46 protein-coding genes and 2 pseudogenes (2 of these 48 only partly in view) are annotated in these 57,671 nt (G+C 60.2%); 33 read left to right on the top strand and 15 right to left on the bottom strand.

From position 1 onward, the window contains the following. From OQ460_RS15335 to OQ460_RS15280, 12 genes and pseudogenes are all read left to right on the top strand, one after another. Window positions 1–853: the 3' portion of an HOASN domain-containing protein gene (locus tag OQ460_RS15335; protein ID WP_410022023.1), read on the top strand. 134 nt of this gene lie to the left of the window's left edge; only the last 853 of its 987 coding nucleotides appear in the window; its start codon lies off the left edge, out of view; its stop codon occupies window positions 851–853. A 31-nt stretch (window positions 854–884) separates the two neighbouring features. Further along, window positions 885–2,308, top strand: a pseudogene (purB, locus tag OQ460_RS15330) (adenylosuccinate lyase); the annotation flags it as partial. A 9-nt stretch (window positions 2,309–2,317) separates the two neighbouring features. Continuing rightward, on the top strand, window positions 2,318–3,775 hold the full coding sequence (locus OQ460_RS15325; protein WP_410022022.1) for a class-II fumarase/aspartase family protein: 1,458 nt from the start codon (window positions 2,318–2,320) through the stop codon (window positions 3,773–3,775). Between the two features lie 60 nt (window positions 3,776–3,835). After that, window positions 3,836–4,909 carry a class I SAM-dependent methyltransferase gene (locus OQ460_RS15320; RefSeq protein ID WP_410018287.1) on the top strand — a complete coding sequence of 358 codons (1,074 nt, stop codon included), beginning with the start codon at window positions 3,836–3,838 and terminating at the stop codon, window positions 4,907–4,909. A gap of 253 nt (window positions 4,910–5,162) precedes the next feature. Next, complete coding sequence (locus tag OQ460_RS15315) at window positions 5,163–6,329, top strand: efflux RND transporter periplasmic adaptor subunit (RefSeq protein ID WP_410018286.1); 1,167 nt, start codon at window positions 5,163–5,165, stop codon at window positions 6,327–6,329. Beyond that, window positions 6,326–9,502 carry an efflux RND transporter permease subunit gene (locus tag OQ460_RS15310; RefSeq protein ID WP_410018285.1) on the top strand — a complete coding sequence of 1,059 codons (3,177 nt, stop codon included), beginning with the start codon at window positions 6,326–6,328 and terminating at the stop codon, window positions 9,500–9,502. The genes OQ460_RS15315 and OQ460_RS15310 overlap by 4 nt, the downstream gene beginning before the upstream one ends. Further along, window positions 9,499–10,995: an efflux transporter outer membrane subunit gene (locus OQ460_RS15305; protein ID WP_410018284.1), complete on the top strand. Its 1,497-nt coding sequence runs from the start codon at window positions 9,499–9,501 to the stop codon at window positions 10,993–10,995. The genes OQ460_RS15310 and OQ460_RS15305 overlap by 4 nt, the downstream gene beginning before the upstream one ends. A gap of 59 nt (window positions 10,996–11,054) precedes the next feature. After that, window positions 11,055–13,628, top strand: coding sequence for a heavy metal translocating P-type ATPase (locus tag OQ460_RS15300; protein ID WP_410018283.1), 2,574 nt, complete (start codon window positions 11,055–11,057; stop codon window positions 13,626–13,628). Window positions 13,629–13,666: 38 nt separating this feature from the next. After that, the gene (locus tag OQ460_RS15295) at window positions 13,667–13,948 is read left to right on the top strand and encodes a glutaredoxin family protein (RefSeq protein WP_410018282.1); all 282 of its coding nucleotides are present in this window, start codon (window positions 13,667–13,669) and stop codon (window positions 13,946–13,948) included. After that, window positions 13,945–14,967, top strand: a complete 1,023-nt coding sequence (locus OQ460_RS15290; RefSeq protein ID WP_410018281.1) for a 2Fe-2S iron-sulfur cluster-binding protein — start codon at window positions 13,945–13,947, stop codon at window positions 14,965–14,967. The genes OQ460_RS15295 and OQ460_RS15290 overlap by 4 nt, the downstream gene beginning before the upstream one ends. Before the next feature lie 52 nt (window positions 14,968–15,019). Continuing rightward, entirely contained in the window at window positions 15,020–15,520 is a 501-nt protein-coding gene (cueR, locus tag OQ460_RS15285) for a Cu(I)-responsive transcriptional regulator (RefSeq protein WP_410022021.1), read from the top strand. Window positions 15,521–15,572: 52 nt separating this feature from the next. After that, window positions 15,573–15,788: a heavy-metal-associated domain-containing protein gene (locus OQ460_RS15280; RefSeq protein ID WP_410018280.1), complete on the top strand. Its 216-nt coding sequence runs from the start codon at window positions 15,573–15,575 to the stop codon at window positions 15,786–15,788. A 58-nt stretch (window positions 15,789–15,846) separates the two neighbouring features. Here the strand turns inward: OQ460_RS15280 and OQ460_RS15275 are convergent, their stop codons facing one another. Further along, window positions 15,847–17,070 (bottom strand): DUF1835 domain-containing protein, encoded by a 1,224-nt coding sequence (locus OQ460_RS15275; protein ID WP_410018279.1) that lies wholly within the window; start codon window positions 17,068–17,070, stop codon window positions 15,847–15,849. Window positions 17,071–17,316: 246 nt separating this feature from the next. Between OQ460_RS15275 and OQ460_RS15270 the strand changes: the two genes are divergently transcribed. After that, window positions 17,317–17,718: a RidA family protein gene (locus OQ460_RS15270; protein WP_410018278.1), complete on the top strand. Its 402-nt coding sequence runs from the start codon at window positions 17,317–17,319 to the stop codon at window positions 17,716–17,718. A 107-nt stretch (window positions 17,719–17,825) separates the two neighbouring features. Beyond that, window positions 17,826–18,836, top strand: a complete 1,011-nt coding sequence (locus OQ460_RS15265; protein ID WP_410018277.1) for a GlxA family transcriptional regulator — start codon at window positions 17,826–17,828, stop codon at window positions 18,834–18,836. Between the two features lie 6 nt (window positions 18,837–18,842). On the opposite strand, the gene OQ460_RS15260 is transcribed toward OQ460_RS15265, so the two are convergent. Next, window positions 18,843–20,087, bottom strand: a complete 1,245-nt coding sequence (locus OQ460_RS15260) for a methionine gamma-lyase (protein WP_410018276.1) — start codon at window positions 20,085–20,087, stop codon at window positions 18,843–18,845. A 123-nt stretch (window positions 20,088–20,210) separates the two neighbouring features. Between OQ460_RS15260 and OQ460_RS15255 the strand changes: the two genes are divergently transcribed. Next, window positions 20,211–20,681: an Lrp/AsnC family transcriptional regulator gene (locus OQ460_RS15255; protein ID WP_410018275.1), complete on the top strand. Its 471-nt coding sequence runs from the start codon at window positions 20,211–20,213 to the stop codon at window positions 20,679–20,681. A 148-nt stretch (window positions 20,682–20,829) separates the two neighbouring features. After that, window positions 20,830–22,272, top strand: coding sequence for a M10 family metallopeptidase C-terminal domain-containing protein (locus OQ460_RS15250; protein WP_410018274.1), 1,443 nt, complete (start codon window positions 20,830–20,832; stop codon window positions 22,270–22,272). Between the two features lie 43 nt (window positions 22,273–22,315). Here the strand turns inward: OQ460_RS15250 and OQ460_RS15245 are convergent, their stop codons facing one another. The 3 genes from OQ460_RS15245 to OQ460_RS15235 form a co-directional block, all read right to left on the bottom strand. Beyond that, window positions 22,316–23,179 (bottom strand): LysR family transcriptional regulator, encoded by an 864-nt coding sequence (locus OQ460_RS15245; RefSeq protein ID WP_410018273.1) that lies wholly within the window; start codon window positions 23,177–23,179, stop codon window positions 22,316–22,318. 159 nt (window positions 23,180–23,338) lie between these two features. Further along, window positions 23,339–24,121: an alpha/beta hydrolase gene (locus OQ460_RS15240; RefSeq protein WP_410018272.1), complete on the bottom strand. Its 783-nt coding sequence runs from the start codon at window positions 24,119–24,121 to the stop codon at window positions 23,339–23,341. A 117-nt stretch (window positions 24,122–24,238) separates the two neighbouring features. Beyond that, the gene (locus OQ460_RS15235) at window positions 24,239–25,642 is read right to left on the bottom strand and encodes a PLP-dependent aminotransferase family protein (protein WP_410018271.1); all 1,404 of its coding nucleotides are present in this window, start codon (window positions 25,640–25,642) and stop codon (window positions 24,239–24,241) included. 131 nt (window positions 25,643–25,773) lie between these two features. Between OQ460_RS15235 and OQ460_RS15230 the strand changes: the two genes are divergently transcribed. Then, complete coding sequence (locus OQ460_RS15230; RefSeq protein ID WP_410018270.1) at window positions 25,774–26,412, top strand: LysE family translocator; 639 nt, start codon at window positions 25,774–25,776, stop codon at window positions 26,410–26,412. Window positions 26,413–26,510: 98 nt separating this feature from the next. Continuing rightward, window positions 26,511–27,746 carry a M20/M25/M40 family metallo-hydrolase gene (locus OQ460_RS15225; RefSeq protein WP_410022020.1) on the top strand — a complete coding sequence of 412 codons (1,236 nt, stop codon included), beginning with the start codon at window positions 26,511–26,513 and terminating at the stop codon, window positions 27,744–27,746. A gap of 131 nt (window positions 27,747–27,877) precedes the next feature. Here OQ460_RS15225 and OQ460_RS15220 read toward each other — a convergent pair. Then, window positions 27,878–28,357: pseudogene (locus OQ460_RS15220) on the bottom strand (efflux RND transporter permease subunit); the annotation flags it as partial. 246 nt (window positions 28,358–28,603) lie between these two features. Between OQ460_RS15220 and OQ460_RS15215 the strand changes: the two are divergent. The 3 genes from OQ460_RS15215 (at window position 28,604) to OQ460_RS15205 (ending at window position 31,524) form a co-directional block, all read left to right on the top strand. Further along, window positions 28,604–29,476: a pirin family protein gene (locus OQ460_RS15215; protein ID WP_410018269.1), complete on the top strand. Its 873-nt coding sequence runs from the start codon at window positions 28,604–28,606 to the stop codon at window positions 29,474–29,476. A 63-nt stretch (window positions 29,477–29,539) separates the two neighbouring features. Further along, the gene (locus tag OQ460_RS15210; protein ID WP_410018268.1) at window positions 29,540–30,982 is read left to right on the top strand and encodes a mechanosensitive ion channel domain-containing protein; all 1,443 of its coding nucleotides are present in this window, start codon (window positions 29,540–29,542) and stop codon (window positions 30,980–30,982) included. Window positions 30,983–31,086: 104 nt separating this feature from the next. After that, window positions 31,087–31,524: a carboxymuconolactone decarboxylase family protein gene (locus tag OQ460_RS15205; RefSeq protein WP_410018267.1), complete on the top strand. Its 438-nt coding sequence runs from the start codon at window positions 31,087–31,089 to the stop codon at window positions 31,522–31,524. A 39-nt stretch (window positions 31,525–31,563) separates the two neighbouring features. Here OQ460_RS15205 and OQ460_RS15200 read toward each other — a convergent pair whose 3' ends face one another. After that, window positions 31,564–33,741 (bottom strand): TonB-dependent siderophore receptor, encoded by a 2,178-nt coding sequence (locus OQ460_RS15200; protein ID WP_410018266.1) that lies wholly within the window; start codon window positions 33,739–33,741, stop codon window positions 31,564–31,566. A gap of 202 nt (window positions 33,742–33,943) precedes the next feature. Between OQ460_RS15200 and OQ460_RS15195 the strand changes: the two genes are divergently transcribed. After that, window positions 33,944–34,723 (top strand): acetoin reductase, encoded by a 780-nt coding sequence (locus OQ460_RS15195; protein ID WP_410018265.1) that lies wholly within the window; start codon window positions 33,944–33,946, stop codon window positions 34,721–34,723. Between the two features lie 85 nt (window positions 34,724–34,808). On the opposite strand, the gene OQ460_RS15190 is transcribed toward OQ460_RS15195, so the two are convergent. Further along, window positions 34,809–36,674, bottom strand: coding sequence for a sigma-54-dependent Fis family transcriptional regulator (locus OQ460_RS15190; protein ID WP_410018264.1), 1,866 nt, complete (start codon window positions 36,672–36,674; stop codon window positions 34,809–34,811). A gap of 310 nt (window positions 36,675–36,984) precedes the next feature. Here OQ460_RS15190 and OQ460_RS15185 point away from each other — a divergent pair, with 310 nt between their 5' ends. Genes OQ460_RS15185 through OQ460_RS15175 form a run of 3 tightly spaced genes read left to right on the top strand, consistent with a single transcriptional unit; the run spans window position 36,985 to window position 40,127 of the window. Then, complete coding sequence (locus tag OQ460_RS15185; RefSeq protein ID WP_410018263.1) at window positions 36,985–37,962, top strand: thiamine pyrophosphate-dependent dehydrogenase E1 component subunit alpha; 978 nt, start codon at window positions 36,985–36,987, stop codon at window positions 37,960–37,962. Between the two features lie 39 nt (window positions 37,963–38,001). After that, on the top strand, window positions 38,002–39,021 hold the full coding sequence (locus tag OQ460_RS15180) for an alpha-ketoacid dehydrogenase subunit beta (protein ID WP_410018262.1): 1,020 nt from the start codon (window positions 38,002–38,004) through the stop codon (window positions 39,019–39,021). Beyond that, window positions 39,018–40,127, top strand: a complete 1,110-nt coding sequence (locus tag OQ460_RS15175) for an acetoin dehydrogenase dihydrolipoyllysine-residue acetyltransferase subunit (RefSeq protein ID WP_410018261.1) — start codon at window positions 39,018–39,020, stop codon at window positions 40,125–40,127. Before OQ460_RS15180 ends, OQ460_RS15175 begins: the two co-directional genes overlap by 4 nt. A 74-nt stretch (window positions 40,128–40,201) precedes the next feature. Here OQ460_RS15175 and OQ460_RS15170 read toward each other — a convergent pair whose 3' ends face one another. Further along, window positions 40,202–41,098, bottom strand: coding sequence for a helix-turn-helix domain-containing protein (locus tag OQ460_RS15170; RefSeq protein ID WP_410018260.1), 897 nt, complete (start codon window positions 41,096–41,098; stop codon window positions 40,202–40,204). A 139-nt stretch (window positions 41,099–41,237) separates the two neighbouring features. Between OQ460_RS15170 and OQ460_RS15165 the strand changes: the two genes are divergently transcribed. The 4 genes from OQ460_RS15165 (at window position 41,238) to OQ460_RS15150 (ending at window position 45,704) form a co-directional block, all read left to right on the top strand. Continuing rightward, on the top strand, window positions 41,238–42,596 hold the full coding sequence (locus OQ460_RS15165; protein ID WP_410018259.1) for a glutamine synthetase family protein: 1,359 nt from the start codon (window positions 41,238–41,240) through the stop codon (window positions 42,594–42,596). A 34-nt stretch (window positions 42,597–42,630) separates the two neighbouring features. After that, the gene (locus tag OQ460_RS15160) at window positions 42,631–43,719 is read left to right on the top strand and encodes a polyamine ABC transporter substrate-binding protein (protein ID WP_410018258.1); all 1,089 of its coding nucleotides are present in this window, start codon (window positions 42,631–42,633) and stop codon (window positions 43,717–43,719) included. Further along, window positions 43,716–45,011 (top strand): NAD(P)/FAD-dependent oxidoreductase, encoded by a 1,296-nt coding sequence (locus OQ460_RS15155; protein ID WP_410018257.1) that lies wholly within the window; start codon window positions 43,716–43,718, stop codon window positions 45,009–45,011. Before OQ460_RS15160 ends, OQ460_RS15155 begins: the two co-directional genes overlap by 4 nt. A gap of 120 nt (window positions 45,012–45,131) precedes the next feature. Further along, window positions 45,132–45,704, top strand: coding sequence for a hypothetical protein (locus OQ460_RS15150; protein ID WP_410018256.1), 573 nt, complete (start codon window positions 45,132–45,134; stop codon window positions 45,702–45,704). A gap of 18 nt (window positions 45,705–45,722) precedes the next feature. Here the strand turns inward: OQ460_RS15150 and OQ460_RS15145 are convergent, their stop codons facing one another. Continuing rightward, the gene (locus OQ460_RS15145) at window positions 45,723–46,415 is read right to left on the bottom strand and encodes an MFS transporter (RefSeq protein ID WP_410018255.1); all 693 of its coding nucleotides are present in this window, start codon (window positions 46,413–46,415) and stop codon (window positions 45,723–45,725) included. Between the two features lie 324 nt (window positions 46,416–46,739). Between OQ460_RS15145 and OQ460_RS15140 the strand changes: the two genes are divergently transcribed. The 4 genes from OQ460_RS15140 to OQ460_RS15125 all read left to right on the top strand — a co-directional run bounded on the left by OQ460_RS15140 (window position 46,740) and on the right by OQ460_RS15125 (window position 52,210). Next, window positions 46,740–47,240, top strand: coding sequence for a sigma-70 family RNA polymerase sigma factor (locus OQ460_RS15140; protein ID WP_410018254.1), 501 nt, complete (start codon window positions 46,740–46,742; stop codon window positions 47,238–47,240). A gap of 32 nt (window positions 47,241–47,272) precedes the next feature. Next, window positions 47,273–48,244, top strand: a complete 972-nt coding sequence (locus OQ460_RS15135; protein ID WP_410022019.1) for a FecR family protein — start codon at window positions 47,273–47,275, stop codon at window positions 48,242–48,244. Between the two features lie 96 nt (window positions 48,245–48,340). After that, window positions 48,341–50,746, top strand: coding sequence for a TonB-dependent siderophore receptor (locus OQ460_RS15130; RefSeq protein WP_410018253.1), 2,406 nt, complete (start codon window positions 48,341–48,343; stop codon window positions 50,744–50,746). A 243-nt stretch (window positions 50,747–50,989) separates the two neighbouring features. Continuing rightward, window positions 50,990–52,210 carry a hypothetical protein gene (locus OQ460_RS15125; protein WP_410018252.1) on the top strand — a complete coding sequence of 407 codons (1,221 nt, stop codon included), beginning with the start codon at window positions 50,990–50,992 and terminating at the stop codon, window positions 52,208–52,210. A 205-nt stretch (window positions 52,211–52,415) separates the two neighbouring features. On the opposite strand, the gene OQ460_RS15120 is transcribed toward OQ460_RS15125, so the two are convergent. From OQ460_RS15120 to OQ460_RS15100, 5 genes are all read right to left on the bottom strand, one after another. Then, entirely contained in the window at window positions 52,416–53,567 is a 1,152-nt protein-coding gene (locus OQ460_RS15120) for an MFS transporter (RefSeq protein ID WP_410018251.1), read from the bottom strand. 353 nt (window positions 53,568–53,920) lie between these two features. Next, window positions 53,921–55,171, bottom strand: coding sequence for a cytosine deaminase (codA, locus tag OQ460_RS15115; protein ID WP_410018250.1), 1,251 nt, complete (start codon window positions 55,169–55,171; stop codon window positions 53,921–53,923). Between the two features lie 103 nt (window positions 55,172–55,274). Further along, on the bottom strand, window positions 55,275–56,543 hold the full coding sequence (gene codB, locus OQ460_RS15110; protein ID WP_410018249.1) for a cytosine permease: 1,269 nt from the start codon (window positions 56,541–56,543) through the stop codon (window positions 55,275–55,277). A gap of 308 nt (window positions 56,544–56,851) precedes the next feature. Continuing rightward, window positions 56,852–57,208 (bottom strand): 6-carboxytetrahydropterin synthase QueD, encoded by a 357-nt coding sequence (gene queD, locus OQ460_RS15105; RefSeq protein ID WP_003190259.1) that lies wholly within the window; start codon window positions 57,206–57,208, stop codon window positions 56,852–56,854. Window positions 57,209–57,284: 76 nt separating this feature from the next. After that, a protein-coding gene (locus tag OQ460_RS15100; protein WP_410018248.1) for a patatin-like phospholipase family protein crosses the window boundary here: on the bottom strand, window positions 57,285–57,671 show its 3' end. Its footprint extends 693 nt past the window's final position; the window shows 387 of its 1,080 coding nt (coding positions 694–1,080); its start codon lies beyond the right edge, outside the window; it ends in the stop codon at window positions 57,285–57,287.

Here is a 57,671-nt window from a genome sequence, read left to right as displayed (position 1 = left end):
GACCGAGTCGGCCCACCAGGGCGATGACGCGGCGTATGCCGAATATCAAAAACTGCTCTACATCCTTTCGTTGAGCGACGATGTACACACATCACTTACCCGGCGTTGGTTATCCGACGCAATCTATCGGGTGGAAGAGCGCTTCATATCCTCTGCGGATCTGTCCAGGCCGTTGTCCGAGGAGGGTTTCCAGGAGCATCTTGAGCGCGAGATTTCCTCGCAATCCCGTGAAAAACACCCTATGTCGCAGTTTGTGTTCGCAGGCCTTGCCTCGCCGGCACAGCTCCAGGTCTTTCTTCGGCATCAGTGGTTCCGTACCTTTCGCCTATACCGGGAGGCCGCGGATCTGCTGGTGAACCTGATGGATGTGGACGAGGCTGCAGCACTCGCGCGTTACCTCTACGGGGAGCTCGGAGAAGAGGACGAGCAGCGCTCGCACCCGCGCTTGCTGGCCAAGCTGCTCAACGCCATGGACCTGCAGGCAGACTTTCAGGCCATCTCGACGATGCCTGAAGAGATTGCCTACCTGAACAACCGCGCGCGCTGCTTCCGTGATCCCGATGTCAGCTTGGGCCTTGCAGTTTTCTACATCACCGAACTGGTGGTGCCAGGCAACCACGAGAAGCTGTATCGCGCTCTGCTCCAGGCGGGCCTGAGCGAAGACGCCGCCGAGTATTACAAGATCCACATCAGCCTCGTACCGCCGCGGGCCAAGCGCGAGTGGCAGTTGATCGCCCGACGCATTCCAGACCTGAAGTTCCAGAACGCGTTCCTGACGTCGTTGTCGCAGCACTTCCGCCTGGAAAGGGCTTACTACGATGCCGTCTGGGTAGAAATGCAGAAAGTGAAGTGATCGCTCCCCAGGACAACGCGAGCCAAATACCATGCCGAGTCACATAACCGAGTCGCGTATTTATGGGGGCGCTTATTCGTCCCCCGAATTTGCAGCGATCTTTTCTGATGCCAATCAGGTGCAAAAGTGGTTGGATGTCGAGCGGGCACTGGCGGCGACTCAGGCACAGATGGGCATTATTCCCGTCGAGGCCGCCCGGGAAATTGCACGGGTGGCCAAGGTAGAGCTGTTCGACCTCGAGGCGCTGGGTCGCGAAAGCATGGAAACAGGGCACATCCTGATTCCCGCCATCCGCGCCCTCGCCAGGGCGTGCGAAGGGGAGTGGGGCGAGTACGTGCATTACGGGGTGACCACACAGGACATCCTTGATACCGGGCTCATCCTGCAGATTAACGAAGCATGGGATCAGGTCCTGATCCGCTTGCACTCGATTCGCAGCCATCTGCTGGTGCTCGCCCAGCGTCACAAGCACACGCCGATGGTTGCGCGAACCCATGGCCAGCAGGCGCTGCCCACGACGTTCGGCTACAAGGTTGCGGTCTGGGTCGATGAGATAGACCGTCACCTGGAGCGCTTTGGCGAGGCTCGAGCGCGGGTGATGGTGGGCAACCTGACGGGGGCGGTGGGCACGATGGCTTCGTTTGGTGCCCAGGGCTTCGAGATCCAGCAGCGGACCTTGGCCAGCCTGGGGCTTGGTGCGCCGCTGACCAGTTGGCACTCGGCCCGCGACCGGATTCTGGAAGCCGCCTGGCTGCTGGTCCAGACCTCGGTGACGCTTGGCCGGGCCGCCAACGAAATCTATCACCTGCAGCGAACCGAAATCGATGAGGTTCGTGAGGGCTTCCGACCGGGGCAGGTGGGCAGCAGCACCATGCCTCATAAGCACAACCCCTCGACGGTGGACTTGATCAGTGCGCTGTCGCGTCTGGTCCGGGCACAGATGGTCGCCCTCACCGACGCTGCGTTTCAGTTGCACGAACGCGACGGTACGACGTGGCGAATCGAATGGGCAGCATTGCCGGAGCTGTTTATCTATGCCGGTGCGCTGCTCACGCGGATGGACGATTTGTTGGCGCTCGGGCTGGAAGTTCGCGAGGAGCGCATGCGCAGCAACCTCGATCTGCTCGGCGGTCTGATCCTGTCAGAGCGGGTGATGCTGGAGTTGGCCGCGCAGTTTGGCAAACAGACCGCCCATGAACTGGTGCACGAAGTATCGCTGCAGGCTCGGCGCCACGCTATCCCGTTTCGACAGGCCCTGCTTAACGACGAACGTCTGCGTGGGTGTTTCACCCTCAAAGCCCTCGAAGATCTGCTCAACCCCACCACCTATGTAGGGCTGGCGGCGGACATGGTCGACCTGGTCACTTGCAATACCGTACATGCGCCTTCAGGAAAAGACTTCGAAGGCACGCTTGAACCCAAGGAAATCCCAATCAGTCTCAGCCAGTGATGGAGGGTTATGTGATGGATTCGCAAACATTGGAAATGGTCGCCCGTTCTTCTTGCACCGCACGTTCGAACACCCGTAAGACACCACGAACCGAAGATACAAGTTGCCTGCACGAGCACAGCCACATTCTGGACTCGAAAACCCACGGAGGAGGCTATGCGGGCCCCGTGAGCCGGCAGATTTTCTGCAGTCATTGCCGCCTGCAGCGCTGGCTGGATGTGGAAGTCGCACTGGCGCTGGCCCAGGCCGAGGTCAATATCATTCCCCGACAGGCTGCACTCGATATCCAGAAGGCCGCGCAGCTCTCGGCGTTCGATCTGGACCAGGTGGACAGTGGCGTGGCCATGACCGGTCATTCACTGATGCCACTGCTCAACGCACTGCAAAAAAACTGCAATGCGACCGCGCGCGAGTACGTCCATTTTGGCGCCACGACCCAGGATATTCAGGACACTGCCCAGTCTCTTGAAATGCGCGATGTGCTGGATGCCATGGACCACGCGCTCAATGTACTGCTGAAAAAACTCACGGCACTGGCAAGCACTCATCGCGATTCGCTGATGGTCGCCCGCACGCACTCGATTCCGGCGCTGCCGACTACCTTTGCGCTGAAAGTCGCGGGGTGGATCGACGAACTGCTGCGCCATCGCGAACGCCTGGGCGAAGCACGCAGGCGGATTCTGGTGGTGCAACTGTTCGGCGGCGTGGGCACGATGGCCGCCTTCGGTGCTGAAGCGATGCCGATGCTCGAGGGGTTTGCCAGCAGGCTTGGCCTGGACGTGCCATTGGCGGGCTGGCATGTCTCCCGTGATCGAGTTGCCGAGTTTGTGAGCACGCTGGCGATGACAACCGCATCCCTGGCCCGTGTGGCAGACGAGATCCGTACTCTCAATCGCTGGGAGATCGGCGAGGTGGAAGTGGGCTGGACGGCGCAACAGATCGGCAGCAGCACCATGCCCCACAAACGCAACCCGGAAGGCTGCGAGCAGGTTGTGGTGCTCGCACGCCTGGCCAAGGCGCAAGTCATGCTTGCGCTGGATGCGATGATTCTGGAGCACGAACGCGATTATCGCGGTACTCGCCTGGAGTGGTGTGCGGTCGCGGATGTTTCCCACTATGCGCTGATGGCGCTCTCGCTGCTGACCGACACCATCAGCGAGTTGACCGTCAACGACAAGAAAATGGAGCGTACTGCCCAAGCCTTTGGTGATGCGATCTGCACCGAGGCTGTGGTGTTCGAAATGGCGCGCAAGCTCGGCAAGAGCAGCGCCTATGCAATCATTTTCGAGATATCCCAGGCCTGCCAGCGCGACCATGTATCGATCCGCGAGGCAGTCGAGTCCGATCCGCGAGTAACCGCTGTCATGGACAAGGACGCACTGGCCAGGTTGTTCGAGCCAAGGAGCCATCTTGGCATGGCGCAAACGATTGTTGACCGTGTCGTGGCCGAGGCCGGCAGCGGCCCTCACTGAACTTTCAGTCCTGAACATTGAGCCGCTACGGCGGGCATACCGCAAATCATGGAGAGAACAATGTCAAACGCTACCACTACAGATACCACCAAGGTGCAGCAGTTTTCCGCGCGCATCATGGAGGATTACGGCAACACTTTGCGCGGCGCCATGCTCTACATTGGCGATCAGTTGGGTTTGTTCAAGGCCCTGGCGGATTGCAAGGCAGTAACGCTGGAAGAGTTGGCGCAACAGACCGGCCTGAATGCGCGTTACCTGCGTGAGTGGCTGGGCAGCATGGTGACCGGCAGCTACCTGACCTACGACGCGCAGACCCGGCGCTACCAGATGCCTGCCGAATTCGTGCCGGTGCTCGCCGATGAGGATTCACCTTACTTCGCAGGCGGCATCATCCAATTGAGTGTGCCGTTCGTGAGCATGGCACCCAAGGTTATCGAGGCCTTCCGCAACGGCGGCGGGTGCCCGGAGGAAGCGTTCCCGATCGAGACCTGGGAGGGCATGGAGCGCATGACAATGCCCTGGTACAAGCACTTTCTTGTCCAGCACTGGATCCCGTCGCTCGAGGGTGTCGAACAAAAGCTCAGGGCCGGTGGCAGCATGCTGGACTTTGGCTGCGGCAGCGGCCTGGCTGCGATCACAATGGCCAAGGCGTACCCCGAGGCACGCATTGTCGGCTGTGATTTTCACCTGCCCTCCATCGAGCGAGCGCGGGAGAACGCCAAAGCAGCCGGCGTGGGTGATCGGGTGCAGTTCGAGGTCAGTGATTCCGATGCCTTGGTAGGCCAGACATTCGACTTCGTGACCACCTTCGTGGTGATCCACGACGCCACTGACCCGCAGCAAATGCTCAAGGACCTGCGTGCAGTGACCGCCGAGGACGGTACCTACCTGATGGTCGAACTCAACCTGTCCGAAGAGCTGCACGAGAACATGAACCTGTTCGGGCGAGTCATGTACCCCCAGAGCACGCTCTATTGCATGACGTGTTCGCTGTCCCACGGTGGTGCCGGCCTTGGCGCGTTCATGGGAGAGAAACGTGCGCGGGAGATGGCCGAGATGGCCGGCTTCAGTCACTTCCGCAAGGTGCCCTCTGCGTGGCCGCCGATGCCGGCGTTGTTCGAACTCAAGCCCTGACAAGGTATGGCCCGACAGTACACTGATAAGTACTGTCGGGCACGCTGCGGCGTTCCCCGCCTGCCGTCCCGTCACCACCCCGGCCGCCCTGCTGAACCCACGGCGGCCGGGGCGTTCCAGCACCGCAGAGGTGCTCGGCATTCCAAGTGTTTCGACGCTAAAAAACCCTTGACCTTCCAAACGTGGCAAGTCGGATAAGTACTCGCAAGCTGTCCCAGCAACGCAAGTCGATTCCCGTGCGAAAGGCCAACTGATGAACGTCAAACGCGTAACCCTGATCACTGCGGCGATAAGCGTCGCGTTCACCCTCGTCGGATGCAAGGAGACGGTTCCCGCCGCTGATCCCGCCAAGCCACCCAGTGTGCCGGTGGCCGAAGTGATCGTGCGTCCGGTGACGCCCTATGTCGAATTCACCGGCTCGCTGACGGCGATCAAGCGGGTCGAGCTGCGCCCGCGGGTTGCTGGTTATATCCAGGAGGTGAGCGTGCCCGAAGGCCGCTTCGTGGAGAAGGGCAGCAAACTCTTTCTTATCGATCCGCGCGTCTTCCAGGCCGCGCTGAACGCTGCCACGGCACGCCTGCGCGAGGCTGAAGCGGCGTCGCTGCTTGCCCAGGCGGAATATGCGCGAGCCCAACAACTGTTTACGCAAAAGGTCGTCGCCCGTGATCGGCTCGACACGGCCATTGCATCGCGCAATGCGGGCCAGGCCCAGGTCGATGCCGCAAAGGCTGCGCTGGATGCTGCCAGACTGGACCTGAGTTTCACCCGTGTCACCGCACCGATCAGTGGGCGGGTCGGGCAAACCCTCGTCACCGAAGGCAATTATGTGACCAATGGGGTGACGGCGCTGACCACGATCGTCTCTGTCGACCCCCTGCATGTGTACTTCGATGTTGACGAGCGCACGTACTTGCGCTCGCTCGCGGCCGGCCGCGCCGGTGCAAGCCCGCAGGGTACACAGACAGCGAAGGTGATGGTGGCATTGGCCACTGACAAGCAGTATTCACGGCAAGGACGCGTCGATTTTCTCTCCAACGCCGCCGACCGCAAGACCGGAACGCTGCGGGTGCGCGCCGTAGTCGATAACCCTGACGGACAATTGACCCCCGGCCTGTTTGCCAAGGTGAAGCTGGAGACCGGTAAGCAACAGGCCAGGGTGCTGATCTCCGATCAATCGATTGGTACCGATCAGGGCAGCCGTTATGTACTGGTAGTCGGCAAAGACGACAAGACCCAGTACCGCCCGGTCGAACTCGGCCCGATGGTGGATGGCCTGCGCGTGATCGAACAAGGTCTGCAGCCGGGCGAGCGCATCGTCGTCAAAGGCCTGGTGCGCCCGGACATGCAAGTCACGCCGCAGGCGGCCGCGATTGATGGTACGCCCGTCACGGCGCAGCAAACCCTGGGGGCAGTGCAATGACTTTCCCGCGTTTCTTCATTGATCGCCCGATCTTTGCCATCGTCCTCTCGATTTTGATGATGATTGCCGGCATCGTCGCCTTCTTCCAACTACCGCTCAGCGAATACCCGGCGGTCACACCGCCGACTGTACAAGTAACGGCTTCCTACCCGGGCGCCAACCCCCGGGTGATTGCCGAAACAGTGGCAGCGCCACTGGAGCAGGCGATTACCGGGGTCGAGGGCATGCTGTACATGTCGTCACAGTCGGCCACCGATGGCCGAATGGTCCTGACCATCACGTTTGCCCAAGGCACGAACCCCGATATCGCACAGATCCAGGTACAAAACCGGGTTTCGCGGATCCTGCCGCGTTTGCCTGAAGAGGTGCAGCACCAGGGCGTCGTTACCCAGAAGACTTCGCCGGACATGCTGATGGTGGTTCACCTGCTGTCCCCCGATAAACGCTACGACCCGTTATATATTTCGAACTACGCCTACCTCCAGGTACGCGATGAATTGTCGCGTCTGCCCGGCATCAGCGATGTCTTGGTGTGGGGCGCCGGTGAGTACAGCATGCGGCTGTGGCTTGACCCGGACCTGATTGCCGCGCGCGGGCTGACCGCCGGCGAGGTAATTGATGCGGTGCGCGAGCAGAACGTGCAAGTGGCGGCCGGCTCGGTCGGCCAGGCGCCCAATTCCAGCGCCGCTTTCCAGGTGACGGTGAACACCCTCGGGCGCTTGACCGATGAGCAGCAGTTCGGCGACATCATCATTCGCACCGGAGATGACGGCCAGGTAACGCGCTTGCGCGATGTCGCCCGTATCGAGATGGGCGCCGATGCCTACGCATTGCGCAGCCTGCTCGATGGCGAAGCGGCCGTTGCGTTGCAAATCATCCAGAGCCCGGGCGCCAATGCCCTTGACGTCGCCCAGGCGGTGCGCGAGACCATGCAGCGGCTGGAGGGGGACTTCCCCGTGGGGCTCAGCTCGCGAATTGCCTATGACCCGACAGTCTTTGTGCAGGCCTCGCTGGAGTCGGTGGCGATCACCTTGCTGGAGGCGATCATTCTCGTCGTGATTGTGGTGGTGTTGTTCCTGCACAACTGGCGCGCGTCGCTCATTCCCCTCATGGCTGTGCCGGTGTCTCTGGTGGGCACCTTCGCGGTCATGCACTTGATGGGTTTTTCGCTCAACACCCTGTCGTTGTTCGGCCTGGTGCTGTCGATCGGGATTGTGGTCGACGACGCGATTGTCGTGGTGGAGAACGTCGAACGGCATATCGAGAATGGCGAGGAGCCTACCCAGGCCGCCAGGCTGGCCATGGACGAGGTGACCGGTCCCATCATTGCGATAACCTCGGTGCTGGCTGCCGTGTTTATCCCGACGGCGTTCCTTAGCGGTCTGCAGGGCGAATTCTATCGCCAGTTTGCGCTCACGATTGCCATCTCGACCATTCTGTCGGCGGTCAACTCGCTGACCCTCAGCCCAGCGCTCGCCGGGCTCCTGCTGCAGCCGCGCAAGCAAGGAAGCATCCATGATCCGCGAAGCCTGAGGGGGCGTGTCGAGAGGCTGTTCAGCACCCTGGGCCGGCCGTTCCAACGTGCGCCACAGGCCTATGGCAATACGGTCCGCAAGGTTGTCCGGCTCAGCGGCCTGGTGCTGGTGGTGTACGTTGGTCTGCTGGCGCTGACCTCGTTCGGTTTCAATGCCGTACCGCCGGGCTTCGTGCCGATGCAGGATAAATATTATCTGGTGGGCATCGCGCAACTGCCCAACTCGTCGTCGTTGGATCGTACCGAAGCCGTGGCCAAACAGATGTCGCAGATCGCCCTGGAGGAGCCGGGGGTTGAAAGCGTGGTGGCGTTCCCGGGGCTTTCGATCAACGGTTTCGTCAACGTGCCGAACGCTGCTGTGATGTTCATCATGCTCGACCCGTTCAAGGATCGCGTCTCTCCTGATCTGGCGGCGACTGCAATCGCCGGGCGCCTGCAAGGCAAGTTTGCAGGTATTCCCGATGGCTTCCTCGGTGTTTTCCCACCACCACCGGTGCCGGGTCTCGGTGCGACCGGGGGCTTCAAGATGCAGGTCGAGGACCGCGGCGGCGCCGGGCTTGATGCCCTGGTACAGCAGACCCAGATGCTGATGATGAAAGCCACCGAATCAGGGCAATTGGCAGGGTTGATGACCAGTCTTGATGTCAATGCACCGCAGCTCGACGTCGTCATCGACCGCACTCAGGTCAAGAGCCAGGGCGTTCTCCTGTCTGATGTTTTCGAGGCGCTGCAGGTTTACCTCGGCTCCTTGTATGTCAACGACTTCAACCGTTTTGGCCGCACTTATAAGGTCACGGCGCAGGCCGATACGGACCACCGCATGCAGGCCGAAGCCATCGGCCGCTTGCAAGTGCGCAACGCTGCCGGGGACATGTTGCCGTTGTCCTCGTTTGTGACCGTCACGCCGAGTTCCGGTCCGGATCGGGTGATTCACTACAATGGCTACCCCTCGGCGGATATTTCAGGGGGCGCGATGCCGGGCGTGAGTTCAGGACAAGCGGTTTCGCTTATGGAGCGCCTGGCGAAGGAAGTCTTGCCTGAAGGCATGACCTTCGAGTGGACGGACCTTACCTACCAGCAAAAGCTGGCCGGCGATTCGGCGCTGTTCATTTTCCCGCTGTGTGTGTTGCTCGCCTATCTGATCCTCGCTGCGCAGTACAACAGCTGGCTGTTGCCCCTGGCGGTGTTACTGATTGTGCCGATGTGCCTGTTGAGCGCGATCATCGGCGTGTGGCTGATGGACGGCGATAACAACGTTTTTGTGCAGATCGGGCTCATCGTACTAGTCGGCCTGGCTGCCAAAAACGCGATTCTCATTGTCGAGTTTGCCCGCACCCTGGAAGCCCAGGGATCGAGTGCGCTGGAGGCGGTTGTCGAGGCATGCAGGTTGCGGCTGCGCCCAATCCTGATGACCTCCCTGGCCTTTGTCGCCGGTGTCGTGCCGCTGGTGTTTGCCAGCGGTGCCGGTGCCGAGATGCGCCAGGCCATGGGGGTTGCGGTGTTTGCCGGGATGCTCGGCGTGACGCTGTTCGGGTTGTTCCTGACACCGGTTTTTTATGTGGTGATACGTGGCCTGGCGGCCCGCTTCGAGCGGCGCAGTCCAACAGCCAAGCCGCGCATGGAGGAGAGCGCGTCATGAGTGTTTCCTATCAAGCTGTTCTGGTTCCCCTGACGACACTCATGCTGCTGGCCGGCTGCGCGGCCGTGGGTCCCGACTACGCTGCACCGTCGCTGCCTGCATCGCAGTTTCCCGCAAGCTTCGGTGAGCTGTCTGCCGGGCTTGGTCCGGGCAATGTCGAGGTTCAGTGGTGGCGGGCATTCGACGAACCTGCGCTGACCGGTTTGGTCCAGCGGGCGCTTGCGGCCAACCACGACATAGCGATTGCGGCTATGCGGCTCGAAGAAGCCAAGGCCATGTTGCGCGAAAGCCGCCAGGGCTTCATGCCGCGTGGAGGTCCTGCGCTCAGTTATGAGAACCGTCGCTGGAGTGAAGTCGAGACGCCGGCTGGCCAGTCGCGTCAGAACGAAACCTGGCGTGGTGCGGTCGACGCCTCCTGGGAAATCGACCTCTTTGGCCGCGTGCGTCGCTCGGTGGAGGCGGCGCGTGCCCAGGCCGGCTCACGCGAGGCATTGCTGCGCGGGGTGCAGGCGAGTGTGGCAGCCGAAGTGGCGGCCACCTGGTTCGAGCTACGGGGTATCGAGGCCGAGTTGGCGGTCGCCGGCGATATCAGCCAAAGCCAGCGCGAAAGCCTGGGCATGGTCGAGCGCCTGGTGAACGCGGGGGCGGCCACCGAATTTGACCGGCTGCGTGCCGAGGCGTTGTTGCGCTCGGTCGAGGTGACCGTGCCTGAGCTGGAGCGTCGCCGTGGGGCTTCTATCAACGCCTTGGCAATCCTCCTTGGTGAGCCTCCGCAGATGTTCAAGCCACCCGCCGCCAAGGCTGGGGATCAAGCGCTGGCCCTGCGAACGATCGCCGTCGGTGATCCCGCTGCATTGCTTTCCAGGCGCTCCGATATTGCGGCGGCGGAACGTTCTCTTGCGGCAGCCACCGCTCGAATCGGGGTCGAGACCGCCGGTCTTTACCCCGAGGTCCAGGTGCAAGGCTCAATTGGTGTGGTGACGGGCAGCCTCGACGGGATGAGTGGCGCTGGCGCACTGTCCAGCTTTATCGGGCCGATGATTCGCTGGTCGTTGCTTGATACCGGGCGTGTGCGCGCCAGGATCGCGGCCAGCGAGGCACGCAGCAAAGAAGCGTTGATCGTCTACGACCAGACTGTATTGCGCGCGCTGCAGGAAACCGATGATGCCTTCAAGGCCAACGATGCCGCGGGCAATACCTTCGGGCTGCGCCTGCTTGAGTCGGCGGCCAACCGTGAGGCCGCTCGTCTTGCCCGGGCACGGTTCTCGGAGGGTGAAGGTGTCTACTTGGATGTGCTTGAGGCCGAACGCGCCGATTATGTCAGTCGACGGGCACTGACCGTCGCACGGACCCGACAGCGGCTTGCTGTTGTCGGTATCTACAAGGCGCTGGGCGGCGGATGGGAAATCTGCGCGCAGGCGCAGCAGGACTGCGACGGCGCGGACGCCACACCGGACGTGAGCCTGGCGAAACAAATGATCCAAAAGCCTTGACCTTCCCATGCCGGGAAGCTTCAGGCTTGCTTCATCAGCAATATTCAAGGGGTAATGCAATGGCTACGGTTTCCCATCAGCAGGGGTCCAATCCATCCGGAGCACGGGACACGCGCCTGAGCCTGCCGGTCGAGGGCATGACGTGCGCATCCTGCGTCGGCCGTGTCGAGCGCGCGCTCAAAGCGGTACCCGGTGTGCATAAGGCCGCCGTCAATCTTGCCACCGAACGCGCCGACATCACGTTCAGCGGGGTTGCCGACCCTCAGGCGGCGGTACGTGCCATCGAGAGCGCAGGCTATAACGTGCGCGAAGAGACTACTCACCTCGCGATAGAAGGCATGACCTGTGCATCGTGTGTGGGCCGGGTAGAGAAGGCTCTTGCAAAAATCCCCGGTGTGCTCGAAGCCACTGTCAACCTGGCCACCGAACGCGCACGGGTACGTCATCTTGCCGGTGCCGTCTCCACGCCGGACCTTGAAGCAGCGGTGGAGCGGGCCGGCTACAAGGCCCGCAGCTTGTCCGCCGAGTCGCCGAGCGAGGGTGACCAGGACGCCGCCCGGCGCGATAGCGAAGCTCGGGCGTTGCAGCGTTCGATGTTGATTGCTGCACTCCTGACCTTGCCGGTGTTCATCCTCGAGATGGGCTCGCACCTTATCCCTGCCATGCATCATTGGGTGATGGGGGTCTTGGGGCAGCAGACGAACTGGTATGTACAGTTCGTGCTGGCCAGCCTTGTGCTGTTCGGCCCGGGGCTGCGGTTCTTCCGCAAAGGTGTGCCTGCGTTGCTGCGGGGTGCGCCAGACATGAACTCGCTGGTTTCGGTCGGCACGGCGGCGGCTTACGGTTATTCGCTGGTTGCGACGTTTATGCCCCAGGTACTGCCGCAGGGCACCGCCAACGTCTACTTCGAAGCCGCCGCGGTTATCGTGACCTTGATCCTGCTGGGCCGCACCTTGGAGGCACGCGCCAAGGGCCGAACCTCGCAGGCGATCAAGCGGCTGGTCGGCCTTCAGGCCAAGACCGCGCGCGTGGAGCGTAACGGTGAAATGCTCGAAGTTGCGCTCGACCAGGTGACGACCGGCGACATTGTGTTCGTCCGTCCGGGGGAGAAGGTTCCGGTCGATGGCGAGGTCATTGAAGGCACATCGTACGTTGATGAAAGCATGATCAGCGGCGAACCGGTGCCCGTGTCCAAAGGCGTGGGCGCCGAAGTCGTCGGCGGCACGATCAACAAGACGGGCGCGTTCAGTTTCCGCGTTACCAAAGTGGGGGCCAACACGGTCCTCGCGCAGATTATCCGTCTGGTCGAAGAGGCGCAGGGTTCCAAGCTGCCGATCCAGGCGCTGGTGGACAAAGTCACGATGTGGTTCGTCCCGGCGGTGATGGCTGCGGCCACGGCTACCTTCCTGGTCTGGCTGATTTTTGGCCCGACGCCGGCGCTGACCTTTGCGTTGGTCAATGCGGTGGCGGTGCTCATTATTGCCTGCCCTTGCGCCATGGGGCTGGCCACGCCGACCTCGATCATGGTCGGCACGGGCCGCGCCGCTGAAATCGGAGTGCTGTTTCGCAAGGGCGAAGCGTTGCAGGCGCTACGCGATGTGACGGTTATCGCGCTCGACAAGACCGGTACGCTGACCAAGGGCCGGCCTGAATTGACCGACCTCGTTCCCGCCGAAGGCTTTGAATACGACGAAGTCCTGGCGCTTGTCGCGGCGGTGGAGACCCGCTCCGAACATCCGATTGCCGAAGCGATTGTAAACGCGGCGAAGAACAAGGGCATCACGCTCGCGCCTATCGAGGCATTTGACGCTACACCGGGCTTTGGCGTGGCGGCGAAGGTCTCCGGGCGCACAGTCTCTGTGGGTGCCGACCGCTTCATGACGCAGTTGGGCCTTGATGTGAGTAGCTTCCAGTCGACCGCCCAGCGTCTTGGCGAGCAAGGCAAGAGCCCGCTGTATGCGGCGATTGACGGACGCCTGGCAGCGGTGATCGCGGTTGCCGATCCGATCAAGGAGACCACACCCGAGGCAATCAAGGCGCTGCACGCGCTGGGGCTCAGGGTGGCGATGATTACCGGTGACAATGCGGCCACTGCCGCGGCAATCGCCAGGCAGTTGGGGATTGATGAGGTGGCGGCCGAGGTGCTGCCTGACGGTAAGGTCGCGGCGCTGAAGAAGTTTCGCAGTAACGGTGCGCGGGTTGCCTTCGTGGGTGACGGTATCAACGACGCACCGGCACTTGCCGAAGCCGATGTGGGGCTGGCCATCGGCACCGGCACCGATGTAGCAATCGAAGCGGCTGATGTGGTGTTGATGTCGGGCGACCTGCGTGGCGTACCGAACGCCATCGCCCTCAGCCAGGCGACGATCCGCAACATCAAGCAGAACCTGTTCTGGGCCTTCGCTTACAACGCTTTGTTGATCCCGGTAGCGGCGGGCGCACTGTACCCGGTGAACGGCACATTGCTTTCGCCGATCTTCGCCGCGGCGGCGATGGCGCTCTCCAGCATCTTCGTGCTCGGTAATGCGCTGCGGCTCAAGCGCTTCCGGGCACCGATGACGGTAGAGAGCAGCGCTGAGATGCCAGTGGGTGGGGCGGTGTCGTCCAAGCCACGCCTGGCGAATGAGCATTGATACCAGGCTCGAGCCTGAACACGATTGAGGAGGCCGTGATGGTCAGTGCATCTCATCCCCGGGTGATCATCTACACGACACCGACTTGCCCAGACTGCCGGATGCTGAAGGCTTGGCTCCAGAAAGAGCGAATCGTATTCGAGGAGCGCGACCTGCGCGACCCCAACGTCGCGCAGGAAGCCAAAGCACGAACCGGTGTGCGTGTCGCGCCGATTACCTTGGTGGGTGAAGAGGTGTTCTACGGCACCTTCGCGTCGCAGAAACCGGGCCTGGCCGTGGCACTCGGTCTGTCCAGTACCGTCTCAGAGCACGCATCATGACCAGGCAAGTCAATATACGGCAGGCTGGACGCGTTATCGCCGTGCCAGAGGACGTGACAATCCTGGATGCGGCGCTCGCCGATGGCATCGACTATCCACATGGCTGCCGCTCCGGCCGGTGCGGGTCCTGTAAAACGCGCCTCGTCAGCGGCGAGGTCGCTCTGCTTGATCACAGTCGCTTTGCACTCTCGGACGAGGAAACGGCACAAGGGCTGATTCTCGCCTGCCGCGCAATCCCGGCGACGGACGTGACCGTTTCCTGGTGCGGTGGCGACGAGCAGGTTCCCTCTCACCCGCGCCGTAGCCTGAACTGCCGCGTAACCGCGATCGAGGATGTTACACACGATATCAAGCATATACGGCTCGTCGGCGAAGGGGCCAAGCCGCTGGACTTTACGGCGGGCCAATATGCTCGGCTGACGTTCCCCAGCGGTCCCTCTCGCGACTATTCGATGGCCAGCCAGCCAGGCGCGCGAGTGTTGGAGTTTCATATTCGGCGAGTGCCGGGTGGGGACGCATCCGAACGTATTCATGCGTTGTTGAAGGTGGGCGATCCGGTGTTGGTCGAAGGGCCTTTCGGCTCGTCTTATCTACGCGAACAGCATGCCGGGCCGATTCTGTGCGTTGCTGGTGGCTCGGGCCTGGCGCCGGTCAAAGGTATCGTTGAAACGGCCCTTGCCCACGGCATGAAACAGCCGATCCATGTCTACTTCGGCGCGCGCAGTGAACGTGATCTCTATTTTGTCGAGCATTTCGAGGGGTTGGTGCGCCGTCACCCTAACCTGGCATTCACTCCAGTCCTTTCCGATGATTCGTTGCTGACGCGCTGGCGCACGGGTTTTGTCACCGATGTGGTCGCCAGGGACCTGGATGATTTTGACGGTTGGAAAGCCTATGTCGCCGGGCCACCACTGATGGTCGAGGCAGCTATGCAAATTTGTACGGCGGGTGGGTTGCGGTCTGAGGATCTGCATGCCGATGTGTTTTTTACGCCCGAAGAAAGCTCGGTGCGTGGGTAAGTTCCCGGCTTTCCGGGTGGTAGTTGATGGGTTCCCTCAGGAGGAGAGAATGATGAATATCGGTCAAGCAGCCAAGTTCTCCGGCGTTTCGGCAAAGATGATTCGCTACTACGAACAGATTGGCCTGGTTCCCAAGGCAAACCGGTCTGATGCCGGCTATCGAAACTACGGCTCACAGGACGTTCAAAGCCTGCGTTTCATTCGCCGTGCGCGTGACCTTGGCTTTTCGGTCGAGCAGATTTCGGAACTGCTGGTCTTGTGGGGCGACCCTGACCGCGCCTGTGTCGACGTCAAGGCGATGGCGCTGACCCATGTGGCCGGGTTGAAGGCGAAGATCGCCGACCTGCAGGCAATGGCGCAAACCCTCGAGCAACTGGCTGATCAATGCCATGGCAATGACCGTCCGGACTGCCCGATCATTGCCGGTCTGGCTGAGCGTACGGCCGCCGTGGCGGTGGAGCAGCGCCCACGGGTGCCCCACAGGCCCCCTCGATTTGGGGGCGATACGCCTGCTTCATCACATCATCGCGCCGCGATGCACATGCATTCTTGAGCGCAGGAAAACCTTATATTCGCTCTATAGAGCAACTTTTCAGGAGACCAACATGCTGCGTTTTCTTATACCTGACATGACTTGCGGCGGCTGCGCCAGATCCGTTACCAGGGCGCTGCTGAGCGTCGATCCGCAGGCCCAGATCAAAACTGACCCGCCCACGCGTGTGGTCCTGATCGAGAGCACTCTGGACGAGCAAACATTGCTCGCGGTACTGAGTGAAGCCGGGTATCCGGGCGAGCATTTACCCCAAGCGATACCCGACTGATCAGCACGGGGCACAGTCTTGTTTGGCGGGTCAGCCGGGGCTGCCCCGCCAAGCCTGATCATGCTCGCCAGATGGGTACACCTTCTTCGTCAATCGTCCAGTGTGCTTGGCGCGGCATGATGTGGACGCCACCAACCCAACGCTCCTGGGGTGCAGAGTCTGGCCAATACGCGGTGCCTGCCAAGACGTCTGCGCCCAATCGCGTCAGGGTCAGCATCCGGCGAGGCCACGGCAGGTGAGTCTCAGATTCTGTCAGCAACGGCTCGGGTCCATCGATCAGTGGCCGTATCAACGCGTGAAACATCATGTCTCCCAGAAAGGGCAGAGGCTCAAGCTTGCCCATCAGCTCGGCGAATACCCTGGCGAACGCCACCGGGCCGGTTTTGGCGATGTAGTGCAGTGACAAGCGCTCGGTCAATGACAGGCCATCGCGGGCCCCCGGCAGTTCTTGCAATTGCCTGCGCAAGGCAGGCGACAGCAACGGTAGGGCGTCATGAGGGTCACGGGCCAGCGCAGCGAGCTTGACCGGCGAGGGCGCGCAATACGCCGCCCACGCCCGCCGTGCCTGCAGCAGCATGGGTTCGTCAACCCGGCGCCGTTGGGGCCATAGCCAAGCCAATACCTGCGGGGCCAGTTGACCTATGCCGATAAAACGTTGCACCCCTGGTATTGCGTCCACCTCGATCAGTTCGAGCTTGGCCGGCACGTGTTCAAGACCGGCTAATGCGCGAATCAGAAATAGCTGGTCATAGGCGTCCGCCTCACACCACAACACGCTGTGGTCGGCATCGCCCAGTTCTTCAAGATGGTCGTACTCGTCGTCGAGCCGTCGTGCCACATCGGCAGGGTCCAGAGCAAACGCCTGGCTGATGAACGCGCCGCGCATCGCTCGATAATCCTGGGCGGGAAGCGGCTGTACCGGCCCCATGCACAGCGGATCCGTGAGTATTCTGAATCGCCCTTTGAACCCTGCCACGTTCAGCGTGTGGGCAATGTCATTGCCACAACGCCAGTGGGTCGTGCGGGCTTCGTCGCTGGCCTCGAAACCGGGGTGGCGGGCGGCGAAATCGATAGCATCGACATGCGCCTTGAGCTTGGGCCAACTACTGAAGCCCAGTTGTTTGGCGATCAGCCACTGGGCATTGGAAAGGCTGGGCGTCATAGCCGGTTCGTGTTCAGTCGCACCCTGCTTCATGCGCTGCAGAAGCTCCTTGGCACGCTTGCGCTGCTGCTCAAGGTTGATACGGCCGTCATTGGAAGGTGATGTTGGGCGTTGCGACATACGATCTCCTTGCACAAACCTTGTCCGCTTTAAGGTTGGGAGTCGTAGTGATGTGATATTCAGTCAAGATCCTGGGCGCAGCCCTTTCCGCGGATGGTGGCGTAGATGGCGCCTGGCCGCGAATATAGGCACAGGGCTGGGTGATTGCAAGCCGTTCTATTGCAGGATGTTGAAACGTGCAACTTCTCCAGGAGTTGAAAGAATCTTTGAGTTAGCCTTGTTTCCTACAGACAACAAGGAGTCGTCATGCAACGAAATACCATCAATCCGCCAACGGTTTTCAACTCCCTGCAATACGGTTTCAGCCAGGCCATCGAAGTCCGCGATGGTCGGCGGATTCTGCTGTCCGGCCAGGTGGGCGTGGATGCCGACGAGCACACCGTCGGCCCGGGCATCGCCGAGCAAACTGCCACGGCCTTGGACAATATCGAGAAGATCCTGACCGTTGCCGGGGGCGACTTGTCCCATGTGATCATGCTGCGCCTGTACATTGTCGAGTCCGCCCGTGATCAGCAGCAGCCCATTGCAGCCGCCTTGCGCCAGCGCTTCCCGAGTAATCCGCCGCCGTCGTCATGGATCATTGTCAGCGGTTTGTCGTTGCCCGAGTGGCTGATCGAAATCGAGGCGGAGGCGCTGATTCCCGGCTGATCAAAGATGCACTCGATAACGGCTCACCACCGGCTTGGGTTAGCATGGCCTCTGCCTATCGAGCAATCGATAGTTGGGTCTACGTCATCGAGCAGGTCGAATAAAAAATGGAAAGACGGCAGTTCAGCGGTGGTATGAAAGGCAAGAACCTGCGCTACCTGAATGAAACGCCTGGCCAGGCAGCGCAATTGACGCGTACAGGTTTTGTATTGCTGGAGCATTTCTCGCTGCCCGCATTCACCCAGGCGCTGGACACCATCGTCACCGCCAACCTGCTGCGCCCCGGCTTGTTTGCTTCGCGCACTTTCGGCCTGGGCGACGGCGAAGTCATCAGTGACCTGGGGCTGGTGATCCGGCCGGATGCGCGTATCGACATGCCGGCCCTCCAGGCCCTGGACCTGTTGGTGATCTGTGGTGGCTACCGCACGCAGCTCAAGGCCGACGAAGAGTTTATCCAGTTGCTCAAAGTCGCAGCGCAACAAGGCGTAGTCCTGGCAGGCTTATGGAACGGCGCCTGGTTCCTCGGCAAGGCCGGAGTATTGGATGGCTATCGCTGCGCGATCCACCCGGAACATCGCCCGGCGCTGACGGAAATCGCCAAGACTACCCAGGTCAGCAGCGAACCGTATGTGATAGATCGGGACCGGCTCACCGCGTCGAGTCCTTCCGGGGCTTTCCACATGGCGTTGGACTGGATCAAGGCGTTGCACGACAAGGCGCTGGTGGAGGGCATCGAGGACATTCTGGCATTCGAAGAGTCGCGCTATCGGCGGATAAAACCCGCAGAAAACATCTGCGTGAGCGCGCCGTTGCGCGAAGTGGTGCGGTTGATGGACGCCAACCTTGAAGAGCCCCTGGAGCTGGAGCAACTGGCGGCCTACGCCGGTCGCTCACGGCGCCAATTGGAGCGCTTGTTCCGCGAACAACTGGGCACTACGCCGCAGCGCTATTACATGGAGCTGCGTATCACCGAAGCCCGGCGCCTGTTGCAGCACACCGAGCTTTCCCAGGTAGAGGTGCTGGTGGCGTGCGGGTTTGTGTCCCCCAGCCACTTCAGCAAATGCTACAGCGCCTATTTCGGCTACCGGCCGTCGAGGGAAACCCGGCTGGTCAAGTAGCCGCCATCAATGCGCTTGCTCTGACAGCACGGCGGGGCGCGGTGTGGTGGCCTTGGTGCATTTGGCCAGGGCCTGCTGTACATCCGCCAGCAAATCCGCGATGTCCTCCAGCCCCACCGACAGGCGCACCAGCCCCTCCGAAATACCATGATGCGCGCGTTCTTCGGGGGTGTAGGTTGAATGAGTCATGCTCGCCGGGTGCTGGGCCAGCGACTCGGCATCGCCCAGGCTGACCGCGCGGCTGAACAGCTGCAGGGCATTCATGAAGCGCTTCCCTGTGGCGATACCGCCCTTGAGTTCGAAGGCGATCATGCCGCCGGGCAATTTCATCTGGCGTGCAGCCAATGCGTATTGTGGGAAAGAGCGCAGGCCGGGGTAGGTCACCGACTCAACGGCCGGGTGTGCCTGCAGTGCTTCGGCCAATGCCTGGGCATTGCTGCAATGGCGATCCATGCGCAGGGCCAGGGTCTTGAGACCGCGCATCAGCAGAAAGGCATCCTGAGGCGACAACACCGCGCCGGTCAGGTCTTTCAAGCCTTGCAGACGAATCCGTTGCGCCAGGTCCTGGCGGCACACGGCGATCCCAGCGGTGATATCACCGTGGCCGCTGAGGTATTTGGTGGCTGAGTGCACCACCACATCGGCGCCCAGTTCCAGCGGGCGTTGCAGGTAAGGGGTGCAGTAGGTGTTGTCGACCACCAGGGTAATGCCGGGCTGCTGATGGGCGATCGCGGCCACGGCGGCGATGTCCACCAGTTGCAGGTTGGGGTTGGCCGGGGTTTCGCAGTAAATCATCCGGGTGGCCGGGGAGAGCGCCTCGCGCAGGGCGTCCAGGTTCGAGAGGTCGACATGGCGCACCTTGATGCCGAACTCGCCAATCCCATGGTGCAGCAGGGCGAACGTGCAGCCGTACAGGGTCTGGCTGACGATGATCTCGTCGCCGGGGCGCAGCAGGGTCCAGAAGGTCGCGGCAATCGCGCCCATGCCGGAACTGAACGCCACCGCCGCCTCGCCACCCTCCAGGGTCGCCATGCGTGATTCCAGCAGCGCCAGGGTGGGGTTGGAAATGCGTGTATAGAAGTGCCCGCTTTCTTCGCCGGCAAAGCATCCAGCGCCATATTCGGCGGTCGGGAACGCAAAGGTCGCCGACAGGTAGATAGGCGGTATCAGGGCACCATGGTGGTCTTGCGGATCATAGCCGTGATGGATGGCACGGGTAGAGAAGCCGAATGTGTTGTGTTTATTTTTCATGTAGGACTCTCCTTATTTCCTACAATGCTATGCTCATAATCGAGGCTGAATGTTGCCTGTTTTATCGATAAACAGCTTGGATGTGGAATTAAAACCCCTAAAAACAAAAATGTGAGGCAAGACATGCCCGTGGGTCTGGATCGTACTGACAAAGCGCTGCTCAATGCCCTGCAAGGCAATGCCCGCCTGACCGTGGCCGAGTTGGCCGAACGGGTTTCCCTCACCACATCACCGTGCTGGCGGCGCGTGAAAAACCTGGAAGACAGCGGCGTGATCAGCGGCTATCAGGCGATCCTTTCACCTAAAGCTCTGGGCTATGGGGTAACGGCCTTTGTCAGCATCATGATGGACACGCACTCCAAGGACATCGCCCGTGCGTTTGAGCAGCGTCTGCTGGACATTCCCGAAGTTGTCGCCTGCCACAACGTATCAGGGCGCTATGACTTTTTGCTGGAAGTGGTGGCCAAAGATCTGGAGTCCTTCGGCGAATTTGCCCGTGAGGTGTTGCAGACATTGCCCTGCGTGAAGGAAATCTATTCGAGCTTTTCCTACAAGTCGGTCCGGCCGTTGCGGGTGATTCCGTTACCGGGGTGATCAAGGCACATCCAATAAGTACCTTTTCATACAAATAGAAAAGACAACTCTTATGCCTCTTCTGGCAGTCCTCCTTCAAGTTCGTTTCTGAAGTCGCCGCAGGCGTTCGTTTCAGATTTGCAGGGTTTACTGATTCCGAGGGGTATTTATGACGTCTGTTACACAGCAAGGCAGTAGCACGCTTCAGGATATTGAAAAGTTCCGCCATCGCGATGACCGTGGTGGGGATATTCAGCACAAGGGTTTCCAGTCCAAGACTACCGAGGAGGCTGCCAGGCAACTCACGCGGGGTGACTTTGTCTGGCCTGATAAAAACCGGGATGGCAAGTATCAGATTAGCTACGAGTTTCGATCTGCTCCCGATAATAAAAATGAAAAACGCGACGGGAAAACCGAGTTTTCGCCAATCATGGACAATCAAAGGAAGCAGACCAAGCGTAGTCTTCAGTCGATTTCAGATGTGGCGAACATCAAGTTCAGCGAGGGACCCAGGACTGAAAAAAGTGAAGGGCATATTACGATCGGCAACTATGGCAAAAAAGTCGATACCAAAGGTTATCCCTATGACGGTGCGACCCACCATGCTCATTTGCCGGGCAGTACCTCCGAGGGCGATGTCTGGTTTAAAGAGACTGAAACAGTCAAGTCTGTTTCCAAGGCGGCTCACGGCAGCGCGGGCCGTTGGGTCATCACCCATGAGCTCGGGCACGCGATGGGCCTCAATCATCCAGGTGACTACAACGGCAGCGGTGATGATCGCCTCTCAAAGAAAAATGTCGACTCTCATGAAGACTCTCAAAGCCATACCAGCATGAGTTACAGAGGGGAACGCAATCATTACATGAACCACGGCGGCTTTAGGTCGTCGGCGCCACAACTCGACGATATAACCGCCTACCAGTCCAAATACGGCGCTAATCACGACACCCGAAAAGACGACACTACCTACGGTTTCAATTCCAACACTGATCGCGACTTCCTGAGTCTCAAGAAGCCGGACGATAAAATGGTCGCTGCTATCTGGGACGGCGGCGGTAAAGATACGCTGGACTTCTCGGGTTACAAGCAGGACCAGAAAATCAGCCTCAAGGACGGGACCTTCTCCGATGTCGGCGGCCTTAAAGGCAATGTCTCCATCGCTTATGGCGCAAAAATTGAAAATGCGATCGGCGGATCGGGCAACGATTTGCTGGTGGGCAATGCTGCCAATAACGAGTTGCGTGGAGGGGATGGAAACGACGTGCTTTATGGTGCAGAGGGGCGCGACAAACTGTGGGGAGGCAAGGGCAATGACACATTCGTCTATGGCGCAATGAAAGAATCTACCTATAAGGCGCCCGATCATATCAAGGACTTCAATAGCGGTAAGGACAAGGTGGACTTGTCGGGGGTTACGGCAGAGTTGGGCAGCGGGCCGCTGAAATATGTGAATCAGTTTTCCGGTGCAAGCGGTGAAGCTGTCCTTCGCCAAATGCCTACGGGGGTTCCAGGAGAAGTCCAGAGCACCCTGGAGATTTCCGGCAAACCCGGCCAGCCGGGGTTCTTGCTTGTCGTTGACGGAAAGCTGCTGCCCCGCGACATCGTGAGCTGATGATCATGGTGGCGATTGGGCTTGGCGCAATCAATGGGCTGGATCAAAGCACCGGATCCCAGCGCTGCGACCAGTCGCTTTCGGCCTTGACCACGCCGCGCAGCAACTCCAGCGCCTGTTGCAGTACCGCCGAATCACGCTCGCGGGAATACACCAGATACGTCGGAAAACTGAACTCCGGCGCCTTGGGCACGCGCTTCATCACGCCGCTGTCCAGATAACTTTGTACCACCCGTGTGCGGAAATACCCGGCGCCGCCGTTCTCCAGGATGTATTGCAACGCCAACGGCCCTAGATTGAAGCTCACCGCCGCCCGCGCCTTATCCGGCAGCGCGGCGTCGTGTTGCTGGCGAAAGCCCGGGCCCCAATCGATATAGACATAAGGGTCGGGCCGTGCTGCCAGGCGCACCTGGATCAGTTTTTCTTCCAGCACCTGTTCTACCTGCAATCCCGGCCAGTATTGCGGCTGGAACACCAGCGCGGCATCCAGCACACCCAGTTCCAACTGGCGCAACAGGTATTCGCCATCGCCGACTTCGGTACGCAGCGCATGGCTGGGAATATGTTCACGCAGTGCCTTGGCCCAGCCGAGCATCAACGGGTTGCACAGGCTGACTTCGCCGCCGATGTGCAGCACATTGCGATAGCCCTCGGGCAAGGGCAGGTCGCGGCGGGCGGCTTCCCAGGTTTGCACCAGTTGATTGGCGTACACCACGAACGCTTCGCCATCGGCGGTCAAGCGCGCACCGGCACGGTTGCGCACGAACAGCGTGCTGTCGAGCTGGCTTTCGAGCTTTTGCACTCGCGCCGTGATGGCGGTCTGAGTGACGTGGAGCTTTTCTGCCGCAGCGGCCAGGCTGCCGCAGCGGGTGATTTCCAGGAAAGTGCGTGCCAGTTCGATGTCCATGTCGGCTCCGAAGGGGGGGGAGGAACATTGTAGTGTGGCAATCGGAAAATCGGTGTGTGAAATGCATCCAATGTGGAAGCAGGCTTGTGTGGGAGCGAGCAAGCCTGCCCCCACAAGGGGAATGAACACCTGCCGTGGAATGCTGGGCCCGGCACGATGTTACTCGTCGGTGACCAGGCACCCGGCCGAACGCGGTGGCTGCGTGCCGTTGGCCAGATATTCACCCACCCAGCGGTTCGCGCAGTGGCTTGCCGGCCTGGACGAAACAGTTTGCAGATACGCGCCCTTGAGCATGAGACGGCGATCAGCAGGCAATCGTGCAAAAGCCTTGCGCAGGTAGGCGTCGGACAATTCACCGGGCGTCGGTTCGATCAATACCATGCGCCCCATGTATTGAGGAAACATTGCCCCGTAGCCAATGCCGGGCCAACTGCCTTGGGCGCGGCCCAGGAAATTGATCTTTTCCTCACCCAGTTGCAGGCGCACAAACTCCATGTCCCTGGCTGACTGCTCAGCGGCCGGCTGTTTGCGGCGGCCAAGCTCAATGACGTCATACAGGTCCACCAGCGTGCGATACGCCTGGGTGTTGGAGTACTTCCAGGTAGATGCCAGATACACGGCAAATACGCCGTGTGCAGGTGCATGCAGGGTATCGGGCTGGGTAAACACCACGCCCTGGCGCGCCAACGGTTCGCGTGCGCCGACCCGGGTGATGCTCAGGCGCACGTGACCCGAAGTGCTTGCCTGATGGTTCGCTGGCACCGTCACGATACCGCACTGAGTACGGGCAATCACTTCCTGATCCAGGGCGCGCCCTGGCAGCTTCGGACAGTCGACCAGCCATTCGATACCTGGCTCTGTGGCGTGGCCGGGCGAACTCGACAGCGCGATCAATCCGCTGACACCGGCTAAAGTGATGGCTTTTAAAAATTTGATCTGCATGGGTGGAGCGCCGCTCGTAGGGCGGGCCTTTTTACCAAGAGTGGCGCCGATCAAATGCAGGAATAGACCACACATGGTGTAGGAATGCAGAAATTTGCACTCGGATTCTGCTGCGTTCTAACGGGCGTGCCTCAAGACCTCCTCAACCGCTTTCCAAACGCGCGGATCATCACTGTGCGCCACGTTGAACCGCATGAAGTCGCCCATCCCCGCGTCGTAGCCAAACAGCGCTCCCGGTGCCAGCACCATGCCGCGCTTGAGTCCGGCCTGGGCCAATTGTTCACCGTTGATCCCGGCGGGCAGCCGAGCCCAGATAAACATCCCACCCTCATAGCCCATGGGCAACTCACACCCACACCGACGCAGCCACTGTTCAACCCGTCCACCGGCTTCCAGCAGTCGCTGGACCATGCGTTTACGATGCCGAGCGTAGCTTCCCTCACTCAGCAGGCGATAGACGATTTGCTCAAGCAACTCCGACGTCACGCCGCCGCTCATCAGCTTCATGTTGGTCAGGTTGGCGGCCAACTGGGGCGCTGCCACTACATAGCTGACGCGCGCATTGGCGCTGAGGGTTTTCGAAAAGCCCGACAAATAGGTCACCTGTTCCAGCCCTGCAAGTGCTGCCAGGCGTGGCGGCGGGTTGGGGTGCAGGTCACCGTAGAGATCGTCCTCGATAATATGGCAGTGATATTCGCGGGCCAGTTGCAGCAGGCGGAAGGCCTGGGCCGCGCTGAAGGAGTGGCCGGTGGGATTGTGTAGCACGCTGGTGGTCAGGTACAGGCAAGGCCGTTGTTCTGCCAGCAGTTGTTCCAGGGCATCGAAGTCAAAGCCATCCGGTCGGCGCTGCAGGGTCACAACCTTGACGCCGTGCAGTGCCAGGTTGGCGTGGAAGTTGAAGTAGCACGGCGCATCCAGCAACACGGTGTCACCGGGCCGGGCCAGCAGGCGCATCAACATATCCAGGCCTTGCAGCGTGTTGGGGGTGGTGATGATTTGCTCCACCGGCACCGTCAGGCCGTCACCCTGCAGCTTTTGCTGCAGCGCATGGCGCAGAGGCAGCAACCCTGTCGGAGTGCCCATGCCGGCGATCCGCAGGGACGGCGCCCGAACCACACTGCGCATGGCTTGGCGCAGGGCATCGGAGTCAAGCCAGTCTTCCGGCAGGTGCCCGCCGCCGGGCCGCAACTCACCCTGGCTGGTGACCATGGGTCGTCGCAGTACGCTGAGCAGATCCTGGGGCAATAGATCCACCCAGGTGCTGGATGACGGTTGGGCCTGTCGGTGGGCGATGAAGTGGCCGCGGCCCTGATGGGAAGTCAGCAGATGCTGGCCGCGCAGGCGATCCAGTGCCTCGTTGACAGTGAATTTGCCGACCCCCAGTTGTGCTCCCAGTTCACGTACCGACGGCAGTTTGCTGCCGGCGGCCAACTCGCCTTGCTCGATGGCACGGGCGAAGGCGTCGACGATTTGCTGAACCTTGGGCCCTCGGTCATGGAAATGAATGTGGGGAATGAGCATCGCGACGTCCTGAGGTTTGCCGGTAACTTTGCCGGTAAAGTATGTGTGAATAACCGCAGAGTTTACCTGCCTGTTGAAGACGCTGCGCCCTAGACTTCGCAACATTCTTCCCGGTAGTGAATCTTCCCGTTATGGCCAGTGCGCTGACACTCTCATCCTTCCTGTATTTCCTGGTGTTGTGTTCCACCCTGGCGTTCAGCCCTGGCCCCATGACGTTGCTGCTGCTCAGCCTCGGTCTGAAAGATGGCCTTCGTCATTCCTTGCCGGCACAGTTCGGTGCCAGCGTGTCGTACCTGATCTCGATCATGATTTTTGCGGTGGGCTTCTCTGAGCTGATCAAGGGCTACCCGTTGATTACCCAGGGCATCCAGTTGATCGGCGTGGCCTACATTCTTTATCTCGCCTACAAGCAGTGGACCAGCAGCGGGATCAAAATCAGCGACCCTGCCCAAGGCCGGGAAACCTCTCGCAGCCTGTTCGGCAAAGGCTTGCTGACGGGGCTGTCCAACCCCAAGGCCATCATCCTGTTCAGTGCGGTGTTCCCACAGTTTGCTGCCGTGGGCCAGGACAGCGCCGCCGCAGACATCGCCATTCTCGGCCTGACCTTCCTGATACTGCAATTCGCCAGTGGCAGCCTGTATTGCTACTTCGGCCAGCGCATCAAGCATGTGCTGGAATCCCCGCGCAAGCGTGTGCTGTTGCAGAGAGTCACGGCGGTGTTGCTGCTGGCAGTGGCGATGTTGCTGGCGCGTGGATTTTCCCACTCGTAACTGGCGAGGCTCATGGGACTGTCGCTGCGAGGGTCAACAATCTGATGTTTGTCAGGTAGGGTATGACGTTGCCTACCCACAAAAACAAGGACCTGTTCATGACCCTCAACATCCATCGTACGGCGCTGGCCGCCGCCCTGGCCCTTTCCCTGGGCTTCGCCATGCCGGCCTTCAGCGCCGAACCCCACAAGCAGATCCTGGCTGACGCCGAACAGTACAAGGCCCCAGCCTTGAAACTGCTGGAGCGCCTGGTGAATATCGATTCGGGTTCCGGCTACGAGCCGGGTCTGACTCAGGTGCGAGACATTGCGGTCGACGAGTTGAAACAGCTGGGTTTCAGCATCGAACTGGTGCCCGATGCGGCGGCCAATAACAGTCATGTGGTTGCCACCCTCAAGGGCACCGGCAAGGCGAAAATCCTGTTGATGGCACACATGGACACGGTCTTCAAGGAAGGCACGGCCGCCGAACGGCCGTTTTACATCAAGGACGGTCGTGCCTATGGCCCTGGGGTGATGGACGACAAGGGCGGCATCGTCGCCGGTATTTATGCCTTGAAAGTGCTGAAAAACCAGAACTTCAAGGACTATGCACAGATCACATTCCTGCTGGATGCCAGCGAAGAAACCGGCAGCGATGCCGCGTCCGAACTGATCCGCAAAACCGCCAAGGCTCACGACGTGACCCTTAACCTGGAACCCGGACGCCCGGCCGATGGCCTGGTGGTCTGGCGCAAAGGCAGCGCCACCGCAGTGGTCGAAGTCAAAGGCAAGGCGGCTCATGCGGGTGTCGCGCCCGAACTGGGACGCAACGCTGCAATGGAGGCTGCCCACCAGATCCTGCAACTGGGCAAGCTGGGGGATGAAGAGAAGAAAACCACCATCAACTTTACCGTGCTCAAGGCTGGCGATCGAACCAACGTAATTCCCGATCAAGCCACGGCCAAGGCCGACGTGCGCGCAGCGTTGCCGGAAGAGTTCGACCGGATCGAGAAAGACCTGGCACGGGTTTCCGCCGACAAACTGATCCCCGAGACCGAAGTCAAAACCAGCCTGCAACGCGGCTTGCCTCCTATGCCGCAAACGCCGGAATCCGACAAGTTGATGGCCATCGCCCAAGGCATTTATGGCGAACTGGGCCGCAAGCTGACCGTTGAGGGCAGCGGTGGCGCAGCAGATGCCAGCTTATCGGCTGGCGTCGGGACACCGACGCTGGATGGATTCGGGATCGTCGGAGGTAATATCCATACGGCGCAGGAATATGCCGAAGTGGAAAGCGTGGCGCCGAGGATTTATCTGTTGAGTCGGATGATCATAGAGTTGGCTAAGCGATGATTTGAAAACGTCGCAGGTCAACCTGCAGGGGTTGTCTTGCTCGTAATAAAGGGAAAGTTCATCGGCGGTCCCTCGCGCTGTTCAAACAGGCGAGGGACTTTGCAGAGGTTTTACTTGGCAAGAAGTAGAGTTTATCCGACCGCAGGGTGGGAGGTTTCGCCAGCGCGTGTCTGCTTCTTGCTTAGCACCAGACTGCACAACGCAGGCAGGAACAGCAGCGTCAACAGCGTCCCCACCAGTACCCCGCCGATCAACACGTAGGCCAGGGATGACCAGAACACCGAGAACGTCAGCGGGATAAACGCCAGTGCCGCCGCCAGTGCGGTCAGGATCACTGGTCGCGCACGCCGTACCGTGGCCTCGACAATAGCGTCGTGAATCGCCATGCCCTGATCCTGGTTCTGCCGGATCTGGTCGGTAAAGATCAGCGTGTTGCGCATCAAGATCCCGCCAATTCCGATCAGGCCCAAGATCGCGTTGAAGCCAAATGGCTGGTCGAACAGCAGCAATGTCGGCACCGCGCCCATCAAACCCAAGGGCGCCGTGGCGAAGACCATGAACATCACGCCGAACGAGCGCACCTGAAACATGATTACCGTGAGGGTCAGCAGGCTCCTGAAGCGCTTGGGATGTTGGTCATCATGTAACCGGGGCTCAGTCAACGCGGGGCCGTACGCGGAGGCATAAAGATTATGGCAATAATATTATGATTGAAAAAAAATAGTCCAGCGTCATGCCAACGCCCTCGATTACGCAGGGGTTTGTATCGTCCCATGAGTGGAACGATGTGGGCCGTATTCGCTATCTAGCGTCGTATTGGTATTGGATTTAAGGTGTATCCACATTGGAGGACCATCATGAAAAACATTATTGGTATCTACACCAGCCCACGCAGCCACTGGGTCGGCGACGGCTTTCCGGTTCGTACGCTGTTTTCCTACGACAGCATGGGCGAGTACATCAGCCCGTTCCTGTTGTTGGATCATGCCGGCCCCTACGACTTCACGCCCACCGAGCAACGCCGTGGCGTAGGGCAACACCCTCATCGTGGTTTTGAAACCGTGACCATTGTTTACGAGGGGGAGGTCGAGCACCGGGATTCCACCGGCGCAGGCGGCAAGATCGGCCCCGGCGACGTGCAATGGATGACCGCAGCAAAGGGTATTCTTCACGAGGAATTTCATTCCCAGGCCTTCGCTCGCAGCGGCGGCGCCATGGAAATGGTGCAATTGTGGGTCAACCTTCCGGCCAAGGACAAAATGGCTGCGCCTGGTTACCAGACGGTTCTTGATAGCCACATTCCGTCATTGCCGCTGGCCGACGGTGCCGGCAGCCTGCGCCTGATCGCCGGTGAGTTTGCCGGCCACACGGGGCCGGCGCGCACCTTTACGCCGATCGATGTGTGGGATGTGCGGCTCAACAGCGCCAAGGCGGTTACCCTGGACCTGCACGCCGGACGCAATACCTTGCTGGTGGTATTGAAAGGCACTGTGCAAATCAACGGTGGTGAACTGGCGCGTGCCGGGCAGTTGGTGGTATTTGAACGCGATGGCGACCAGATCAGCCTGGAGTCCAATGCCGACGCCATGGTATTGCTGCTCAGCGGTGAACCGATCGACGAGCCTGTCGTCGGCCACGGCCCGTTTGTAATGAACACTGAGCAGGAAATCCACCAGGCATTTGCCGACTTCCAGTCCGGCCAATTCGGGCAGATGCAACCTCAAGTGTGAGGCGCTATACCCTCCAGCGGCGTTTCGTGCGATCTTCGCACGCATCGCCCTGGAGTCGCCTGGATGCCCTCATTTATCTCCGATCACCCGATGATCTGTGCGTTGGCATTGATCCTCCTGGATATTGTCGTCTGGCGCCTGATTTCCGCCGATTACAGCAACTGGAAACTGGCGGCGCGGCTGCTGATCTTCGCGGTATTCAGCCTGGCACTGTTCAGTGACGGCATGAGCCCGATGCAGGCCGCGCCCTGGCCTGACAATGTGCCGTTGCACCTGGCGGCGACAGCCCTGCAGATCGGTTGGTGGTTGTTTGCCGCGCGCACGCTCACGGTGTTATTGGGCGCGCTGATGATGCAGCGGGTTGGCCATACCGGGCGGCTGCTGCAAGACCTGATGGGCGCAGTGATTTTCCTGATCGCAATCATCGCCGCCATGGCGTATGTACTGGAGCTGCCGGTCAAAGGTGTGCTGGCAACCTCCGGAGCGGTGGCGATCATCGTCGGCCTGGCGTTGCAAAGTACCTTGAGCGACGTGTTTTCCGGGATCGTGCTCAACACCACCAAGCCTTATCAACTTGATGACTGGATCTCCATCGATGGCACCGAAGGGCGGGTCACGGACATCGACTGGCGGGCCACGCGGCTGCAGACTTCCCAAGGCAGCATGGCGGTGATTCCCAACTCGTTGGCGGCCAAGGCCAAGATCATCAACTTCTCGCGCCCGGCCGATATGTTCGGCCTGGCCGTGAGCGTGCAAGTCAGCCCCCATGCCCGGCCGCAAACGGTCATGGAAGCGCTGGAGCGCGCCATGCAGGGTTGTCGATCACTGCTGGCCAAGCCCGCGCCGAGTGTCGCTTTCAAGACGTCCACCAGCGGCGGCGTGGAATATGAAATCAGCGGTTTCGTACCGGCCATGAGCCTCAAGCGCGAGGTGCGCAATCAGCTTTACGACCTGGCTTACCGGCATTTGCATGCGGCGGGCGTGAGCTTGTTGTCCAGTGCCGAAAGTGCTGGCTTGCCGAGCACTTCGCCGGCACGGGCGCTGTTGGAAAGTTCGACAATATTCTCCACCTTGCGCCAGGATGAGAAGGAAACCTTCAGCCAGAACATGGCCCAGCAAACCTTCCGTGCCGGTGACATGATCCTGCCGGCCGGGGAGGTCAGCGATCACTTGTTCATCATCGAGTCCGGGGTCGTTTCCGTGATGCTGACCAAGGCCGGGCACAAGTTCGAAGCCGGGCGCATGGGGCCGGGGGAAGTGATCGGCGAGGCCGGGATTCTCGAAGAGCAGGGCGTGCCGGCAGACTTCGTTGCCAAGACCTACTGCACCCTCTATCGCATCGAGCAGCAATACCTCAAGCCGTGCCTGGAGGCGCGTCATGACATCGGTGAAGCGATGAAAAACCTGCTGGATTTCCGCCTGCACGCCGCACAGAACCTGACTCAGGATTCACCAGTGGTGCCGGTGAGAAAAGGCTTTTTGCAATGGTTGCGCAGCCGCACTTGAGCCGCGTTGCATTGGCTACCTGTTCTTCGCGCCAATTGGCTATTTGTGCCCGGCAGTGGGGTGATTAAGCTGCTCACCAATCCCCACTGTCCTGGAGCAACGCCATGTCCCCGCGCATTGATTTCTACACCGCTTCCCCCGACGCCATGAAAGCCATGCTGGCCCTTGAAGCCGCCGTCGGCAAACTCTCTATCGAATTGCCCCTGCTGGAATTGGTACGCCTGCGGGTATCGCAGATCAATGGCTGTGCGTTTTGCCTGGACATGCACACCGCCGATGCACGCAAGGGCGGCGAAACCGAGCGCCGCCTGTACACCGTCTCGGCATGGCGCGAAACGCCATTCTTCACCCCGCGTGAACGTGCCGCACTGGCTTGGGCCGAAAGCCTGACACTGCTCAGCCAGACTCACGCAAGTGATGAGGACTACGCTTTGCTCAGTGCCGAATTCAGCCCGGCCGAGCAAGTCGACCTGAGTGTGGCCATTGCCACGATCAACAGCTGGAATCGCCTGGCGGTGGGTTTTCGCAAGATGCCCAAGTAATTCGTTGTACGAGCCCGAGCGCCTTCGCATCTCTGGGTATCAGAAGTTGACCGAAGCACTCAACCGCGCGGTCAACGGCGCACCCTGGAACAGGTAGTCATCACCCATGTATTCGCCCGCGTCACGCCAGTAACGCTTGTCGAACAGGTTGTCGATGCTCAGGCGAAACACCGTCTCATAGCCGTCAATGCGGGTGCTGTAGCGACTGCCGACGTTGACCACGGCGTAATCCGCGACTTCAACCTGCCCGGTGCGATTGGCGTTTTTGCTGGCGCTGTATTGCACCCCGCCCAGCAGCGACAAACCATCGACCCAGGGCAGGGCATAGTCGGCATACAGACTGGCCCGCAGTTTCGGCACGTTGATCGCTTGATGCCCTTCGTATTCGGCCGTGCCGCTGCCACTGACCCGCGCACGAATCGCCGCAACGCTGGCAGCGATCTGCAAGCGTGAAGTGGCCCAGCCGTTGGCGGACAATTCCAGGCCGGTGTTTTTCTGCTCGCCTTGCTGCACGTAGGTGAAGTCACCGGCGCTGTCCGGCTTGGCATATTGGTAGGCCTGGCGCGTCTGGAATACGGCAGCGGCAAAGCTGATGCGGTGCCAGTCGTATTTCACCCCGGCTTCGATCTGGCGAGAGACGGTAGGGGAGAGGACCTGATCGGCATTCAACGCAAACCAGGGAGCTTCGCCCCCCAGGGACAGGCCTTTGCTGTAGCTGGTGTACAGCGAGAGGTTTGCCATCGGTTTGTAGATCAATGCAGCGTTAGGCAGGAACATGTACTGCTGGGTATGCCGGGCCTGGTTGCCATTGTGGTCGAAGGCTTTTTCATCCAGGCGCACTTCGCGCCCGCCCAGTACCGTCTGCCACTGTTCATTGAAGCTGATGCGGTCGGTGACAAACAGCCCGTATTGGCGGCTATCGAGGCGCCGATGGCGCTCGTTCAACGGTTTATCGGTCGGCGGGAAACTTTCCGGGTCCTGGCCGATATGGCCGGTGCCGATCCACTCGTTGACCGATTTGCGCTTGTCGACCACCCGGCGAAACGCGCTGCTGCCAAACGTCAGCTCATGGCTCAGGCCGGCCGTGGTGAAGAGTCCGGTCATCGCGGCCTGGATTTCGTCATTGCGTCGGGTGTCGTCGGGGCTGCGGTAGTCATAGATGTCGTATTCGCCTTCCGGGCTGAAGTAGTTCGGCACCTTGGCCGCCGCACAACTGCTGGAGCCGTAGCAACCCCAGGCGAAGGAGCTGTAGTCATCGATCACCACCTTGCTGCGGGCCGCGCTGACGCTGCCTTTCCACTGGTCGCTGAAGCGATACTCGAACTTGCCGTTGAGGTTCAGCGAGTCGATACCCACCTGTTTCGACCCGGTCTGGTGGCCGAGCAGTTTTTTTGGCGACGCGTCGTGGGGTACTTCAGTGCCGCCGAGCAACTGGTATCCCGGCACTGATCGCTGTTGTTTGTTCTGGTACTCGGCATCCAGTTGCAGCACCGCGTCGGGGCTGATGTTCCAGTCGAACGCCAGGGACAGGAAATCCCGCTGGCCATTGGCGTGCTCGACATAGGAGTTGAGGTCTTCATGGGCGACGTTGGCGCGCAAACCGAATTGCTGCTCACTGCCGAACCAGCCGCCGACATCGGTGGCGATGTAGCCGCTGCCGCGATCATCGCTGGACACCGTCACCGAGCGCACGTCTTCCGGGCGCTTGGTCACATAGTTGATCACGCCGCTGGGCTCGGAAATCCCGCTTTGCAGGCCCGCCAGGCCTTTGAGCAGTTCCACTCGCTGTTTGTTTTCCAGGGCGACGTTCTGTTCGCCGGTAATGGTGCGCCCGTTGATCTTGTAGCTGCTGGCGGCATCCAGGGAAAAGCCGCGCACCACGAAGTTTTCGTAGTAACCGATCGGCGCGTAGCTTTCTCCCACCGATGCGTCGTTGCGCAGTACTTCGCTGAGCAGGCGCGCTTGCTGGTCCTTGATCAGCGATTCGTTGATCACGGTGATCGAGGACGGGGTATCGAGCAATGGCGCTTCACTGAAACCGCCCACCGAGGCGCTGTCGTTCTGGTAGCCGGAGGTGTCCTGGCCCTGGATTTTCAGGCTGGGCAGCTCCAGTTCGGCGGCCAGGCTGCTGTTCATGCCACCGCCCAACAGCAAGCCGAGGGTGAGCAGATCGAAGGCAAAACGCGAGGTAACGGCAGGACGAGAACGCAAAACCATGGGAAAAGGCCTGAGAGCGCAGAGCGAAGGGCGCCTAAGCTAGGCAGAACGGCGGTTTTTTACAAGTTCTCGGAAGATCATTTATCTGCGCACCTGACGCTGAGACACCCCGTCTCAGCTCCATGCCAATTGTTAAACCCCTCGACGGACGTGGCTTGCACCTGCGATAGAGAAGGCTTTCCCAACCGTAAAGGAGTTCGCCATGAGTATCGTTGGAAAAGTCGCGCTGGTGACTGGCGCCGGGCAGGGCATTGGCCGGGCGATTGCCCTGCGCCTGGCCCGGGACGGCGCCGATATCGCCCTGGTGGATATCAACCGCGACAAGATCGAGGCGGTAGCCGCTGAAGTGCTCGCGCTGGGTCGCCAGGCTTCAACCTTTGTCGCCGATGTCTCGCGCCTGGAGCAGGTTATGGCGGCGGTGGAGCATGCTCATCAGACCCTTGGGGGGTTCGACATCATCGTCAACAACGCCGGCGTGGCGCAGATCGATGCGTTGCTGGATGTCACGCCAGAACAGGTTGAGCGCACGTTGCGGATCAACGTGGAAGGCACGCTCTGGGGCATCCAGGCGGCCGGCAAAAAATTCAAGGCGCTCAAGCAGCGCGGCAAGATCATCAACGCCTGTTCGATTGCCGGTCATGAGGGTTTTGCGCTGTTGGGGGTGTACTCGGCCACCAAGTTTGCGGTGCGCGCCTTGACCCAGGCAGCGGCCAAGGAGCTGGCAAGCGCTGGGGTCACGGTCAATGCCTATTGCCCGGGTGTGGTGGGCACCGATATGTGGGTGGAGATCGACCAGCGCATGGCTGAAATCACCGGTGCCGAAGTCGGGGCCACGTACAAAAAGTATGTGGACGGGATTGCCCTGGGCCGCGCCGAAACGCCGGAGGACGTGGCGGGGCTGGTGTCGTACCTGGCGGGTCCGGATTCGGACTATATGACTGGGCAGGCGCCGTTGATTGATGGTGGGATTCTCTATCGCTGAACCTGGTGGGCTGACAGCCGAGCCGATTTTTTGCGAGCGTGCCCCCCTGCTCCTACAAAAAATCGGCTCTCCCAACCACGCAAGCTCAGTGTTTACCCGGCATCTCAATCCCCAACTGATTAACCCGCCTGTACAACGTCGCCCGTGAAATCCCCAGCGCCTGGGCTGTTGGTACCGGCTTCCAGCGGTGCCGGATCAACGCATCCAGCACCAATTGCCGCTGCGGGCTGACGCTGTCCTGCACCGGCGCATCCAGCGACTCACCGCGAATCTCCACCGGCAGATCCGCTACCTGGATCGTGGCCCCGTCACATACCGCGCAAGCGTAAGCCAACACGTGGTGCAGTTGTCGCACGTTGCCCGGCCAGGCGTAGCCGAGTAGCAACTCCAGGGCCGCGGCGCCGATGCCTATCGATATGCCACTGCCGCGGGCCTGCTGTGCCAGCAGTTGGTTGAGCAGCGCCAGCTTGTCCGTGCGTTCACGCAACGGCGGCAGGCAGAACCGTGCGCAGCCCAGGCGAAAGTACAGGTCTTCGCGAAAGGTCCCGGCGCTGACCAGGGTCGCCAGGTCGCGGTGGCTGGCGCAGATCACCTGGATATCCACCGCGCGGGTTTTCGCCGCGCCCAATGGCGCCACTTCACCTTCGGCCATCACCCGCAACAAACGGGTTTGCAAGGCCAGGGGCATATCGCCGATTTCATCGAGAAACAGCGTGCCGCCGTCGGCCTGCAATAGCAGGCCGGTCACGCCTTTGCTGGAAGCGCCGGTAAACGCGCCGGCGACGTAGCCGAACAGCTCGCTCTCGATCAGGTTTTCCGGTATCGCCGCGCAGTTCACCGCAACAAACGGTCCGTCCCGGCGTGTGCTGTGGGCGTGCAACTGGCGGGCGAACACCTCCTTGCCGGCGCCGGTTTCCCCTTGTACCAATACGGGCAGGTTGCGGTCCTTGACTCGCACGGCCAGGCGCAGGTGCTCTTCCATGCGCGGGTCGATCCGGCTATCGGTCCCGGTCGAGGCGCGCGCCGGTTTGCGTCGTGGCGCGCTGATCCGCACCTGCATCGGGCCCGGCTCGCCGAGCCACTGCAGTTGCTGGGTGGATTGATCGGTCACCCGGCGCAGGGCATCCAGGTCGAACACTTCTCCGATATGTTTGGGTATCCGCCCCAAGCGTCGGCGCAAGGCCTGGCGCGCTTTGCTGTTAAGGGCTTGCAGGCGGCCGTCATGGTCCCAGGCCAGCAGCAGGTCGGGCTGGCTGTCGACATAACCCGGCGTGCTATGGGCCTGTAGCAGCCAATGCTGGCGGGCGCTGTGCATGAAAAATGCGTTCTCGATGGCTTGCGCGCTCTGCACGACCATTTGCCTGACCAGATGCTGGCTGCGTCGCTCATCCGGTGACTTGAGGGCCGAGGCGTCCAGTACTCCCAGCAGGTTGCCCTGGGGATCGAAAATCGGTGCGGCAGAGCAGGTCAGGCCGATAAACGCGGCACGAAAGTGATCGCGCTTGTGGACGGTCACCGGTGCCTTGCTGGTCAGCACCGTGGCGACGCCGCAGGTGCCTTCCTCGGCTTCCGACCAGCAGGTACCGAGATACAGGCCGGCCTTGCGGCAGTCGCTGCGAATGGCTGCATCTACCCGATGATCAATGGTCTGGCCCTGGGCGTCGGTGAGCATCATGCAGTAGTCGGCATGGCGCACCCGATTGTAGATCTGCCCGACCTCTTCACTGGCAATGCGCATGAACAACTCGGCGCGCTCGCGGCATTCCTTGAGCAGTGGTTCGGTAAGGATACGCGGGCCTTGCAGGGAGCCGGGGTCGAGGTGGTGCTGCTCCATGGAGCGCCGCCACGAATCGAAGATCAGCGTGGGCACCGGGACCTGGGGCAGGCGGTCGGCATTGCGTACCACGCGACTGACGCAGTCGACATGGTCCTTGGAGTTCACGGCGAGCATTGAAGCCTCCGGTTCTCGATCTTTGTTGTTATGCCCGTCATTAAGCGCGTAACGCGGGCGGTGGACAAGCGTCGGACGACCACAGGCCTGATGTGAGACGCAGCGTCTCACCGCACATGAGACCGGTCGGGCGGGGTGCAACGCCGCGTCTCATTCTGCGGGCATCGACCGCACCGCCACAACAGCGTGGCACTGCTCTGGATCAAGGCTTTACCAGGTTTTTTCGAGGATTGGCACAAGCTGTGCTGAAGGGCTATGAGCTGGCCTGATCCAGCCTTTTGTGTGTCGAGACAACCTGGAGAACAACAAGATGTCCACTCACCTTCGCACCGATCAACTGCTGCATGCCTACACCGTAATGCGCACCATCCGTGATTTTGAAGAGCGCCTGCACGTGGAGTTCGCCACCGGCGAAATTCCCGGTTTCGTCCACCTGTACGCAGGTCAGGAAGCCAGTGCCGCCGGGGTCATGGCCCACCTCAATGATGAAGACTGCATTGCCTCCAACCACCGTGGCCACGGCCATTGCATCGCCAAGGGGGTGGACGTGTTCGGCATGATGGCCGAGATCTACGGCAAAAAAACCGGGGTCTGCGGCGGCAAGGGCGGTTCCATGCACATCGCTGACCAGGAGAAGGGCATGCTCGGCGCCAATGGCATCGTCGGGGCCGGTGCGCCGTTGGCGGCCGGCGCGGCACTGGCGTCCAAGCTCAAGGGCAGCCGAGGCGTGGCGGTAGCGTTTTTCGGCGATGGCGGTTCCAACGAAGGCGCGGTATTCGAGGCGATGAACCTGGCCTCGATCATGAATCTGCCGTGCCTGTTCGTCGCCGAAAACAACGGCTATGCCGAGGCCACCGCGTCGGGCTGGTCGGTGGCCTGCAAAGACATCGCCGACCGTGCCGTAGGCTTCGGCATGCCGGGTGTGATCGTCGACGGCAATGATTTTTTCGCCGTACACGAAGCCCTGGGCGTGGCGGTCGAACGCGCGCGCAGTGGCCAGGGGCCGACGCTGGTGGAGGTCAAGCTGAGCCGCTTCTACGGTCACTTCGAGGGCGATGCGCAAACCTATCGCGGCCCGGATGAAGTCAAGAACCTGCGTGAAACCCACGATTGCCTGAGCCTGTTTCGCCAGCGTTGCACTACCGAAGGCTGGCTGGATGCCGGCCAGTTCACGCAGATCGACACCGAGGTCGCGCAACTGATCGACGACGCCGTGCGCCTGGCCAAGTCCGACCCCAAGCCCCAGGCCGTCGATCTGCTCAGTGATGTCTACGTCGCTTATCGCTAACTGCCACCCACTACAAAAACAATCCGTGGAGAAGTCATCATGGCTAGAAAAATCAGCTACCAGCAGGCAATCAACGAAGCCTTGGCCCAGGAAATGCGCCGTGACCAGAGCGTGTTCATCATCGGCCAGGATGTGTCCGGCGGCACCGGTGCGCCCGGTGAACAGGATGCCTGGGGCGGCGTGCTGGGCGTGACCAAAGGCCTGTACCCGCAGTTTCCCGAGCGCGTGCTGGATGCGCCGCTTTCGGAAGTCGGCTATGTCGGCATGGCTGTGGGTGCCGCCACCCGCGGTATGCGCCCGGTGTGTGAATTGATGTTCGTCGATTTTATTGGCTGCTGTCTCGACCAGTTGCTCAACCAGGCCGCGAAGTTTCGCTACATGTTCGGCGGCAAGACCACCACGCCACTGGTGGTGCGCGCCATGTACGGTGCCGGCCTGCGCGCCGCCGCCCAGCACTCGCAAATGCTTACCTCGATGTGGACGCACATCCCCGGCCTCAAAGTGGTGTGCCCGGCCACGCCCTATGACGCCAAAGGCATGTTGATCCAGGCGATTCGCGATAATGACCCGGTGATTTTCCTTGAGCACAAAATGCTCTACAGCCTGCAAGGCGAAGTGCCCGAAGAGCTGTACACCGTGCCCTTCGGCGAGGCGAACTTTATGCGCGAAGGCAACGACGTGACGCTGGTGACCTACGGCCGCATGGTCCACGTGGCAATGGAAGCCGCGGCCAACCTGGCGCGCCAGGGCATTGACTGCGAAGTACTGGACCTGCGCACCACCAGCCCGCTGGACGAGGACAGCATCCTCGAAAGCGTGGAAAAAACCGGGCGCCTGGTGGTGATCGACGAGTCCAACCCACGCTGTTCGATTGCTACCGATATCAGCGCGCTGGTCGCGCAACGAGCGTTCGCCTCCTTGCGCGCGCCAATCGAAATGGTCACCGCACCTCATACGCCGGTACCGTTCTCCGACGCGTTGGAAGACCTGTACATCCCGAATGCCGCCAAGGTGGAAGCGGCAGTGTTGAAGATCGCCGACAAGAGGAGCGCCGCATGAGCCAGATCCACACGCTGACCATGCCCAAGTGGGGCCTGTCGATGACCGAGGGCCGGGTCGATGTCTGGCTCAAGCAGGAAGGTGATCGGGTAGAGAAGGGCGAGGAGGTGCTGGACGTCGAGACCGACAAGATTTCCAGCAGCGTCGAGGCGCCGTTCAGCGGTGTGTTGCGCCGGGTGTTGGCCAGGACCGATGAAACCCTGCCGGTGGGTGCGCTGCTGGCGGTTGTGGTGGAAGGCGAGGCCAGCGAGGCGCAAATCGATGCGGTGATCGAGGGCTTTCAGGCAGGGTTCGTGTCGAATGCGGCCGAGGCTGAGGCGTCTGGCCCCAGTGCGCAGAAAGTCGAGGTGGGCGGGCGCCTGCTGCGTTATCTCGACCTGGGCGCGGCCAATACGCCGCTGGTGCTGGTTCACGGCTTTGGTGGCGACCTCAACAACTGGTTGTTCAACCATCCTGCCCTGGCGGCCGATCGACGGGTGATTGCCCTGGACCTGCCGGGACATGGCGAGTCGGGCAAGCACTTGCAAACGGGCGATGCCGAGGAGCTGAGCCAGGCGGTGCTGTCCTTGCTCGATCACCTGGACATTGCACGGGTGCATTTGGCGGGGCATTCGATGGGCGGCCTGGTGTGCCTCGACATTGCTCGCCAGTTCCCTGAACGCGTAGCGTCCTTGACGCTGATCGCCAGTGCCGGGCTGGGCAGCGAGATCAACGGCGACTACCTGCAAGGCTTTACCGAGGCCAACAACCGCAACGCCCTCAAACCCCAGTTAGTGCAGTTGTTCAGCGACCCGGCACTGGTCAACCGGCAGATGCTTGAAGACATGCTCAAATTCAAGCGGCTCGAAGGTGTGGATCAAGCCTTGCGCCAGATCATTGGGCAGTTGTTCAGCGGTAGCCAGCAGTTGACCGAATTGCGTGATGTGGTCGGCCAACAGCCGAGCCTGGTGATCTGGGGCAGTGACGACGCAATCATCCCCGCGAGCCATGCCCGAGGGTTGCAGGCCCTGGTCGAGATACTGCCGGGGCAGGGGCATATGGTGCAGTTGGAGGCGGCGGAGCGGGTTAACCAACTCATGGCAACCTTCCTCAACTCCCAGCCCTGATCGAGATCAAATGTGGGAGCAGGCAAGCCAGCTCCCACACTTTTTACCGTGCCCACTTCCACCGGAAGTGCATTTCAACTGGAGCGCTTGAGGGTTTCGCTGGGCAGCTCTTTGAAGAGCGCCCGATAGCTATTGGAGAACCGCCCCAGGTGCCAGAACGACCAATTCATCGCCACTTCGGCCACAGTGCTGGCGGTGGCGCTGAGCAGGTCGCGGCGTGCGCCATTCAAGCGCCGCAATCGCAACCACTGCGCCGGGCTCATCCCGGTGTAGGTCTTGAAACCTTGCTGCAACTGGCGCAATGGCACGCCGGCAATCTGTGCAAGCTCCAACAGGTTAACGATGTCGTCCGGCGCATCTGCCGCCCATTCGCCAATGCGCGCCATCAGTCGGCGCTCTTCGCCGCGTCGCTGTAGCGAACTGTGGTCCAGGCACACACAAGCGTTGTCGAGGATGAACAGGCAGTCGTCCAGTAGTTGTTGGGTAAGGACATCGCGACTAAGCGGGTCGGTCAACGCCGACAAGCGCGTCAAGGTCCCGCTGAGCCAGCGAGTGAACAGGGCGTTCTGCTGGCATGTCAGCGGCGCCATGAACAGACCTTCAAGCTTTGCCATATCCAGGCCATGACGCTGCACGAACTGCGGCCCGAACACCACCGCTACTTCACGGTAGTCTACGGGGGTGATCCAGGTATTGCGGCTTTCGCCATTGAGCAGATACAGCGCGTTGTCGCTACCGTCGAAACAGAACGCCAGCGAACCGGGGGGCGCGTTGAAGTGCTGTTCTACGCGGGTGTTCATGCACTCTTCGTAGACTTCGACGCCTTGCAGGTCGAGGTAGCGGATCTGCCCGGCAAAATGCCCGGGGGACATCTGCTGGTAGTGCTGCACCCAGCCGGGCGTGGCGCTGCATTGGGCGGTGACATCGCCAGTGGTAAAGGCTTGTACATGCAAGGATGTTGATTGTGTCATGGGTAACCTGGGCGCACTCTATTGGTGCGTTATGGTTCGCGCAAAGTGGATAGATGCCGTCGCGCGGCTGGCCCAAGATAGCCCTCAATGTGCGGCGAGGGAAGTCTGCCGGCATCATCCTATCCATGACGAGGTTCTTATGAACGCCCCTTTCGATCAGCTGTCTGCCTGGCTGAAAGAACACAAGATTACCGAAGTCGAATGCGTGATCAGCGACCTGACTGGCATCGCACGCGGCAAGATTGCACCCACCAACAAGTTCCTGCATGAGCGAGGCATGCGCCTGCCTGAGAGTGTGTTGCTGCAAACGGTAACCGGGGATTTTGTCGACGACGATATCTACTACGCCTTGCTGGACCCCGCCGATATCGACATGGTGTGCCGCCCCGCAGCCAACGCCACGTATGTCGTGCCATGGGCCATCGAACCCACCGCGATAGTGATTCACGACACCTTCGACAAGCAGGGCAATCCTGTGGAACTGTCGCCTCGCAATGTGTTGAAGAAGGTCTTGCAGCTGTATCGTGACCAGGGCTGGCAGCCGATTGTCGCCCCGGAAATGGAGTTCTATCTGACCCAGCGCTGCGAAGACCCTGACTTGCCACTGAAAACTCCATTGGGCCGTTCCGGTCGTGCCGAAAGTGGCCGCCAGTCGTTTTCCATCGATGCCGCCAACGAATTCGATCCCCTGTTCGAAGACGTCTACGACTGGTGCGAAGCCCAGGGCCTGGACCTCGATACGCTGATCCACGAAGACGGTCCGGCCCAGATGGAAATCAACTTCCGCCACGGCGACGCTCTCGACCTGGCGGACCAGATCACGGTGTTCAAACGCACCCTGCGCGAGGCGGCGCTCAAGCATAATGTCGCGGCAACTTTCATGGCCAAGCCGGTGGCCGACGAGCCTGGCAGTGCCATGCACCTGCACCAGAGCGTGGTGGATATGGTTACCGGCAAGCCTGTGTTTGTCGACGCCGAAGGTAAGATGAGCGAGTTGTTCCTGCACCATATCGGCGGCTTGCAAAAGTACATTCCCAAGCTGCTGCCGATGTTCGCGCCCAACGTCAATTCGTTCCGCCGCTTCCTGCCGGATACCTCGGCACCGGTCAATGTCGAGTGGGGTGAAGAGAACCGTACCGTCGGCCTGCGCGTCCCGACTTCCAGCCCGGACGCCATGCGCGTGGAAAACCGCCTGCCGGGAGCCGATGCCAACCCGTACCTGGCCATCGCCGCGAGCCTGTTGTGCGGCTACCTGGGGATGATCGAACGCATCGAACCGAGCGCCCCGGTGGAAGGCCGTGCTTACGAACGCCGCAACCTGCGCCTGCCGATCACCATCGAAGACGCGCTGGCGCGGATGGAGGAGTGCGCGACCGTCAAGCACTACCTGGGCGACAAGTTTGTGCGTGGCTACGTCGCAGTCAAACGGGCCGAACATGAAAACTTCAAGCGAGTGATCAGTTCCTGGGAACGTGAGTTCCTGTTGCTGAGTGTCTGAGCGTTCACACTAAAAAAACACAAGAGGTGTCGATATGCGTCTAGTCAAACAACTGCTCCCACTGGCCCTGGCCGCGCTGTTCAGCAGCGCCAGCCAGGCCGCGCCAAAGGTCAGTGTCTACAACTGGACCGACTACATCGGCGAGACCACGCTGGCCGACTTCCAGGCCAAGACCGGGATCAAGGTGGTCTACGATGTGTTCGACTCCAACGAAACCCTTGAAGGCAAACTGCTGGCGGGCCGTACCGGGTATGACGTGGTGGTGCCCTCCAACCATTTTCTGGGGCGCCAGGTAACGGCCGGTGCGTTTATGAAACTGGACCGCGCGCAGTTGCCCAATTATTCGAACCTGGACCCGAAATTGCTCAAGCTGCTGGAGCAAAACGACCCCGGCAACGTGCACTCGGTGCCCTACCTGTGGGGCACCAACGGCATCGGCTATAACGTCGACAAGATCAAGCAGGTGCTGGGTGTCGATCATATCGATTCGTGGGCGATGTTGTTCGAGCCGCAGAACCTGAAAAAACTCCACGCCTGTGGCGTAGCGTTTCTCGATTCGGCAGACGAGGCCTTCCCGGCGATACTCAACTACATGGGCATGGACCCGCGCAGCGAAACGGCGGCCGATTACAAGAAGGCTGAAGCCAAGCTGTTGACGTTGCGTCCGTACATCACCTACTTCCATTCCTCCAAGTACATTTCCGACCTGGCCAACGGCAATATCTGCGTGGCGTTCGGTTATTCAGGGGATGTATTCCAGGCCGCCAACCGCGCCCGGGAAGCCGGAAACGGGGTCAATATCGCCTACTCGATTCCCAAGGAAGGCAGCAACCTGTGGTTTGACCTGTTGGCGATTCCGGCAGACGCCTCCAACCCGAAAGAGGCTCATGCCTTTATCAACTACCTGCTGGAACCCGAAGTGATCGCCAAGATCAGCACCTACGTCGGCTACGCCAACCCGAACCCGGCAGCGAAAACCTTCATGGCGCCGGAACTGGTGAACAATCCCGAGGTGTACCCGCCCCAGCAAGTGCTCGACAAACTCTATATATCAACCACGCCAAGCCCGCCCATCATGCGTGTGATGACCCGTGCGTGGAGCAAAGTGAAGTCCAACCAATGAATCAGTCCACAGACCACGCGCGTTCTTATTACCTGGCCTCGGCCAATGCCATGCCCCAAAGACCGGCCTTGCACGCCGACCTGAGTGCCGATGTGTGCGTCGTCGGCGGTGGTTTTACCGGGGTCAACACCGCTATCGAGCTGGCCCAGCGTGGCCTTTCGGTCATCCTGCTGGAAGCCCGGCGCATTGGCTGGGGTGCCAGCGGACGCAATGGCGGGCAGTTGATTCGCGGGATCGGTCACGATGTCTCGGGTTTTACCCGCTATGTGGGCGAGGAGGGGGTGCGCTACCTGCAGCGAGCGGGGATCGAGTCGGTGGCCCTGGTAGGCGAGCGTATCGGCGAGCATGCGATTGACTGCGATTTGCGCTGGGGATTTTGCGAGCTGGCCAATACCCCGGCGCAGTTCGCAGCCTTCAGCGGTGAGTTGGAGAGCTTGGCCGCGTTGGGTTATGCCCAAGAAACCCGCCTTGTAGCACCGCAGGACATGGCCCAGGTAGTGGGCTCCGGGATGTACGCCGGCGGTCTGGTAGACATGGGCTCCGGGCATCTGCATCCGCTGAATCTGGTTTTGGGCGAGGCCCATGTCGCGGAACTCCTTGGCGTGCGAATTTTCGAAAGTAGCCCGGTGTTGGAGTTGGTCCATGGCGATACCGTCCAGGTGCGCTGCGCGTTTGGCAGCGTGCGCGCTGCCAGCCTGGTCTTGGCCTGCAATGCGCATCTTGAAGAACTGGAGCCGCGCTTGAGCGGCAAGGTGCTGCCGGCCGGCAGTTACATCATCGCAACCGAGCCGCTGTCGGCCGAGATGGCCAACCAGTTGATCCCGCAAAACCTGGCGTTGTGTGACCAAAAAGTCGGGCTGGACTACTACCGGCTTTCGGCGGACCGGCGGTTATTGTTCGGCGGGGCCTGCCATTATTCAGGGCGTGACCCACAAGATATCGCCGCGTATATGCGACCGAAGATGCTCAAGGTGTTCCCGCAACTGGCCAATACCGCCATCGAGTTCCAATGGGGCGGCAAGATCGGTATCACCGCCAATCGCTTTCCCCAGGTGGGGCGACTCAGCCAGCACCCCAACGTGTTCTATGCCCAGGGTTATTCGGGGCATGGCCTGAATGTGACTCATTGGTGCGCCCGGTTGCTGGCCGAAGGCATTTATGCCGGGCACAGCCAGGGACTGGATATCTTCAGCCAGGTGCCACACATGACGTTTCCCGGCGGCAAGGCCTTGCGTTCACCGCTGCTGGCGTTGGGGATGCTGTGGTATCGGTTGCGGGAAATGTTGCATTGAGTGCTAGTTTCCCACGCTGCTGTCAGCCTGTATGGGAGCGCGCGCAGCTTTGTCCTACAGTGCTGACCTGGCGGCCGCTCTAAGTTTGACGGATTTCTCACTCTCGAACGAGGCGAACGAATGGTCAGCATACCGATCAATCAACTGGGCAAAGTGACGACGGCGGCGCCCCCTCTTGAGCGTCTAGGCAGTGCGCTTTCCAAGGCGTTGCTGCGCACTGGCAATTGCTTCAAGCAGTTTTTCGTCACCCGCAAAGCCACGTCGCCCGCCGACACTTCGTCGGCCTTCAGCCCTCGACTGAGTGGCTCCAGACTCGACCAGGCCAGACAAGAGGTGAACCACATCTCGACGCGCGGCAAGCATCTGGCTGAGGCGGCAAGGCTTATCGCCAGGTCTGGCGGCCACTCCTCCATTACCGGCGAGCAGATCAGAGCGGCGCTCAATGCGAACAATAGCTTGCACACTGCGTGGACCAAAGGCGACGTCAGAGCCCCCCGGGGAAATGAAGTCGAGCAAGGGCGCCGGGCCATGGAACAAGACATTGGCCGCTTCACCGATACTCTGGCGAATCGAGCACTGGGTGATTTACACAAAGCGTTGCAAGTTAAAGAACCGGGAAAAAATGCTGCGCAAATAGCCTTGCTCAGTGAGGTCAGTACATTGTTGTTGAAGGCCGCTGAACGACCGCGCTAAGTGCGGGGCCGCCAACGATTATCCGTATCGGATCGTCACGCCTGCCCATGCGCAAGCCTTGAGGTAGCCGCGGCGGTTGTTGTGTTTATCGGTCCAGTGCCCGCTCCAGATCCTGCTGACAATGGCGCCGATCTGTATGGCGGCGAGGGTCGCGGATACAAGGCTGATGGAGAGATGGCTAAAATCATGGAAAAAAACTGCCGCGTAGGTGAGGATCGCAAACTGCGGAGCGCAGAGCAGACCGATGGCCAATACCATCCGCCAGACTCGTGAGTCCTTCAGCGGGCTCTGGACGCAAGTCGGGCTGGCCTTTGCGCCCGGCCTATCGGGCAAGTCAGGCTCGTAGAGCCAACGCCAGGCAAGCAGGCCTGCCACTGCGTACAACAACGCGCAGGCACTGAACACTTCGACAAAACCGTAGTGGTGGGCCAGATAGGGCAATAGCAGCGCGCCCAACGCATAACCGCCCGGAACCGCCGTTTGCCGGATGCTCATGGCCAGCCCCCGTTCGCCTTCCTTGAACCAAGCCATGATGGCTCGCCCGCTGGCACCGTTGACAGCGCTACCCAGCAGCCCCACGACAAATAATCCCGCGGCCAGTACGACCCGCGTGGGGGCATATTGCGCTAGCGCGGCCAGCACCAGCAGCGCGATCCCTGAGCTGAGCAAGCCGCTGAGCAATACCGGCCGATCCCCCCAGCGGTCTTTCACCAGCTCCAGTCTCAGCGGCCTTTCGGCGGCTACCGAAGCAGGGCTGGGCTACACGATCAGGACATCCCTGGGAATCCAGTCGGGGACGGCGCTTCTGGGCGCAGAAGAGCGCGGGTTGCCGGTCCTGCCTGGCATCGCCCTGACGCTGCATCGGCGTGAGGCCACTGCGGACGTATTGACCGAGCGGCTGTCGTGCATCGTGATCCAGGCCATCCGTGACCAAATCGTTTATTGACGGTGCGTTACTCACAGATAGGAGGAAGCAATTGTCTGGCTTAATAGGAAGCATTACTATTCACGTCCCGCCTGCCCAGTACACGCCTCATGACGCCCCAGCCGCCTCGCAGACCAGGATTTTTCGAGCATTACGAAGAGTTGATCGGGACCTGGACGCGCCGTTTCAAAAACCGCCAGCAGGCCGAGGACCTGGCCCATGACACCTTTGTGCGGGTGCTTGAGTGCAAATCGCCGCAAGTCGAGCAACCCCGTGCCTATTTGCATCAGACCGCACGTAATATTGCGGTCGATGCCTATCGCCGCGAGGATCGCCGTAGCGCGATGACGCTGGGGGCTTTTGATTCGGGTCCACCTTGCGGTAGCGACCCTGAGCACTTTATGCACGCGATTCAGTTGGCGGACTCTATCGAGCGCGCGTTGGCCGAGTTACCGCTCAATTGCCGCAAGATTTTCATCTGGCAAAAGATCGAAGGCCTGACTCAACAGGAAATCGCCGAGCGCCTGGGGCTTTCTAAAAACATGGTGGAAAAGTATATGATCCGCACCCTGCGGCATCTGCGCGAGCGCCTGGACGCGTTGGCCCCATGACCTATGCCCGTTTTGAGACAGGACCTTGCATGATGGATACCGGTGAGTGTGCCTGCGGCCGCGTAGTGGTGCGTGACGAGGCGGCGCAGTGGTTCGTGCGTTTGCAGGACAGCCCGTTGAGCGTCGAAGAGCGCCGTCGTTTTGAAGCATGGTGTGCAGAGCATCCCGAGCATCAGTACGAGTTTGATGTGCTGCAAGGGGTATGGAGTACCGTGGATCTGCTGCCCAGGAATCGTTTGCACGCACTGTGTGATACCCCCGTGGCGCAGCCTCGACGGCGGGCGGTGTTGCGTTATGCGCTGGCGGCCAGCGTGTTGGCGGTCGCTGTGGGGCTGGGATTGTTCAGCGGCCTGAATTCGCCGGAGGCCTACGATGCCGAGTTCAGCACCGCTTTGGGGGAGCGCCGGCAGATTGCTCTGCCGGATGGTTCGCTGATCGAGATGAATGGGCGCAGCGTGGTCGCAGTGCAGTTCGAAAAAGGCCAACGTGGCGTCGTGCTCAAACAGGGAGAGGCGATGTTCAGTGTCGAGCACGACGCCAGCCGACCGTTTGTGGTCAAGGCCGGGGCAGGGCAGGTGATGGTCACCGGCACACGTTTCGACGTACGCCGCGATGACGACCAGACGCGGGTCGTGGTCGAGGCAGGAACTGTCAGGGTGCAAGGCCATGCCGTCAACCAGGTTGCCACGCTGACGGCGGGTCTTGGCACCTCGATCAACGGCCAAGGCCAGGTCGCGGCCGCCTATCCGGTCAACCCGGAGGAGTTCACCGCTTGGCGCACCGGCAAACTGGTATTCAACAACGCGACCCTCGGTGAAGTGGCGCGGGAGGTCTCGCGCTATCGCGAACAACCGTTGCGGGTCAGCACGACGGCGAGCGACCTGCGCCTGAGCAGCGTATTCAAATCCAGCGATACCGATGCGTTGCTCAAGGCCTTGCCGCACATTCTGCCGGTATCCCTGCGGACACTACCCGACGGCAGTCAGGAAATAATTTCACGCTGAGTTCAGGTTTTTCCGCAGTTCTTCGTCTTCTTGTCCAACTGCAACTGGTTTGCATTAACAGCCGTACTCTCTTGCAATCACAGGACTAGGCTCGACGTGAAAAAACTCGCCGTGAAAAACAATAAATCATCCCGTTGGGCCCCGCTGGCCCTTGCCTTGGCAGTCAGCTCCGCAATGCCCGGGGCCTACGCTGCAGAGGTCATTCATATTCAGGCCCAGCCCTTGGGCGCCGCGTTGAGCCAGTTGGGCCAGCAAACCTCGTTGCAGGTGTTCTTCAGCCCCGACATGGTAGCCGGCAAGCAAGCCCCGGCAGTCGACGGCAATTTGTCGCCGGAGCAAGCCCTGCGCCAATTGTTGCAAGGCAGCGGCCTGGATTATCAGATTGATTCGGGTTCGGTGACCCTGCGTCCACTGTCCAGCGGTACCGGTGAAACCGGCTCGCCGCTGGAGCTTGAGGCGACTGATATCAAGGTGGTCGGCGACTGGCTGGGCGATGCCAATGCCGAGGTGGTACAGAACCATCCCGGCGCGCGGACGGTGATCCGTCGCGAAGCCATGGTGGAGCAGGGCGCAATGAATGTGGGTGATGTACTGCGGCGCGTTCCCGGCGTGCAGGTGCAAGAGGCCAACGGCACCGGTGGCAGTGATATTTCCCTCAACGTCGGTGTTCGTGGCCTGACGTCGCGCCTGTCGCCACGCTCCACAGTGTTGATCGACGGCGTACCGGCAGCCTTCGCGCCCTACGGCCAGCCACAGCTGTCGATGGCGCCGATTTCTGCCGGCAACCTGGACAGTATCGACGTGGTACGTGGTGCCGGTTCCGTGCGCTATGGACCGCAGAACGTCGGTGGCGTGATCAACTTCGTGACCCGTGCGATCCCCGAAACGTTTTCCGGTGAAGTCGGCACCACCCTGCAAACCTCCGCCCATGGCGGTTGGAAACATATCGACAATGCCTTTATCGGCGGCACCGCAGACAACGGCATCGGTGCCGCGTTGTTGTATTCCGGGGTCAATGGCAACGGTTACCGCAACAGCAACAACGGCAATGATATCGACGACGTGATTCTCAAGACTCACTGGGCACCGACCGATCAAGACGACTTCTCGCTGAACTTCCATTATTACGACGCGAGTGCCGACATGCCGGGCGGCCTGACTCAGGCACAGTTCGACGCCAACCCGTATCAATCGGTGCGTGACTGGGACAACTTCAGTGGTCGCCGCAAGGATGTGTCCTTCAAGTACATCCGTCAGATCGATGACCGTACCCAGGCAGAAGTGCTGACCTATTACTCCGACAGTTTCCGTGGGAGCAATATCGCCAACCGCAACCTGAAGGCGGTCAACGCCTATCCGCGTACCTACACCACCTTCGGCATTGAGCCACGGGTGTCCCATGTCTTCGACCTGGGCCCGACCACCCAGGAGGCCAGTATTGGTTATCGCTACCTGAAAGAAAGCATGCACGAGCAGGCCTCCAGCCTGGCGTTGGTCAACAACCAGCCCACGCCGTCCGGCCAGAACGACGGTCATGTGTATCAGGACCGTACCGGCGGCACCGAGGCCAATGCGGTTTACATCGACGACAAAATCGATGTGGGCAAGTGGACCATCACCCCCGGTATTCGTTTTGAAAGCATTCGCACTGAATGGCATGAACACCCGGTCGTGGGGTTGAACGGCACGCGGGTCCAGGAGAAACGTCGCCAGATCAAGAGCCACGAGCCACTGCCTGCCTTGAGTGTGATGTACCACGTTTCGGATGCGTGGAAACTGTTTGCCAACTACGAAACGTCCTTCGGCAGCTTGCAGTATTTCCAGCTGGGCCAGGGTGGTAGTGGCGACCAGACGGCGAATGGCCTGCAACCGGAAAAAGCCAAGACTTATGAAGTCGGGACCCGCTACAACGACAATGTCTGGGGCGGTGAAGTCACGCTGTTCTACATCGACTTCTCCGATGAACTGCAGTACGTCAGCAACGATGTTGGCTGGACCAATCTGGGCGCCACCAAGCACAGCGGTATCGAAGCGTCGGCCCATTACGACCTGTCCAACCTGGACCCGCGCCTGGATGGCCTGACCGCCAACGCGGGTTTTACCTATACCAAGGCCACTTCGGAAGGTGATGTGGCATTTAAGGGGCGCGACCTGCCGCTGTATTCCCGCCAAGTAGCGACCCTGGGGTTGCGCTATGACGTCAACCACTGGACGCATAACCTGGATGTCTACGCCCAGTCCGGCCAGCGTGCGCCCGGTACGGGCAGCACCTATATCACCCAGCCGACCGACGACGGCCAGTACGGTGACATCCCGGGCTACGTATCGGTCAACGTGCGCAGTGGTTATGACTTTGGCGCACAGTTGTCAAACCTCAAATTGGGGGTCGGGGTGAAAAACGTCTTCGACCAGCAGCACTACACCCGTTCCAGCGATAACAATGCGGGGATTTACCTGGGAGAGCCTCGTACGTTCTTTGTGCAGGCGAGTGTGGGGTTCTGACGACTAAATCAGGCGGCTCCTACCCAGATAAAACTGTTTGGGAGTAAGCCTGATTCCTGTGTACGTATGTTGAGGGGATAGGGCTGACGCTATTGCTTGTCAGAAAAGCCAACGCAAAGGGGGCTTTTCTTACGGCAGCCCGGATAAGTCAGGAACTATTTCTGCTTGTTTGCCACACATGGCATACCAGCTCGCTCGATGGAGCTAGTGGAAGTCTTTCACAAACCGAATCAGGGCTTAACCATGCATTCAACCTCGTTTGAATCCCGTAATCCTCGTTATAACGATCCCTACGCTTTGCCGTCATTAGAAAACGTTGCTGATGAGGCATACGGTGAGGGCTACCGGCATGGGCAGCAAGACGCCCGTGGTGCGGGACAGTATTCGATGGCAAACGGCACAACACAGCAAGGCTTGCGTTTTCCCGGGGCGCAGAACTCTCCACTCGGTTTTGATTATCAAACGCCGCAAATGAGGAACTTCACCGGGCAGGGCGCGTTTCAGGCACCCAGCACCAATGACTTCATGAACGGAATGCAGTCCAATACGCAGACGTCTTCCAGCTCTAACCCGATGATGCAGATGATGACTATGTTGTCTGGCATGATGAGCGCCCTTATGGGCCAAATGTTTGGTGGTGGCCCAGGTCATGGTCAACCTGGCAGGCCATTTCCCGGGCACTCCCATCCTCAGCCGGCCAATCCTTGCCACCCTGGTCATGGTCAGCCGGGTATTTTTCCACCGCCTAAACCGGATCCGATTGGCATTTTCCCGCCGCCCTCGTGTGGACATCCACATCCTCCAAGTCATGCACATCCTCATATAACTGAATACTCACGGCAAAGTGACAAGCAATTTGCCAGCGTGGTACAGACCCATTTCGATGCACTGAAGGCGCCGGGCAAACCCGAGCACATCACCGCTGAATCCCTCAAAGCGGTAATGGCAGGTCGAACGCTGGACGGCAAGGAAACAACGCGGGACGAAAAGGCGGTCGCCAAAGAAATGCTGGCCCGAGCGACGTTGTTTGATGCGTTCGATAAAGGTGGGTTTGGTCAGTTACATGACGGTAAGTTCGGTCGTCGCGACATTCAACGAGTTGGTGACAATGCGCTCGGCAACAGTAACCCTGTGTACGGTGGTAATGGCAGAAGCTCTTCCCCAAAACGCTCGGACCACGAACTGATCGACGGTCTGCGCAATGACTTCAGAGCTTTCGAGTCGAAGAAAAAACCAGGCTACATTGATCTCAATGATCTGGAGGCTTATGCGAAGCGTCCTCTGTCCGATGACCCGGTAGAGAATAGACGAATCGAGATTGCTCAAGGAGTGGTTGCCAAACCTGAATTGGCGCGCCTTCTGGATATCGGGACTCGTGTTAAAGAGGGCAACCAGGATACCGATGGTACCTTTGATATGGATAACTTGAACTTCATCAAGGCTAACTACAAAGAGAAAAAGTAGTGGGCCCAATAACATTCTTATAGATGTTTGATGAATTACCTACTGGATAACCTGCGCCAATCAATGGGTTTTTGGCAATTGATTGGCGCAGACGGGACATACTCCCGTGTGACCGTTGGAGAAGGCAAGCCGACTGGGATATATCCAGTAAGTTCTGGAATGAAGAACACCTTGAAAGCCCAAAGCGTTCTTATCAAATTGAGTTCTACACTCGCAGCACTTTTCCACTGATTGCCACACCTGCCAGCAACACAGCAATCAACAGGAACGCGGTGCTCAAACTGCTGGCGTGGGCGACAAATCCGATCACGGCAGGGCCAGCAAGAATACCCGCGTAACCCAAGGTGGTAATAGCCGGTACGGCGATGTGTTCAGGCATGACCTTCTGTTTGCCTACTGCGGTGTACAGCACCGGTACGATATTGGAGCAACCGGCACCTACCAATGCATAACCCAGCAGTGCTGCTTCCCAGGCCGCAGAGAGCGTGGCGAGCAACATGCCGGCCGTGGCCAATGTGCCGCCGATGATGATGACCTTGGTCGCTCCCAGACGATGCACGATAGCGTCGCCGGTCAGGCGCCCGGCAGTCATGGTCAGGGCGAAAGCGGCATAGCCCAGCCCTGCGTAGGCTTCATCCAGGCCGCGCTCGGCGCTGAGGAACACCGCACTCCAATCCAGTACAGCGCCTTCGGCGAGAAACACGATAAAACACAGGCCGCCGATAAACAGCACCACGCCGTGGGGAATCGCGAAGGCCGGGCCAGAGCTTTTACTGCCGTAGGGCAGCAAGTGAGGGGCCGCCTTGAAGAGCGCCGCCAACGTAATCACGATCACCACCAGCATTGCCTGCAAGGGAGACAACCCCATTGCGAGCAAACCGCTGACACCCGCGGCGCCAACAATGCCGCCCAGGCTGAACAGCCCGTGAAACCCCGACATCATGGTCTTGCCACTGGCCCGCTCGACGATCACTGCCTGCAGATTGACGGTAGAGTCCACTGCCCCCAGCCCGGCACCAAACAGAAACAAGCAGGCGGCCAGTGCCGGGATCGAGCTGACGGTGGCGAGCAGCGGAAGGGCCAGGCAGATCAGAACTGTCCCGCCGCTCAACACTTTCCGACAACCGAAGCGTGAGGCCAGGGCCCCGGCGGCCGGCATTGCAATGATCGAACCCACCCCCAGGCACAACAGCAGCAGACCGAGCGTGCCTTCGTCCAGTTGCGCACGGGCCTTGGCGTACGGCACCAGCGGTGCCCAGGCGGCAATGCCAAAACCGGCGATAAAAAAGGCGATGCGGGTCGATATCTGCTCCATGCGTCCGGGAATCACGGGAGCAGGGCTGCTGATTGCAGTCATGAGAGTCCTTTGTTTCTAAGGTCATTGGCGGTGTGCAGCGCGACATCCTTGCATATCAGGCCATAACGAGCGAGGTGAGGTTCTCCCATTATATTTTTTCAGGGAACGTTTTGCGTTTTCCTACCACTCAAGGGCTACCGAAATGTAGGGCGCTGACCTCATGGCTGTACGAGGTGATCTGGAAGGTGCGTAATCTCCGTGAGAAGTACTGAACCCCAGGCTTAATGCGGTGGATTACCACCTTCCAGATCAGAATCTATGCCCTGCAATCGTGAGTACAGCAAGTCGACGCTACGACGCAGGCGAATAATGGGGGCTGGGTGAGATGCGCCCCCGGACATCGACGCGATTGTCTAAACGACGGCTGGCTCGGCAAATGTCACTTGGGCCGGCTGCCGGGTCATCAACACTTTACCCCCACGAATCGAGTACAACGGCAAGCCCTGGCTACGTATCACTTCATAGTCACTGTCGGCAGACAGGATCAGCAGGTTGGCCGGACGCCCTGGTTCCAGCCCGTAGCGGTCTCCCAATGCCATTGCCTTGGCGCTGTTGTCGGTGACCAGATCCAGGGCATTTTGCAAGTTGCGGTAGCCGAGCATATGGCAGATATGCAGGCCGGCTTCGAGTACCCGCAGGATGTTGCCATTGCCCAACGGGTACCACGGATCGACGATGGAGTCCTGGCCGAAGCAGACGTTCATGCCGGCTTCCAGCAGTTCGTTGACGCGGGTCACGCCCCGGCGTTTCGGAAAGTTGTCGAAGCGGCCCTGCAAGTGAATGCTTTCGGTGGGGCAGGAGACAAAGCTGATACCCGAATGCCCCAGTAGGCGAAACAGCTTGGCGCAGTAGGCATTGTCGTAGGAGCCCATGGCCGTGGTGTGGCTGGCGGTGACCCGGCTGCCCATGTCACGGCTGCGAGCCTCTTCGGCCAGCACCTCAAGAAAACGCGAGTGCGGGTCGTCGGTCTCGTCACAATGCACATCCACCAGGCAACCGGTGCGTTCGGCCAGGTCCATCAGGAATTTAACCGAGCTGACACCCTGGTCACGGGTGTACTCGAAATGAGGAATGCCACCGACCACATCGGCGCCGAGGCGGATGGCTTCTTCCATCAGTTCGCGGCCGTTGCGGTAGGACTCAATTCCTTCCTGGGGAAAGGCGACGATCTGCAGGTCGATCAGGTGGCGACTTTCCTGGCGTACTTCGAGCATGGCCTTGAGAGCCGTCAGGTCCGGGTCGGTGACATCGACATGGGTGCGTACATGCTGGATGCCGTGGGCAGCCAGAGCCTGGATGGTTTTTTTGGCGCGCTGCCTGGTGTCTTCCAGGGTGATGGTGGCCTTGCGTTCGCCCCAGCACTCGATACCTTCGAACAATGTTCCGCTCATGTTCCAGCGCGGCTCGCCGGCGGTAAGCGTGGCGTCGAGGTGAATGTGCGGCTCGACAAAGGGGGGGACTACCAGATTGCCGGCAGCGTCCAGATCGTCCGGGCCCAGTGTCGCAATGGTTGTTTGTGGATGAATGCTGGCGATCCGGCCATGTTCCAGGTGCAGATCATGCAGGCCTTCACGGTTGCGCAGGCGGGCATTGATGATGTGCATGGGCAAGTTCCTCTTTGGCAAAAACAATCAGGTAGACAGCCGCCAGATCATTGGCGAGATGCCGATGTCCAGCGGTCATTGGGTGGATGCGCTATGGCCGGGCTCACGTCTGGATGTCTGCCTGCGGCGCGCGTACTCGCAGTATGGCGGTGAGTAGGATGTAGGTGGCGGACGCGGCGATGATTCCCACCAGCGGTGCGACCCATGGCGAACTGAAGGCCAGTACCGTACCGACCGCATAAGCGATCAGCCCTGGCCAGTTGAAGGCAGGCAAACGAGCCTCGGCCAACTGTGGATATTGACCACGATAGCGGTAGAAAAAGTCGGCCATGATCACGCCGCCAATGGGTGGAATCACCGTACCCAGCAGGATCAGGTAGGGCACCAGCATGTCGTACATGCCCAGCAACGCCAGCAGGGTGCCGATCACGGCGCCAGCCAGGGTTACGGTTTTGCGCCGTTTGGTCCGTAGCAGGTTGCAGCCGGCTACGGCGAAGTTGTAGATGGTATTGTCCTGGGTGCTCCAGATATTGAGCAGCAACATGGCCATCGCGGCCATGGCGAATCCTTGCAGCAGCAACACTTCGACCACATCCGGCTGCTGATAGACGATGGCGCCGTAGGCACCGATCAGCACCATCAAACCGTTACCGAGAAAAAAACCGATCAGGCTGGCCAGTATCGCAACCCTGGCCGAGCGGGAAAACCGTGTCCAGTTGGTGGCCTGGGTGGCTCCGCTGACAAAGGTGCCAAACACCAGGGTAATCGCGGTGGACAGATCCAGTTCACCCGTGGGCACTACCGCCAACAACCCCTCCAGCCCGCCGATTTTCATGGTCGCCACCCAAATCGACAGCAACAGCAACAGGCCCATGGCCGGCACCGCGATATATGAGAGGACTTCCAACCCGCGGTAGCCCACGTAGGCGGTTGCGCAGAACGCCAGGCCGAACAGCACCATCAATGCCAGAACGCTGCCCTGGCTCAATTCGAAATATTTTCCCAGCACCACGGCTGCTGTGGCAGTGCCCCAGGCGTACCAACCGATTTGCGTGAAACCTAGGATCAGGTCGCTCAGCTTGCTGCCCACTTCGCCGAAGCAAAAGCGCCCCATCAGTACCGAGTTCAAGCCGCTCTTGAAGGCGATGTAACCCAGTATTGCGGCATAGATACCCAACAACAGGTTACCGAGGGCCACGACACCGAGCATTTGGAGAAAACTGAAAGCCACCCCCAACTTGCCGCCGGCGAACATGGTTGCGGTAAAAAAAGTGAAGCCCAGCAGCACCATAGCTGTCGAGCCAAGGCTCTTGCGCGCATGCATGGGCACTTCGCTGAGAGGGTAATCGTTGCCCGGTTCGTGCTGCGTCATATGCCTTTCCCCTGGAGTGAGTGACGCGGGCCTGTTGCACCGTGCGTGCCAACTGCAGGGCAGTGGCAGGCGCAAACAGTGCACAGTATTTATAGCCAAGCAGGAGGGAGGGCGCAGGGGCGGTTGTTGGTTGTGCCCATTCGGGCGCGAAAATGGTGCGCTGGTGATACAAATTGGCTCGCCAGTGTTGGGCTTGAATCGTGGTTCAACCAGGCGCCCAGGATAAAAATCAACAGCACGGCGGGCTGATAGCCTACCTATCCCCCGCGGCGCGGTATAACCACAACGCTAATCCAGATACCGCCGACTCATTCGCCGCGATAGATGCACCCACTGGTGCACGTCTCATGAATGCGAATAGCACTGAGCTCTGGCAATAGCGGCTTCAACTCATTCCAGATCCACTTGGCCAGTACTTCGCTGGTGGGATTCTCCAGGCCGGGAATGTCGTTGAGATAGTTGTGGTCCAGGCGCTCATAAAGCGGTTTGAAGATCGCCTTGATCTCCGAGAAGTCACGGATCCAGCCGGTGTGCGGGTCAAGGTCGCCGCTCAGGTGGATGGCCACCTTGAATGAATGGCCATGCAGGCGCCCGCATTTGTGGCCTTCAGGCACGTGTGGCAGGCGATGGGCGGACTCGAAGGTGAACTCTTTAAAAATTTCCACGGTGTTTTTCAGCTCGATCAGGTTCTGGCAGGCGGCGAGTTTAACAGCTTGATTCGTCGCTGCGCAGAACGGCTGATCAGAGGGGAACCAGCCGCTCGCCGATGCGGCCGTTGTCGGCCAGTTCGAGGAACTCATCACCCAGGCGCCGGCTTTCATTCATCGCGGCTTGCCAGTACCGGTTACGACTGGTGTCATCCCCCATAAAACGCTTGAAGTCGCTACGGTCCGGCAGTTTGCCGTAGGGCAGGCGAGCGAGGTACTCGCGCGAGGGCGCCAGTAACAAGACATCCTGCAATCCCTGCTGACTGGCACGCCGCCAGGGCAAGCTTTTGTCGAACCAGCCGGGGATCACCCGGTCAGTGAAGTGCGGGTACAGCACGATGTCATCGCCGTGATAGGGCAGGTCAAGGTGATAGTCCAGCAGGCCACCGTCGCGGAAGGTGCCGAGACCGGCGCCCGGCAG

It is taken from the genome of Pseudomonas imrae, from assembly GCF_046352735.2.
GTDB classification, from domain to species: Bacteria; Pseudomonadota; Gammaproteobacteria; order Pseudomonadales; family Pseudomonadaceae; genus Aquipseudomonas; species Aquipseudomonas imrae.
This window is presented reverse-complemented; position numbering and strand designations above follow the sequence as displayed.

Excerpts from the sequence above, each read along its gene's own strand:
- OQ460_RS15325 (WP_410022022.1), top strand. The coding sequence starts at position 2,318 with ATGGATTCGCAAACATTGGAAATGGTCGCCCGTTCTTCTTGCACCGCA.
- OQ460_RS15320 (WP_410018287.1), top strand. The coding sequence starts at position 3,836 with ATGTCAAACGCTACCACTACAGATACCACCAAGGTGCAGCAGTTTTCC.
- OQ460_RS15315 (WP_410018286.1), top strand. The coding sequence starts at position 5,163 with ATGAACGTCAAACGCGTAACCCTGATCACTGCGGCGATAAGCGTCGCG.
- OQ460_RS15310 (WP_410018285.1), top strand. The coding sequence starts at position 6,326 with ATGACTTTCCCGCGTTTCTTCATTGATCGCCCGATCTTTGCCATCGTC.
- OQ460_RS15305 (WP_410018284.1), top strand. The coding sequence starts at position 9,499 with ATGAGTGTTTCCTATCAAGCTGTTCTGGTTCCCCTGACGACACTCATG.
- OQ460_RS15300 (WP_410018283.1), top strand. The coding sequence starts at position 11,055 with ATGGCTACGGTTTCCCATCAGCAGGGGTCCAATCCATCCGGAGCACGG.
- OQ460_RS15295 (WP_410018282.1), top strand. The coding sequence starts at position 13,667 with ATGGTCAGTGCATCTCATCCCCGGGTGATCATCTACACGACACCGACT.
- OQ460_RS15290 (WP_410018281.1), top strand. The coding sequence starts at position 13,945 with ATGACCAGGCAAGTCAATATACGGCAGGCTGGACGCGTTATCGCCGTG.
- cueR (WP_410022021.1), top strand. The coding sequence starts at position 15,020 with ATGAATATCGGTCAAGCAGCCAAGTTCTCCGGCGTTTCGGCAAAGATG.
- OQ460_RS15280 (WP_410018280.1), top strand. The coding sequence starts at position 15,573 with ATGCTGCGTTTTCTTATACCTGACATGACTTGCGGCGGCTGCGCCAGA.
- OQ460_RS15275 (WP_410018279.1), bottom strand. The coding sequence starts at position 17,070 with ATGTCGCAACGCCCAACATCACCTTCCAATGACGGCCGTATCAACCTT.
- OQ460_RS15270 (WP_410018278.1), top strand. The coding sequence starts at position 17,317 with ATGCAACGAAATACCATCAATCCGCCAACGGTTTTCAACTCCCTGCAA.
- OQ460_RS15265 (WP_410018277.1), top strand. The coding sequence starts at position 17,826 with ATGGAAAGACGGCAGTTCAGCGGTGGTATGAAAGGCAAGAACCTGCGC.
- OQ460_RS15260 (WP_410018276.1), bottom strand. The coding sequence starts at position 20,087 with ATGAAAAATAAACACAACACATTCGGCTTCTCTACCCGTGCCATCCAT.
- OQ460_RS15255 (WP_410018275.1), top strand. The coding sequence starts at position 20,211 with ATGCCCGTGGGTCTGGATCGTACTGACAAAGCGCTGCTCAATGCCCTG.
- OQ460_RS15250 (WP_410018274.1), top strand. The coding sequence starts at position 20,830 with ATGACGTCTGTTACACAGCAAGGCAGTAGCACGCTTCAGGATATTGAA.
- OQ460_RS15245 (WP_410018273.1), bottom strand. The coding sequence starts at position 23,179 with ATGGACATCGAACTGGCACGCACTTTCCTGGAAATCACCCGCTGCGGC.
- OQ460_RS15240 (WP_410018272.1), bottom strand. The coding sequence starts at position 24,121 with ATGCAGATCAAATTTTTAAAAGCCATCACTTTAGCCGGTGTCAGCGGA.
- OQ460_RS15235 (WP_410018271.1), bottom strand. The coding sequence starts at position 25,642 with ATGCTCATTCCCCACATTCATTTCCATGACCGAGGGCCCAAGGTTCAG.
- OQ460_RS15230 (WP_410018270.1), top strand. The coding sequence starts at position 25,774 with ATGGCCAGTGCGCTGACACTCTCATCCTTCCTGTATTTCCTGGTGTTG.
- OQ460_RS15225 (WP_410022020.1), top strand. The coding sequence starts at position 26,511 with ATGACCCTCAACATCCATCGTACGGCGCTGGCCGCCGCCCTGGCCCTT.
- OQ460_RS15215 (WP_410018269.1), top strand. The coding sequence starts at position 28,604 with ATGAAAAACATTATTGGTATCTACACCAGCCCACGCAGCCACTGGGTC.
- OQ460_RS15210 (WP_410018268.1), top strand. The coding sequence starts at position 29,540 with ATGCCCTCATTTATCTCCGATCACCCGATGATCTGTGCGTTGGCATTG.
- OQ460_RS15205 (WP_410018267.1), top strand. The coding sequence starts at position 31,087 with ATGTCCCCGCGCATTGATTTCTACACCGCTTCCCCCGACGCCATGAAA.
- OQ460_RS15200 (WP_410018266.1), bottom strand. The coding sequence starts at position 33,741 with ATGGTTTTGCGTTCTCGTCCTGCCGTTACCTCGCGTTTTGCCTTCGAT.
- OQ460_RS15195 (WP_410018265.1), top strand. The coding sequence starts at position 33,944 with ATGAGTATCGTTGGAAAAGTCGCGCTGGTGACTGGCGCCGGGCAGGGC.
- OQ460_RS15190 (WP_410018264.1), bottom strand. The coding sequence starts at position 36,674 with ATGCTCGCCGTGAACTCCAAGGACCATGTCGACTGCGTCAGTCGCGTG.
- OQ460_RS15185 (WP_410018263.1), top strand. The coding sequence starts at position 36,985 with ATGTCCACTCACCTTCGCACCGATCAACTGCTGCATGCCTACACCGTA.
- OQ460_RS15180 (WP_410018262.1), top strand. The coding sequence starts at position 38,002 with ATGGCTAGAAAAATCAGCTACCAGCAGGCAATCAACGAAGCCTTGGCC.
- OQ460_RS15175 (WP_410018261.1), top strand. The coding sequence starts at position 39,018 with ATGAGCCAGATCCACACGCTGACCATGCCCAAGTGGGGCCTGTCGATG.
- OQ460_RS15170 (WP_410018260.1), bottom strand. The coding sequence starts at position 41,098 with ATGACACAATCAACATCCTTGCATGTACAAGCCTTTACCACTGGCGAT.
- OQ460_RS15165 (WP_410018259.1), top strand. The coding sequence starts at position 41,238 with ATGAACGCCCCTTTCGATCAGCTGTCTGCCTGGCTGAAAGAACACAAG.
- OQ460_RS15160 (WP_410018258.1), top strand. The coding sequence starts at position 42,631 with ATGCGTCTAGTCAAACAACTGCTCCCACTGGCCCTGGCCGCGCTGTTC.
- OQ460_RS15155 (WP_410018257.1), top strand. The coding sequence starts at position 43,716 with ATGAATCAGTCCACAGACCACGCGCGTTCTTATTACCTGGCCTCGGCC.
- OQ460_RS15150 (WP_410018256.1), top strand. The coding sequence starts at position 45,132 with ATGGTCAGCATACCGATCAATCAACTGGGCAAAGTGACGACGGCGGCG.
- OQ460_RS15140 (WP_410018254.1), top strand. The coding sequence starts at position 46,740 with ATGACGCCCCAGCCGCCTCGCAGACCAGGATTTTTCGAGCATTACGAA.
- OQ460_RS15135 (WP_410022019.1), top strand. The coding sequence starts at position 47,273 with ATGGATACCGGTGAGTGTGCCTGCGGCCGCGTAGTGGTGCGTGACGAG.
- OQ460_RS15125 (WP_410018252.1), top strand. The coding sequence starts at position 50,990 with ATGCATTCAACCTCGTTTGAATCCCGTAATCCTCGTTATAACGATCCC.
- OQ460_RS15120 (WP_410018251.1), bottom strand. The coding sequence starts at position 53,567 with ATGACTGCAATCAGCAGCCCTGCTCCCGTGATTCCCGGACGCATGGAG.
- codA (WP_410018250.1), bottom strand. The coding sequence starts at position 55,171 with ATGCACATCATCAATGCCCGCCTGCGCAACCGTGAAGGCCTGCATGAT.
- codB (WP_410018249.1), bottom strand. The coding sequence starts at position 56,543 with ATGACGCAGCACGAACCGGGCAACGATTACCCTCTCAGCGAAGTGCCC.